This window comes from Thermosipho affectus (assembly GCF_001990485.1).
Taxonomy (GTDB): domain Bacteria; phylum Thermotogota; class Thermotogae; order Thermotogales; family Fervidobacteriaceae; genus Thermosipho; species Thermosipho affectus.
The window spans coordinates 1-57,671 of the sequence record NZ_LBFC01000005.1 but is presented as its reverse complement, the minus strand read 5'-3'; the positions used below and the strand labels follow the sequence as shown (position 1 = coordinate 57,671).

Here is a 57,671-nt window from a genome sequence, read left to right as displayed (position 1 = left end):
TTTTGCAAAGTATAATCCATTGAAAATATTTTGTGGAAAACTTTTTTTGGTGTTTCGAGAACTATGTCTTCAAATAATAATTCTGGAATGTATTTTTCTTTGTTACATAAATAGACTACTCCATCGTTGAATCTTGCAATGGGAACTGCCAAAACAGTAGTTTTAAATTTATTTATAATCTCGTCGGTTATATAATTTGTTAACACCCCCCTGTAGTCATTAAAATAATGATAAACAAGATAGTTGTATTTAAATTCAGGGACGTAATAATTTAGTTCTTCTAAAAGATTTAAAAGCTTTTTGTAAATGTTGTGATCGTATTCAAGGTTAGCACTATCCAATAAATCAAATGTATCGGAAAACTGGATAATTTTTGCCATAACTTTTTCTTTTTGAGAAATATATAGTTTAGAACCAACAGGATTGTCAACTGAGTGTAAAGGTATTATGTTTTGAATGGTATCGATTTTGTCTTTCCAGAAATCCTCGTTTTCTGAAAAGTTCTCTTTTAATACTTTTATTATGTTTTCTCTAATAGCTGCTGTTCTCATAGAAGTATTGGTTATTTTATTCATATCGTGAATTACGGCTGCAATAAAAACAGTGTGACTATCTTCTAAATTAAAATATCCAATTTTTCGCAAAATTTCGGATATTTGATATGCAATAAGCCCAACATTAGCAAAATGTATAGAAAACGGGATACCTTTTTTTAAACCGCTTGTGTGTTTCTGAGGATAGTTTTGTAGAATTTTTATTAGGAATTTTCTTAAATTTACATTCATGCTATCACTCCTAATCTTTGGTTTACTTGTATTATAACAAATATCTTTTTTATAAATCAAGTTTTACACCAATTGCTAACGACACTTTATTTGTCTGTATACATTAATTTTAAGAAACAAAGTGGTTACTATTTAGTATCAGAGGTTGTTGTTATATTTTTTCTGCATTTTGTATATTTCTTCTTTTATTTTTTCTCTCATCCATTTTGGTTCTATTAATTCAGCATCCTTTCCCCAACTAAGTATCCAGTATAATATTTCTTTGTAACCGCTTACTTTAACAGTGTATAATATTTCACCGTTTTCTAATTCTTGTATAATTTGTGAAGGATGTCTTGCTGTATCTTTTATTAATTGTGCGACTTCTTTGCTAAATTTAATTTTTATAGTATATCTTCTAGTGGAATATTGTGTTTCCCAAATTGAATTTATTTTTTCTTCTAAATCTTTTGGAGGTTTAAATTTGTCGTTTAGATATATAACTTTTTTGATTCTTGATAATCTGAAAAGACCTTCAAAGTTTTTTTTCGATTCAAGTGCAAATAGATACCAATGATTTTTTGAAAATAAAAATAAATAGGGTGATAATTCGTATTCTTCTTCTCCTTTTTTTGGATGATTGTATCTTATTTTTATTTTTCTTTGTTCTAAAATGGCACGTTCTATGGAATTTACTATCCATAATTTTATGTTTTCGTGTCTTTGTTTTAGAAATCTATATAACGTAGATCTTTTTTTATTTAATTCTTTCATCTGTGGTTCTAAAGAATTAATAAATTTTATTTTAACTTCGTTTATTGTATCTGTGAATAAATCATATAAATATTTTTCTGAAAGATTCATCATCAAAAGTAGTATTTTTTTTTCTTCTAAGTTTAAATTTAAACCTTTGAGATGTAATTGATTGTTTTCTAATATTCTTACTGTGCCATCTATTTCTCTTTCTAAACTTATACCTAAGTTTTCTATTTCGTGTAAGTCTCTTTGGATAGTTCTGATGCTTACATTGAATTTTTCAGAGAGTTCTTTGGTTGTTACTTCTTTTTGGTTTAGAATGTATATTATTATTTTTAATATTCGAAGATATTTTTTACGCATTTATTCCCCACCTTTTCCAAATATATCGAATTTTTTGATTGGCTGTTGTTGCAGCATCAATTATAGTAACTCCCATTCCTTTTGCATGAGAATAACCAGTTCCAAGATAGTGTAATATTAGGTAAGATTTAGGGGTATGTGTTTTTATTTTCATTTTTCCAACAAAACCAATCAGTTTAAAGGAGGAGTATTTCATTACGTGAGATTTTCCTTCAATATATGTAATTTTAGGATAGTCTATATCGTTTATTCCATATTTTTTTAGAAAATTTATAATGTGTAAAGGATCTGGGATGGGGATATTTATATTATTTGGTCCCCTAAAAGTTACAGGTGAAACAAAATTTATGGTAATTTCATTTTGAATATCTTTATTTTGGTATGTTTCCGTTATAACTTCATCGATGTAGATGGGATATTTATCGAGAAATAATTCTGTGCTATTTAATGTAAGGGCTTTTACAAATGAAAGTATCAAATCATCTTGTATAGAAGCAATGCGAAAAAAGAAATACTTGTTTTTGGAAAATTTTGTAATAGATTTATCATAACCATATTCATAGACTGGTGAGAGTGAAAATGGTTTATTTTTTTGGGAATGTAATTTTTCTGTATTTATTTGGGTATTTTTTAGTATTTTGAAAAATAATCCGTGTAATTTTTCAGACGAGTTTTCTATAATAAAGTCATTTTTTACTTTGAAAAAGACGTATGTTTCTATCATATTTCTTCCTCCTATATTAAAGTATCTTTCATGAATAATATACCATAAAATTATTAGTTCCCCTGGAAGATCAATTATTTGTTTGAAGAAGTACTTGAAAAGTTTGGTGTTTAAACTTTCATTTATTTATAATATTTTTAGGGAAATGGCATTGATAAAACATGTGTATATTTAACTAATATTATGTAATTTTGTAATTCATATACCAAATAATGGAAATAATTATTTAAAATATCAAAATTGTGTCGCTGTACAACTTGAAATCTATTAAAAAAATCTTTGAAGCTATTGACTTAACGAACTTTTTAAGTTATCATATATGTGACCCCTACTCGGTTGAGGGTGATGCCCCTACTTGGTAGCGGGAATAAGTTGTGGAGGTGTAAGATATGAACAAAGAGGAGATCATTAAGGAATTTCAAATCCATGAAGGAGATACTGGTAGCGCAGAGGTTCAGGTAGCATTATTAACTGCAAGGATCAAACATTTAACTGAACATTTGAAGAAACATCCCAAAGATTATCATTCAAGAAGAGGACTTATGAAGTTAGTTGGAAGAAGAAGAAAGATATTAAAATATTTAAGAAATAAGAATCCGGAAGCATACAAAGAGGTAATTCACAAATTAGGTTTGAGAAAATAATAGTTAAAGATGGGGAGGTTTAAAACCTCCCCATACTTTTACTGGGAGGGGATTTAGTTGAATGTAAGTAATTTTGATTACTTTTTGCCTGAAGAATTAATAGCCCAATCACCTGTAGAACCTAGAGATTCATCAAGACTTATGGTTTTAAATAGAAGGACAAGAGAAATTGAGCATAAGATATTTAGAGATATTATTGAATATTTAAAAGAAGGGGATTTACTTGTAAGAAATGTTACAAAAGTAATTCCAGCAAGACTTTATGGAAAAAAGGCTACCGGTGCAAAAATAGAAATCTTGTTACTTGAAAAAATTTCAGAAGGTGTTTGGGAAGCACTGGTTAAACCGGGAAGTAAAGTAAAAAAAGGAACAAAAATATATTTTGATGATGATCGATATTGCATATGTAAAGATTGGGCACAAGAGGGTGCAAGGATATTAGAGTTCAATTTTTCAGATGATGATTTATTCAGATTAGGAATGGCACCTTTACCTCCATATATAAAAAATCAAATTCCATTTGAGAGATATCAGACAATATACTCAAGAGAAAAAGGTTCCGTAGCTGCACCAACTGCTGGACTTCATTTTACCGATGAACTTTTAGAAAAGATAAAAGAAAACGGAGTAGAGTTTGCGGATTTAGTTTTACATGTTGGGTTGGGAACTTTTAGACCTGTTAAAGTTGAGGATGTTAGAGAGCATAAGATGCATTCTGAAAGGTATTACGTACCAAAGGAAACCGTGAAAAAGATTAACGATACCAGAAAAAACGGCGGAAGAATTATTGCAGTTGGAACAACTAGTGTTAGGACCCTAGAAACTATTGCAAGGTTGGATAAAAAAGAAAGTTATCATGGTAAAACCGATATTTTCATATATCCGCCATTTGAATTTAAATTAACAGATGCTATAATTACAAATTTTCATTTACCAAAGTCTACTTTACTTATGCTTGTTTCCGCATTTGCAGGTAGAGAGTTCATTTTAGATGCGTATAATATTGCTGTAAAAATGAAATATAGATTTTTTTCGTTGGGTGATGCATGTTTTATTTACTAAAATGTTACCTTAGAGAAAGATTAGCAAAGCGAATTGTAACTTTTGAAAAATAAAACATAATAATTTCGCAATATTGATATGATATAATCAAAATGTTAATAAATTTTTCTGGAGGTGCCAGAATTGAAAGTAAAATATGAACTTGATAAATTTATAGAATACATAGAAAAACAAAATATATCTGAAAGTACGAAAAGAAATTATATGACAATGGTCGAATCTTTTCTGGAATTTGTTGAGGGGAATGTAAATACAGATTCTGTAAAGAAGTGGTTAAAGAAAATAAAGGAAAGTTATAAACCGACGGCTTGGAGACAGTATTTTGTGCCATTGAGATCTTTTTTGCAAAGATTTTACCCGCTTGTTTATTCCGAAGTAGTTGAAGATTTGAAAGTGCCTTATAAGAAAGCAGAATATGAGATGATAAATTATTTGGATTTTTGGAAATTGTATAAAGAAGCAGAGAAGATGGCAAAAAAAGGTAATGAAAAGTATGTTTTGCTAGTTGGACTTGCAGGTTTACTAGGGTTAAAATCCGGTGAGATTGTAAAATTAAAGGGTACGGATATTAAAGGAAATGAGATTTATTTGGAAAATGGGAATTTTGTTGTTGAGATTGTCCCACCTATTGATAAATGGTTAAAAAAGTATGAGGGAAAGGATGAATATTTGATTTCAACATCGGAAGGTTTACCTGTTAAACCCTCTTATCTTGCTTTAATGTTAAGAGGTCTTCAGAAAAAGGTAGATTTAAGATTGAAAAAACCTCTTTCTGTGGAAATACTTAGAAACGTTGCAGTTGCAAGGCAAGTAATAGCACAACCTTCCTTGCCATATGTTATGGATTTATTTAAATATAGTTCTACTAAAACAATTGAGGATATAGCACGCTACATATCAGAAAGTGGTGATCTAAGAACTATCCTTTCTATTGAGGTGGTGGATAACTTAAATCCTGTTTTGGAATTTTTTAATAAATTATCCATTCCCGTAAGAAAAGTTGGGAGTGCCTATATAGTTTCCAGAACAGCTTATATTAAAAGAGGAGAAAAATTTTCAAGATTAAATACATTGTTTTTAGTTAGAAATCTTGATAAGTGGCAAGAATTTATAGAAAACTTAGGTTATGAGGTAAAAAGGAGAAATAAGGAGAACTTTTTCATATTTTTGGTTGGAAAATTAAGGGTTGCATTTTTGGAATTAGACGAAATATAAACCTCTCTGTTGGCCAGAGAGTTTTTTTATTGGTATATTTTTTTTACAAAAGGGCTTGTAAATGCACGTAGTGCTGCTCCATATGATAATTTGAATTTTAATATATCTCCAATTTTATAATTCACTTCAGATTCGGTGTAATCTATTATTGTGTGATCACTTGAGGCGTGCAAAACTTCAAGTCTTTTGTCGAAAGGTTTTAATCCATTTGGATCTATATCTTGTTCTCCTATTGCAAGAATAATTCTTTTTCGCCATCCCTTGTCTTCAAATTCTGGAATTCTTCCCATTGAATCTCTTCCTATTTTCCCTACTGGTACAGATGGTTTGTAATCAACTTCAATTACTTCTGCTTCTAATATGACCGTGTTTTGAGATAAATAGGGGATATCTCTATGACCGGTTGCATCTGTTCCAAGTAAGATACCTTCTCCAATTCTAAATTGATTGATTTTTTCGGGAAGTTCTCCACTTTCAATTAATTTTAGTGTTACAGTACTTCCGCCGGAAATTTTTAAATTAGTGTTTAATTTATCATCTAAATATTTTTTAATTCCAACAAGTGTGTTTAAATTATCTTTTGTTGGGAGTATACCACCAAAACATCCTACATTTGTTCCAATGCCACTTAATTTTGCCATTTTAAGCTTTTTGGCTATATTTTCAATTGTTTTACATGCATTTTCAAACCATACACCTTCTCTTAAATCTCCCACATCTATCATGTATATCAATTCAATATTTTTATCATATTTTTGTGCTATTTCATCAATTTTTAATGCAGTTGTTTCATCGGAAATTAATATTTCATCAACCAAAAGGACTGCTTTATCAAGTTCTGAAAGCATAGGTATTCTAAGAAGTTGAAATGGACCTGAAATTTTGTTTTTGATCATTTTTTCAATATTATCAAGTCTTGATTCACCAATTTTTTGGATTCCCACATCTTTAAGTGTTTTAGCAATTTTTGGATCACCCAATACCAATTTCGTAACAGCGACAAGTTCTATATTGTGTTTGTTTAACATGTCTAATACTTTTTTTGCATTTTCTTCTATTTTTTTTAAACTAATAACTAACCTGGGAAATTTCACAACTTTCCCCCCTTGTGGTTGCTATACCTATTTTAATCTAAAACTTAAGTTTTGTAAATAAAAAAGTCCACGACTTTGTCGTGGACCTTATTCTCCTGCAATATCGAGTTCACTAATTAAGATACTGGGGGTTATTACACCACCAAAATCTTTAGAATCGTTTCCCACACTTTCAATTTTATTTAGTAAATCTATGAAGTTACCAGATATAGTGATTTGTTCAACTGCATGTACAATTTCTCCGTTTTCAACTTTGTATCCTCTTGCACCTAATGAGAAATTTCCGGACACGGGATTTGCACCTGAATGCATACCATCAATGCTGATTATTATAATGCCGTTATCTAGTTTGTTTACAAGTTCATTAAATGAATAATTACCACTTTCTATTACCAAATTTATTGGTTCAATTGATCCATTTAAACTATTTCCAGTAGATTCAACGTTATCCTTTTTTGCAGTTTTTAAATCGTATAGGTAGCTTTTTAAAACACCATTTTCAATTATAACTGTTTCTTTTGTTGGAACACCTTCATCATCAAATGGTCTGTTATTTATACTTCCTTCAACATATGGCAGATCTTTAATGTTTAAAATAGTGTTTCCAATCTTTTCATTTATTTTTCCCTTTAGTGGAGATATATTTTTTTGGACATTTTCGGCGGAAATCATACTCTTTAAAAGTCCTAAAAGCTCTTCAAATGCGGTATTTCTGATTATTACTCTATATTTGCCAGATTTTACAGGTTTTGCCCCTAAAAGGCTTAAAGCTTCTTTACAAGCTTTTTTACCAATTTGTTCTGGAGATAAATCTTCAAATCTTTTGCCTATTTCAAACCAAAATCCAGAATGTGTGTTATCATCTTTTGATATTGATATAGCATATGAAAATCCACCATCCATTGTGGATGAAATATCTAATCCAAGAGTATTTGAAATTGACTTTGAAATTTTTAAATTTTGAAATACGGCATTTGGTACTGTTACAATTCTTTCATCACATTTTGCGCTGTTGTAAAGTTTTTTTACAAAGTCAAGTTTTTCCTTAACAGGAGTTTTTTCGAAATTTCCATCATAAGTTTTCATTTCAAGGTATTTTCCTTTTCCATCGTAAAAGAAATTTTCATCTTCTGTATCTGTTATTTTCCAATTAGAAAGTGCTTCGTTGAATAAAGCTTCTGGATCGTCAAATCTTTCGGAAAAGCTCTTTCCTATCTTTCCATCTTTTAGTATTTTTATAGTTACTCTAGAATTTGATGCATCTTTATACTGATCAATATCATCGTTTGCATATGAAACCATAAATTCCATTTTTTCAGAAAATTCTACTTGTGCTTCGAAACCATTTTTCTTTGCAAGCGCAAAAAGTTTATCTTTAAATTCTTTTAAATTCATTTATTTCGCCCCCCGACAAGTATTTCTGAAACTCTGATTGTAGGTTGTCCCACATCTGCGGGTACAGCGCCGGATATTGAACCACAAACCCCTTGACCTCTTGCTATGTCGTTACCTACCATATCTATTTTTTGTATAATTTCATAGCCTTTTCCAATAAGGGTTGCACCTTTCACAGGTTTTGTAATTTTTCCATTTTCTATCAAATAGGCCTCCATTACAGCAAAGTTAAACTCACCTGTACCAGGCATTACAGAGCCTCCTCCCATTGTTTTCGCATAAAGTCCATACTCGGTAGCAGCTATAATCTCTTCGGGATAGTATTTTCCAGGGAGTATAAATGTGTTGCTCATTCTTGAAGTAGGTGCAAATGTATAGTCTTGTCTTCTAGCACTACCGGTACTTTCCATATTCATTCTTCTTGCTCCAAGTTTATCTATTAGATATCCAACAAGTATACCTTTATCGATTAAAAGATTTCTTCTTGTTGGTGTTCCCTCATCATCCACATTTGCAGAACCCCATCCATTTGGAATTGTTGCATCATCAACTGCAGATACACATTCTGCCGCAACTTTTTGTCCTAACTTTCCAGCAAATACTGAAGCACCTTTTGCTACAGAAGTTGCTTCAAGTGCATGTCCTACCGCTTCGTGGAAGATAACTCCACCGAATTCATTTGAGATAACTACAGGCATTTTCCCAGCTGGTGCAGGTTCGGCATCTACCATTCTAACGGCTATTCTTGCCGCTCTTTTTGCGGCTTCTTCTACATCGATAGTATTAAAAAATTCAAATCCCATACCAGCCCCTGGTCCATAAAATCCACGCTCCATATTTCCATTATGTTCTGCGACGGTGTTTATCATTAACCTTGTTTTGACCCTTCTATCTTCTGCCCAGGTACCTTCTGAATTTGCAACTAAAATTTCTTGATCATACTCCCAGTACCAAACAAGTACTTGCTTTATTAAATTCGAGAAATTTTTGGCTGCATGGTATGCCGTTTTCATTATTTTAGCCTTTTCTGTTTTATCAATTTCCATTGGATAAAAATGTATTAGATGTCTGTTTTTTATTTTTTTGTCATCAAAGTCCAACTTTAAGTTGGAAACTTTTGTTTCGGAAAGTGCCTCTCCAACTCTTTTGGCTACAGATAGAAGATTGTCCCTTTCAAAGATGTTTGTGTATGCGTATATAGCTTTATTTCCCAAAAACCCCCGTATACCTATTCCCGAAATGTTATTTGTATTTGCTTTTTGAATAAAACCATCTGCAAGTTCTATTCTGTTTTCGTATTTGTTTTCAATAAATACTTCTGCAAAGTCACCACCGTATTTTAAAACTGTGCCTATAATGTCTTTTATCAGATCTTTACTTAACACTATTTCACCCCTTCTTTTCAATTAATTTTAGTAATGCTTTTGCAGCAAGGATAGTACCTTTCTTTTCATATCCTTTTATCCCAAGCATCGTCCTTATTTCACCTACTTTCACCTCCGTTTCAAATAGTTTTTTAAAGAATTTCTCAGCTATCTTTTCATGTTTTTCTCGCATCTGAATTGCACCAAATGGATTTGAAAAATAAGAAGTGGTGATTCCAATTTCAGCGGTTGTGCCTTTTGCCATCCTTTTCCCTTCAGAAAAGACTTTTAGTGCTTCTTCATACGAGTCAAAAAATTTTATTCTTTCCTCGTTATTTTTAACTTCTGTGTAGTTGTTAGCATAAAACAAGAAATCGATTTTTGTTGGTGTAACTATTTCTTTGTAATTGTTAAAAGGAACAATGACTCTTGCATTTATTTTATCTGGATTCATAAATATACTTCTGTCCATAGTGTGGTATGCATAACCTGGTGGAAGGTCATCAAGTCTTACAAATGCTCCTGTTTCAGTTCCATATGCCACGACTTTGTTGTTTTCTATACTTAGACTTCCCATATCATCGATGATAATATTTACATCTGCTACTTCATCTAACCTATTTAGTGCTTCTAAAGTTTCACTCTTTCCTGCTCCACTGTCTCCTAAGAACATTGCAACAGCACTTTTCCCGGATTTTAGAGTGATTTTTGCCATGGAACCATGTATTGGAAGTTTTCCATTGTCTATCATAATGAGGTTGTGAACAGTAAGTGTTGTTTTTTTCATATATCCAAAATAATCGTTTTCATCTAAATTTGGGATAACTCCAACGTATAGATTTTTTTCTTTGAAGACTACAGCATTTTTCCATTCGTCTGTGTAATCTGGTATTTTGTCTGGTGAAATTCCAAAAATAATTATGCCATCGGGTTTTCTGTTTTTGATATCTTTTGGGGAGGCAATTTCAAATAGATTTGCCAATCCTGCACCGTGAGCAAGAAAATCTTTGTGAACAAAGTTAAAAAATAGTAGTTTTCCTACAAATATCGGTATTCTAAACCATTCATTGGAAGATAACTCAATTTTATCTATTATATTTTTTTCAACTACGGGTATAATTCCCTTTCTTTTGTTGGATTTCGTGTAGAATATTGCAGGTGGGTCAAAAATTGCTCCCCAAATTGTGGGAATTTTCTCCATCCAGTTCAAATTGAAGTTTTCACATTTGACATAGTCGTATAAAAACATTGCTTGAGCTCCACTTGGAAGTTGTCTCATAACTTTGGGAAATTCATTGGTTATATTGGATAATAATTGCCGGTATAAATTTTTAATAACAGCCTTAAATTGATCAGCGACCATTGTCATAGTATATTCTACGCTTGCCCTTCTGTTGTAATCATTTACATATTTTTCATTACGAATCATAAATCTGTGTTTTGAGCGCCAGAAAGTATAAAACGCTTCTATAAATTTTTCCAATTGTACGGGATTAGTGTAACTTAAAATATGGGATAATTCTTTTAAATTTCTCATAGTAAGAAGATTAAAGTATTCAGCTATTCTTTTTGTATCATACTCATCTCCAAATTTAAAAGGGGAAAGGGCTTGTAGTAGTGGACTATTTTTTTCGACGAGAATTTCAATGAATTCTTTTAAAAGTGCCTCGAATTTTTTATGTCCCATAATTTGACTGTAATTGGTGTAAATAACAGAACCATCGATAATGATTGAGCGGCTCATTCTAACACCTCCGAAAGTAATTTGTAAAGTCTTTCTTCATCTTTGAGATAAAGAAAGCCAATTAATACTTCAAAACCTGTGCTTTTACGATATGCGGGATCATTACCGTATTTTCCAGCACCTTTGCTATTAATCCCTCTTTTTACATAGGAAAATTCTTCGTCACTTAGGTGGGGAAGGATTTTGTCAAGGAGTATTGATTGATAATTTCTGTTTACTACAGATTGTGTATTTTTGTGTAGTTTTTTTACAGAGGTTTTTTTAAAATAGTGTAATTTAACATACAAATTAAACACTGCATCACCAATATACGCAAGTGTGTCTGTAGAAAGTTCGTTTGTGTTTACATTAGGTTTAATTCTTGAAAAGATATCCAAGTTTTCTCCCCCTTACTACTATTCTAACACAGAATTTTAGTATGGTATAATACTTGAGATGCAAAAAGTGCAATCAAAAGTTAAGAAGGTGGTGTTTGTAATGAGAAAATTTATGTATATTATGGAGATCGTATTTTTTGTTTTGTTTTTTTGGTTGTTGAAAAATAATATTTTATTAAAATGGATTTTTATATTTGGAATTAGTTTGTTTTTATCACTTTTCTTCGGAAGATTCTATTGTGGCTTTATATGCCCAATTAACACAATATTTAAGCCTATAAACTTTATTTATAAGAAATTGAATATAAAAAGATTCAAAGCGCCTAAGATCAATATATTAAGGTATGTTATGCTTGTTGCTTTTATTATGTTGTTTGTTGGAACAAGGCTTTTAAAAGTAAAATTAAACGTTTTGTTGTACGTTATTGGATTTGCCACGCTTATTACCTTGTTTTTTGAAGAAGAATTTTGGCACAAAAAGTTGTGCCCGTACGGTACTTTACTAACTGTAGGTGGAAAGGTAGCACCTTTAAAATTAACAATAGATGAGAAAAAATGTGTAAGTTGTGGAATGTGTCAAAAGGTTTGTCCTACAAATAAAAATTAAGCATATTGACTAAATGTTTAAAATATGATAAATTATACTTGGTTAGGGGCCGTAGCTCAATTGGGAGAGCGCTACCATGGCACGGTAGAGGCAGTGGGTTCGAATCCCATCGGCTCCACCAGAAGGGAGGCTAGATGCCTCCCTTCCTTTTTTTTGTTATGTAAAAGTGAGAAATACAAAGAAATATGCACTTATTTAAAAATAATATTTGTTAGTTTCTTATATTTGTCCAAAATAGAGCTTAACATTTTCGATATTTTTGGTAAACTAAAATTAGCAGTCAACGCTTAAGAGTGACAATAAAATTTTGAAAGGGGGTAAGGATATGAAAGTTAAACCACTTGGTTCAAGACTTTTGATAAAGCCAATTCAAGAGGAGAAAAGAACAGAAGGAGGAATTGTACTTCCTGACACAGCTAAGGAAAAACCCATGAAAGCAGAGGTTGTTGCTGTGGGTAATTTGGAAGATTCGGATGTTGATATTGTAGTTGGTGATAAGGTAATCTTTTCTAAGTATTCCGGAACAGAAATAAAGATTGAGGACGAAGAGTACATTATCATCGATGTTGAAGATATTTTAGCAAAAATAGAAGACTAATGAGGAGGTGACACGAATGGCAAAAATGTTAAGATTTAGTGAAGAAGCAAGAAGAGCTCTTGAAAGAGGTGTTGATGCTGTTGCAGATGCAGTAAAAATTACATTAGGTCCAAAAGGAAGAAACGTAGTTATTGAAAAATCTTGGGGAAGTCCAACTATTACAAATGACGGTGTTTCAATTGCAAAAGAAATAGAACTTGAGGATAAATTTGAAAATCTTGGTGCACAACTTGTTAAAGAGGTTGCAAGTAAAACAAACGATGTAGCAGGTGACGGTACAACAACAGCTACTGTATTGGCTCAAGCGATGATTAAAGAGGGAATTAAAAATGTAACAGCTGGTGCAAATCCAATTCTTGTGAAAAAGGGTATTGATAAAGCGGTTACAGCAGCGGTTGAAGAAATTAAAAAGATTTCAAAGAGCTTGTCTAGTTCTAATGATATAGCACATGTTGCATCCATTAGTGCAAATAGTGAAGAAATTGGAAAATTGATTGCAGAGGCAATGGAAAAAGTAGGAGAAGATGGAGTAATTACAGTTGAAGATAGCAAATCAATTGAAACATTTGTTGAGTTTACAGAAGGTATGCAATTTGATAGAGGTTACGTTTCTCCATATTTTGTTACAGACCCTGAGAAGATGGAAGTTGTTTACAATGAACCATTTATTCTCATTACGGACAGGAAACTTTCCAATATCAAGCCATTGATTCCAATCCTTGAAAAGGTTGCTCAAACTGGTAAACCATTAGTAATTATTGCTGAAGATGTTGAAGGAGAAGCATTAACAACATTGGTCTTAAACAAACTTAAAGGCACATTGAATACCGTAGCTGTAAAAGCACCTGGATTTGGTGACAGAAGGAAGGCAATGCTTCAAGATATTGCAATTCTTACCGGTGGTATTGTTGCAAGTGAAGAAGTTGGAATTAACCTTGAAGATCTCACATTAAATGATCTTGGTAAGGCAGATGTAGTAAGGGTTAAAAAAGATGAAACTATAATAGTTGGTGGACATGGTGATCAAGAAGAAATTAAAAAGAGAATTGCTCAAATAAAGGCACAAATTGAACAAACAACTTCAGAATATGAAAAGGAAACATTACAAGAAAGAATGGCAAAGCTCGCTGGTGGAGTAGCAGTGATTAAAGTAGGAGCTGCAACAGAAACAGAATTAAAAGAAAAGAAACACAGAATCGAAGATGCATTAAGCGCAACAAGAGCTGCTGTTGAAGAAGGTATAGTTCCTGGTGGAGGAATTACCTTATTAAGAGCAAGAAAATCAGTTGAAAAAGTAGTAGACGAACTTGATGGAGACGAAAAGATTGGTGCAAAAATAGTATATGAAGCATTAGTTGCTCCTATTAAACAGATTGCAAAGAATGCAGGTTACGATGGTGCAATCATCATTCACAAAGTTCTTGAAAATGATGATCCAGCATATGGATTTGACGCATTACATGGCGAATACTGTGATATGTTTGAACGCGGAATTATAGATCCTGCAAAAGTTACAAGAAGTGCATTGCAAAACGCAGCATCTATAGCAGGTATGCTCTTGACAACAGAAGTATTGGTAGTTGAAAAACCAGAACCAAAAAATAACCCACCAGTACCAGAAATGCCAGAATATTAATAAGAATTTTGAAAATTAAGAAATTATTGATTTTTCAAATAAAATGGCTTCGGTATTTTGCCGAAGCCATTTTTTTATTTCTTCAAATAAAAGGTGAAAATAAAGATGTTTAAAAAATTTTTCAACAATTACTTGGAGACTTTTATTTGTACTGAACTTCGAGATGTTATTGTAAAAGGAATAAAAAAAGTTAGATGTGAAGTTGTTTTAATTAATAGCCTTTTTTAATACGTATGAAAGGTTCTAAATTCATAACTGACAAATTGTATGATGTTATATGAATTGATTCAAAATATTTACTAAGGACAAAATTTGTTTTTTTAACTACAGCTGTTAATTTTTCGTCATAACTTTGAATTAAGGATTTACTCACAGTTTTATTTGTTATAAGTGTTAATACTAAAAAACTTCCTAGAACTAATGTTGTTATTAATATAAGAATTTTTCCGGTTAGTTTCATGCGGATTCCCTCCTTGCTTTAAGTTTTATGGAATGTAAAAAATTTTTAAATAATTTAGGTGTTTTTGATGTTTCTTTATTTTTGTTGACCTAAAAAAATTAATATGTTATACTTTAATTAGGAAAGACTAATTAAGGAGGTATATACTTATGAAAAAAATATTAGAGGTTAAAAATTTACACGTATCTGTTAGAGATGAAGATGTAAAGATATTAAATGGTGTAAATCTTGAGATTTCTACTGGAGAGTTACACGCTATAATGGGGCCAAACGGTTCGGGAAAGTCTACACTTGCAAATGTTATTATGGGAAATCCAAAATATAAAGTAGATCAAGGAGATATACTCTTTGATGGTGAAAGTATTAAAGATCTTACAACAGATGAACGTGCTAAAAAGGGTATTTTTATGACTTTTCAAAACCCATATGAAATTGATGGGGTAAAATTTAACAATTTTCTTTTAACAGCTTATAGAAAAATTCACGGTGATAGCGAGTCATACAAAGTTTTAAATGAAAGAATACAATCTATTTTAAGCGAGCTTGTGGTATCTGATAATTTTTTAAATAGGTTTTTGAATGTGGGATTTTCTGGTGGTGAAAAGAAAAAGGGAGAGATTTTACAGGCAAGATTTTTAAAACCAAGGCTTTTAATCTTAGATGAAATTGATTCTGGACTTGATGTGGATGCATTAAGGATAGTTGCTTCTCAAATAAATAAAATTAGAAAAATGGGGACAAGTGTATTAATCATTACACATTACAAGAGAATTTTAAATTATTTAGATGTAGATAGGGTGCACGTATACACAAATGGACAGATAGTGAGAAGTGGAAACTTTTCTTTGGCAGACGAGATTGAGAAAAAAGGTTATACAACAATAGTGGGGTGAAATTATGTTTGATATGAAGAGTAATGAAGAAAAGTTTAACTATATTGCCGAGATTGAACCAGAATATGTAAGTTTACCCGGATTAACTTCTGAGATAATTGAGGAAATTTCAGATATTAAGGAAGAACCAAAATGGATGAGAGAACATAGATTAAGGTCGTTGGAGATTTTTCAAAAATGGCATAATCCTAGGTTTGGCGTGGATATTTCAGGACTTGATTTGAATAAGATAATTCCTTATATAAAACCTAAAGCTTCTAAAAATACAACTTGGGATGAAGTTCCAGAAGAAATTAAAAAGGCATTTGATAAGTTGGGTATTCCAGAAGCCGAAAGAAAATATTTTGCTGGTGTGGGAGCCCAATTTGATTCTGAAATAGTGTATCAGAATATAAAGAAAGAGTTGGAAGGTTTGGGTATTATTTTTCTCGATATGGAAAGTGCTGTAAAAAAGTATCCTGATCTTGTAAAAGAATATTTTATGAAACTAGTCCCGGCACATGATCATAAATTTGCGGCATTGCACGGTGCTATTTGGAGTGGTGGAACATTTTTGTATGTTCCAAAAGGAGTAAAAGTACCTATGCCTCTTCAGGCATATTTTCTCATGAGTAATCCAGGGATGAGCCAGCTTGAGCATACAATAATTGTTGCAGATGAAGGTTCTGAAGTTACTTTTATAGAAGGTTGTTCTGCACCAAGATATAACGTAATTAATTTGCATACGGGTATGGTGGAAATTTATGTAAAAAAACATGCAAAGGTTAAGTATATGACAATACAAAATTGGAGTAAAAATACTTATAACTTAAATACAAAACGCTCAATTGTAGAAGAAGATGGAGTTATGTCTTGGGTTTCTGGATCTTTAGGTAGTATGAAGACAATGCTATATCCTATGACTATTTTAAAAGGAAAAGGTGCAAAAGCAGAAAGTTTAGGTATTACCTATGCAGGCCCAGGGCAACACATGGATACTGGTTCGAAAGTAGTTCACCTTGCACCGTATACAAGCTCTACCATTGATGCAAGAAGTATTAGCGTAGGTGGTGGCTGGGCGTTTTATAGAGGTCTTTTAAGGGTTGCAAAAGATGCAAGGAAGAGTAAGTCACACGTACAATGTACAGCTCTGATGCTTGATAATAATTCAAAGAGTGATACAGTTCCGATTATTGAGGTTTACAACAATGATGCGGATATAGGGCATGAAGCAAGGATAGGTAGAATAAAAGATGAACAAATTTTTTATCTAATGTCTAGGGGATTAAGTGAAACAGAGGCAAAGAGCATGATAGTCAAGGGATTTATTGAACCTATTGTAAGTAGTTTGCCATTTGAGTATGCAGTCGAGTTAAATAGGTTAATAGAAATGGAAATAGAATCATCTATAGGGTGAGGTGTTATATATGGAAAAAACATTAGAATTAATTTTAAAAGATGAAATTACCGTTGTATCAAAACCAGAGGAATTTTTCAACGAAGATTATAAAAGTATATCCTCAGTGTTGAAAAATATTGACAATAAATATTTAAGAAAGTATATAGAGAATAAATACAGAGAATACAAGGAAATTGGTTTTCCAAAGTGGAGAAGATTAAAACTTAATAGTATAAATTTACCAGAGTACAAGTACGTAGATTATTTTAAAGATGTGAATTTTGATATAAATATAGATGATTTTGAAGGGACACATAGAAAATTTGTGCTTCTTTCAGATGTGTTTTCCTCAAAAGGAGATTATTTAACGGTAAATGACAAACTTGAATTGAAAAAGGAATATAATAATGAAATTACAAACGATGTTTATAATATAGATGGAAAATTTAGCCTTGTTAGAATAATTAATACGGATAAATTTTCTAACAACACGGCAAGGTTTATTGTAAATGATGGAGCAAGTCTTACTTTGTACAATATACATGTTACTCAAAAATTGTCTTTTAGTGTGGATAACATGTTTATTTGGACGGGAAATAATTCAAGTGTGGTTGTTAGGGACATATATATTGGTTCAGGAAAAGTTGCTGGGTATTTAGGAATAAAGATGAATGGTGAAAAGGCAAATGTAGAAGTAAAACCTTACTTTTTGGGTAAAAATAATGCAATATTTGATTTGTTGTATCTTTTAAGATTTGTTGGTATGGAGAATAAAGGTTCTGTAAATGCTGAAGGAGCTTTAATGGATAATGCAAAAGTTGTCTTTCGTGGTATACTTGATTTGAAAAAAGGTGCCAAAAATAGTGAAGCAGAAGAATCTGAAAAGTGTATCCTTCTTTCAAAGAATTCAAAAATGGAGGCAATTCCAAGCTTGTTAGTAGACGAAAATGAAGTTACGGCTTCACATGCTGCAAGTTCTTCGCCGCTAGATGAAATGGCTGTTTTTTATTTAATGAGTAGGGGATTTAGCGAGAAAGAGGCGAAAAAGTATATTTTAAATGGTATCTTTGAAACACTTATAAATGAGTTATCTAATTTCAGTGTGGAGGGGCTGGTAAAAGATGCTCTCGAGGAGTATACGGGATGATTTTCCTGCTTTGGATAGAAAAATAAATGGAAATAAACTAATTTACTTTGATAGTGCTGCAAGCACTTTGAAACCAAAACTTGTTATTGAAAGGTTATCAAATTTTTATTTAAACAATTATGCAAATGTTCATAGAGCGGTACATACTTTAGCATCTGAGTCAACTCAGATGCTAGAGTATACGAGAGAAAAGCTTGCAAAGTTTCTTAACGCAAGAGAAGAGGAAATAATATTTACTTCTGGAACTACAATGTCTATAAATCTTGTTGTAGAAAGTTTTGTAAGATCAGGTATGTTAAGTAGTAGTGATAGTGTGTTGGTTACTCTGGTCGAACATCATGCAAATTTTGTGCCTTGGATTAGACTTTCAAAATTACACAACTTTCATGTAGATGTGGTCGCTCCAACGGGAAGATTTGGCGAGTTAAAGATTGAAGATTTTAATGTAAAAAAAGAACCAAAAATAATTGCTGTAACTTTCCAATCAAATGTCACAGGACAGGTTATAGATATAGAAAAAATTAGGGAAAAATTTCCAAATGCAATATTGTTGGTAGATGGTGCTCAGTACATTCCTCACAAAAAAATAGATGTTAAAAAGTTAGGTATAGATTTTTTGGCCTTTTCAGCCCATAAAATGTTGGGACCAAGTGGTGTTGGGGTTTTGTGGGGAAAAAAGGGATTTTTAGAAAAGATGGAACCATTTTTATACGGTGGTGAAATGATTGATAAAGTGGGATTAGATAATGTAACGTTTAATGTGCTTCCATACAAATTTGAAGCGGGAACTCCAAATATTGGGGGAATTGCTGGATTATTATTTGCTTTGGAGTATTTAGAAGGTGTTGGTTTTGAGAATTTAGAAGAGCACATAAAAAAATTAACGCAATATGCAATTGAAAAGTTAAGTAAGATAAAAGATGTAGAATTATACGGACCATTAAATGAAAATCAGTTGGGAATTGTAAGCTTTAATATTAACGGTGTACATCCGCATGATGTTGCACATTTGTTGGATGAAAAATTTGGTATAGCAGTTAGAAGCGGCCACCATTGTGCACAACCACTTATGAAAATATTAAAGACTCAAAGTTGTTTAGATGTATTTCCAAATAGTACTTGTAGGGCAAGCTTTTATGCATACAACACTCTAGAAGAAATTGATATATTGGCGATGGCAATCAATAAGATAAAGGAGTGGTTTGATGTATTCTGAACTTATTATGGATTATTCTAAATTAAAAAAATACAAGGGAAAGCTTAAAGATGCCGATGTTGTAGAGGAAGGAAAAAATTTATCTTGTGGTGATGAAATAACACTTTATCTAAAGTTTGAAAATGGAAAGATTGTTGATGGAAAATTTGAAGGTATAGGTTGTGCAATAAGCCAGGCATCGGCAAATATAATGCTTGAAAGTGTAATTGGAAAAGATAAAGATGAAGCATTAGATATTTTGAAAAATGTCTATGCGATGGTAAAAGGTGAAGATTTTGAAAAAGAAAAATTGGGGATTGTAAAAGAACTTGAAGATATAAGAAACTATCCTATGAGAATAAAATGCTTTTTGCTTTCTTGGAAGACATTAGAACTTGCATTAAAAAAACAAGTGTAAAATATATTGTTACATTTCTGTGATTTTCTTTTTTATACAAAATTAACTTAAGAATTTTTGTAAATTGTTAAAATAAAATAAAAAAATCTATCTAAGAGGGTGAAAAAATGGAAAGAAAAGTTGCAAATTTAACCCTTTTTATTTTGTTGGTGCTTGATTTTCCTTTTTTGATGTTTTCTTACTATGTTTTTTCTGGGCTTAGAAATTATCCTGTATCGATTTTTCTTACAGGTTATTTGATTTCACTTGTAATTTTTGGTTTTCCAACAGTATTCTTAGTTTACTGGAATGCTAAAAATGCAAAATTTAATATTCCCGTATTTTCATCTATTGTTTTGTTTTTAGTTAACTTTTTAGCAGCAACATTTGTTGGATTATTTGCAGAGAAGATTAGAGAGCTTCCTTCTGAGGCTTTAGCGTTAAGATTAAGTGGGGCAATAGCAATTAATGTTAATATTGTTGCTTTGTTTTTGTTGTTGTATTCAAGAGTTTTAAATTTTGAAGAAATTAAGGAAAATTTTGATAAATTTAAAATAGGTATTTCTACGAAAGTTTTAATTTCAGTTCTTTCTGTTTCACTGTGGATTGGACCTATTATGATTAGATATTTGTATTTTAAAGGAGTTCTCACAAGCCAAAATAGTTGGAAGGTTTCAACTATTAGTATTATCTTGAATATATTACTTGCCGTGTTTTTGTATGTTTTAAATAAAATTATTTTAAAGCCTGTTGATATTATAAAGGATGCTATGAGATATTATTCGAAAGGTAAACTTAATTACAGGTTTAATATCAATTCGAATGATGAGTTTAAAGATATATCATTGCAGTTGTCTAATATGATTAGAGGATTAAAAGAAATATTGGTTGATGTTAACAATGCTTCTGAAAAATCAAGTGAAGTTTCAGGGTCTGCAAGTGATGGATTTGAAAAATTGTTGGATTTTATTAAAAATACAGAGAAAAGTGCGAGGATACAAAAGGTTTCAGTTGAAAAGATAAGTGCGGCGGTTCAGGAAATTACCGCAAGTTTGGAGGAGTTAGCAAATCAAGCGACTGTATTGAATAGTACGGCTTCTGAAACATTGGAGATTAACAATAAGTTGGTAGAAAATTCTAAAATGGGTATTGAAAGTTTAGATAAAGTAAAGAATATCAATGAAAATGTTGTGAAAAGATATAAAATGTTAAACACAAAGATAGAGGATTTTCTTAACTTAACAAAAGATATAGAAAAGATAGTAATAACAATTAGAGAGATTGCAGAACAAACAAATTTACTTGCGTTAAATGCCGCCATTGAAGCAGCCCGTGCCGGGGAAGCAGGGAAGGGATTTGCCGTTGTTGCAGATGAAATTAGAAAATTAGCGGAAGAAACTAAAGAAGCAACAAATACTATTTCTGAAACAATTAAAAATTTAGATAAAAAAACAAATGGAATAAATGTAGAGACAGAAGAAATGAATAAGGAGTTTAATGTATCTCAAGAGAGTATGAAGCAACTTTCTAAGGTCTTTAATGATATTTTTGAGTCGTTTAACAAATTATCTTCCGTTGTAGATGTACTTGCAGCACATTCACAGGAACAAAATGCGTCAGTTGAAGAAATGAATAGTGCTGCAACTGAAATTTTAAAACAAACACAAGATGTGGAAAGAAAATCGGATGATGTGTACAATGTAGCAGATAAGAGCTTGGATATAGCAAAAGAACTTTTAGAAAGTATAAAAGTATTGTCCAATGAAGTATTAAGCTTAAGAGAACAAGTAAATAAATTTGAATTCTAAGTAGTTTGTTGTATAATATATTTAGAGTCCTCGGGGCAGGGTGAGAGTCCCGACCGGCGGTGAAAGCCCGCGAGCCCGTTAAGGGTTGATCCGGTGAAATTCCGGAGCCGACGGTTAAAGTCCGGATGGGAGAGGACAATGCAATAGTATGCATTTACCTCTCCCTCCTAGTAAAGGAGGGATTTTTCTTGGAAGAATACATGAAGCTTGCCATTGAGCTTGCAAAGAAAGGTATTGGAAAAGTTTCGCCAAATCCACTAGTAGGTGCGGTAATTGTAAAAAATGGGAAAGTTATAAGTACGGGTTATCATGAAAAATACGGAGGTTTTCATGCAGAAAGAAATGCCATTTTAAATGCGAAAGAGGATCTTAGGAATAGTGAATTATACGTTAACCTTGAACCTTGTTCCCACCATGGAAAAACACCTCCATGTACTGATTTAATAATTTCTTCTGGAATTTCAAAGGTTTATATTTCCATCCTTGATCCAAATCCACTAGTTAATGGAAAAGGTGTAAAAAAATTGAGGGAAAACGGTATAGAAGTACATATTGGGCTTCTTAAAGATGAAGCAAGATATCTTAATAGGGTTTTTTTAAAGTATATTACTCAAAAAATTCCGTATGTTGCTTTAAAGGTAGCAATGACTTTAGATGGGTTTATAACAGATTCTTTGGGAAATTCAAAGTGGATTACAAAAGAAAATTTTGAAATTTCGCATTCTTTGAGAAATTTTTTCTCAAGTATTATGGTTGGGGCTAATACAGTATTAAAGGATAACCCTAGATTAACTTGTAGAAATGGAGGGAGAAACCCTGTAAGAGTTGTATTAGATAAAAATGGAATTACCTTTGGAAAAGAACTTAATATATATGATGAAACCGCAAGGACTATAGTTTTTTCGAAAAATTGTATAAATAAAATGGAATGTTACCCTGAAACAGATCCAGAAAGTATTTTAAAAAGGTTGTACAGTTTGGGAATTGATTCAGTTTTAATTGAAGGTGGAGCAGATGTTTTATCTCAATTTTTTGATTATGCGGATGAAATGCATCTATTTTATTCCACAAAATTTTTTGGAAATGGGCTTTCACCGTTTAAAGGTGTGAAAAAATTTGTTGATGAGAAAAGAGCTTTTAATATTAGAAAGGTTTTAAAATTAAACAATGAAATTTATTTGGAGGTAGTAAGAAATGTTTAGTGGAATTGTCGAATTTTGTACTGATAGATTTATATTTAAAGAAAGTGTTATTGAGATAGAATTACCATTTGAATGTAAGATTGGTGAAAGTGTAAGTGTTAATGGCGCTTGTTTGACTGTCAAAGAAAGTGTTGGAAATAAATATTATTTTGATATAGGAGACGAAACTAAAAAAGTTACAAATATTTCCTTTTCAAGATATTTAAATATTGAGCGCGCATTAAAAATTGGTGATAGGGTGAATGGTCATTTTGTGTTGGGACATGTTGATGGAATGATAAGATTTGTGAAAAGCATTAGGAAAAATTCAAGTATTTATATGTATTTTTCTCTTCCAAAAGAAAGATATGCAGTCGTAAGAAAGGGGTCAATAGCTTTAAATGGTATAAGTTTAACTATTTCAAATGTAAGTTTAGATGTTTTTGAAGTACAAGTAATATACCATACTTTTGAAAATACAAATTTAAAATATTTAAGAGTTGGTGAGTTTGTAAACTATGAAATAGATATTTTTGCAAGATATGGGAGGGGAGAGAATTGAAACCATTCATATTAATTGATAGTGAAAGGGAATTAGAGGGGGATTTATTTATTCCAGCGCAAGTATGTGATGAGAAGGTAATAAATTTTTTCTTAAAAGAAGGTAGGGGATTACTTTGCCTTGCCACAGATGAAGAAAATTTATTAGGTAAAGGTTTTTTTAGACTACCAAATAATGGAGCAAAAACTAATTTTTTTATACCAGTTGATTATGGAAAAGGAACGGGTATTTCTGCTGTTGAGAGGTGTAGGACAATAAAAAAAGTAAGTGAGGGGGTTGATATTTCACACTTTTTTTATCCCGGGCATGTGTTTTTACTTGGTGCAAAGGAAGAAAGATGGGGACACACTGAAGCTGCTACATTTTTATCAAAGAAATTGGGTTTTTCACCATATGGGGTAATAATAGAAATGCTTAATAATGATGGAAATTCACACGATTTTAAATATATTATGGCATTTTCAAAGAAGTACAATTTAGAAATTGTAGATATTAAAGATTTATACAAAGAATATAACAAAGAAGTATTCCAAATTGAAACTAAAGTAAAACTTCCCACAAAATTTGATGAAAATTTTGAAATTTATACTTTTAAAAACAATTATGATAAAAAAGAACACGTTGCAATTGTAAAAAGACCATTTTTTGATATTCCATTTGTTAGGATTCATTCTGAATGTGCAACAGGAGATATTTTTCATTCACTTAGGTGTGATTGTGGTGATCAACTTGAAAAATCTTTGAAGATAATTTCAAAAAATGGCGGAATTTTAATTTATTTAAGGCAAGAAGGAAGAGGTATAGGATTAAACAATAAAATTAAATCTTATGAATTACAAGATAGAGGTTTTGATACAGTTGATGCCAATTTAATTTTAGGTTTTAGAGAAGATGAAAGAGATTATTACATAGCATATTTAATTTTGGAAAAACTTGGTGTAAAGAGGATAAAGTTGCTTACTAATAACCCAAGAAAAGAGATTGAGTTGGAAAAATACGGTATTAAAGTTGAAACAGTTTCAATTTATGGGAATATAAATAAATACAATGAAAAATATTTGAAAACTAAGGTTAATAAAATGGGTCATAAAATAAAATTGAAAGGAGAGAAAGTATGATTGAAGGTAATTTTGAAAGATGTGAGGGATTAAAAATTGGTGTAGTTGTTTCAAGATTTAATTCACAAATCACCAAAATGTTATTGGAAGGTGCACTAGATTGTTTAAAAAGGCATGGAGTAAATAATATTGATATCATAAAGGTACCAGGTAGTATGGAAATAGGATTTGTGTTAAAAAAAATGATTAACAAGAATTATGATGCAATAATAGCTTTGGGGGCAATAATAAGGGGTGAAACGTATCATTTTGATGTTGTGGCAAATGAAATTTCAAAGGCAGTGATGCAATTAAACTTGGAAGGAAAAGTACCAATATCATTTGGTATAATAACTGCGGATACTTTGGAACAAGCAATAAATAGATCTGGGGCAAAACTGGGAAATAAAGGATTTGAGGCTGCTATGGTAGCATTAGAAATGGCAAAGTTAAATAGAGTTTTATAAATAAACATGACTTTTAGATGTGGTTGTTTTATCATATCTAATAAGAAAATTAAAGAAAGAATTTTAATTATAGAATCCAAGAATATTAAGTGTAAAAAACTTGAAAAAAGTAAGAAGTATTATATAATTATGTGGATGCATAGATGAAAATAAAACAATAACACAATAGCAAATAATATTTAATCCATATTTATTTGGTCTGAATTAAGAATTTTGTGAAACCGTATGAATAAATGAAAACCGAAAAAAGGTCTGGGAACCGCATAAATAAATGGAAAGTGAAAGAAAAAAGAGGGACATTTTGCAAAAAAATGATAGGATGGGAATAGGTACGGAAAAAATGAGTTGAAATAAAAGTATTCATGCGGGTTGAAGAACGTAAGAGTTGGAAAGGTACTCTTTCCTGAAAGAGATGAAAATTCTTTGGGATTTCTTGTATTTATTCGAGATTATGGTCTTTTCTGCCATTTCGACAATTTGATAGGAGGATCTAACTATCTTTTTCAAAATCTGTAATGAGAAAGAGGGATGAAGAAAAGTAGTTTGTGGTTTACTGGAAGAGGAGTATGGTAACGGATGGATAATGGAGGCGATGTATGAACATAAAGATATTTGTATCAAACTTGTTGGATGAGTGGTTTTTTATACTTACTCTTTCGGGATTGGTCGTGACAAGTCTCTGGCTGAAGCGTTTTCCCATGTACAATCTTGCCGATTTCAAGGTCCTTTACGTTCTTTTTGTATTTCTCGTGATGGTCAAAGGTCTTGAAAAGAGTGGCTTTTTTCACAATGTTTCTTTAAAACTTTCGCAGAAACGTTATTTGCCACAGAAATTGATATTTTTTGCAGCGCTGCTTTCTATGTTTGTAACGAATGATGTTGCACTTTTTGTAGTGATACCTCTAACCTTATCAATGAAAATTGAAAGGAAGGAACTTATTGTAGTTTTAGAAACTATTACAGCCAACGTCGCATCTTCACTTACACCTTTTGGAAACCCTCAGAACATATTCATTTATTACTATTACAATCTTCATCCTCTGGAGTTTGTTAAAACTATCGCACCGTTCAGCGGTATAACACTTATTGTGATACTGCTGTTCAGCTTTGTGGGAAAATGTAGAGCAAAGAGAAGTAAAGCATTGGAGATAAAAAAACATAGTACCAAGGCGTATGTTTATTTGATTTCTTTTCTGTTATTTGCCCTTTCTGTATTAAAAATTTTGCCTATAGAAATTGGAGGAGTGCCTGTTCTCTATGCTATTTTGTATGATAGAAGAAGTTTAATGGTTGATTATCTCTTGTTAGCTACGTTCTTCGCATTTTTTGGTTTTACGGACAATCTAATGCATATTTTAAAATTCGAACTTAACGGATCACTTGAAGTATTTTTTTTCTCAGCGTTGGGAAGTCAAGTAGTGAGTAATGTTCCTAGTGCATTACTTTTTGCAGATTTTACCAAAGATTGGAAAGCGTTGTTATGGGGTGTAAATGTTGGGGGATGTGGAACTTTGATCAGTTCTATGGCAAACCTGATAACGTACAGGCTTTACAAAATGAAATATGGAAGAGCAAAATCATTCCTGTTAAAATTCCACTTTTACGGTTTTGTGTTTTTTGGAATAGGAGTGCTGGTTTATATAATTCATATTTAATGTTATTGTTTATATTGCTAATATTAACCAAGACATGCGTTATTAATAAACAATATTTCAGAAAAAAGTTTTTCAATTTATGCTTTTTCTTTTACTTTTTATGAGCTTAGGTATATTCACTATTTACTCCAACAACTCCTAAATTTTGACCAAAGGTTGTAAAATGATAGTTGTGATTTATAGAACATTTTTTAACATTTGGGTAGCTGATTAGTTTCATATTGGCTAGTAAATTCAATTTTCAATTGCCTTTTTTTATCTTTTGTGTCTTTTTCTGTGTTTTTTTGCTTGTATGGAAGTCAAAAAACTATTTGGATTTTTCCATTTTATGTAAATTGGCACCTTCTTTCCCCATGTAGTTGGAAAGATATTTTTTCTGAAAAGGATGGAAATGGATTTTTTATACCCCATTTTTGTTTTTTTATTATTTTAGTTAGAATATTTTAGAAAAAATTTTTGATTTTTTGTTTTAATATATTTTTTAAAAGTATTTGAGATATATTTATTTTTTTAAAGTGATTGGTAAAATTTTATGAATTGTGTGAAGAACACACGCGAAAAAATCATAAAATAATGTTGACGGAATTAATGTTTAATGATATAATAGGAATTGTGAGCCGAGGTGGTGGAATAGGCAGACACGCATGGTTGAGGGCCATGTGGGCGTATAGCCCGTGCGGGTTCAAGTCCCGCCCTCGGCACCAGGTCCCCAGAATGGGACCTTTTTTTGAACAAAAAATTACGTTTAAGGTCCCATATTGAGGGGGCGAACTGGTTTCGACGGGGGTGGAATCCTCCGAGAAGCGAGCCGAGTTTTCCGTGCTTCTCGTAAAAAAGCACGGGGAAAAGATAAATGCCAATGAAGAATTAGCATTAGCAGCTTAATTTAAAAAGCTGCCGTCCTACCAGGATTTGACCGGGGTTCTGGATAGGGCGTGACATAACCGGTCTAGTGGCTTTGAGTCTTCCTTCCACTCAAAGCCGCGAAATTAGAGGGAGGATAGGAGTCAAGAAGCCTGTCCGTGGGCATCTTGGCTCCGAATAAAAAACACGGACTGCGCTCGGAGAAGCTCGGAGGGTTCTGCTTTCGGACGCGGGTTCGATTCCCGCCGCCTCCACCAGATAAGACCGGTTATTTTCCGGTCTCTTTATTTTTTTATTAGTTGTGAAAATAATTTTATGAAATGTCTATATTTAGGGGGGAATGAGGGTTAATTAGAGAAAATTTGATCCAGTATGAATTTGTCAATTTTTGTTTTTCCGATCCTTTTAATTTTTTGTACAGTGTTATCTATTTTTTTTAAATTTATGTTTAGCTTTTTTTCGATTTCTTTGTATGTGTAGCCTTCCAACCACATTTCAAAAATATCTATTTCTATATCTTTGAGATAGTTCATGATTTTTTCTTTTATTATTTGAATAAATGCGTTTTTTATAACACTTGAGTTCTTATCTTCTAGTGAATAATCTGCTTGTTCTGATCCCTCTGCTTCATTTAGACTATCTATGCTCGATGATTCTGAAAGGATTTTATTTTTTCTTCTATTTAGATATGTTATAAAAGTTTTAATTTCGCTTTCTATGCTTCTCCATGCAAAGGAATTAAAAGAACTTTTTTCAGAGTCAAAGTAAAAAACGGCTTTGATAAGTCCGATAAGACCATTTTGGATTATGTCTTCAAATTCTGCCCATGGAGCATAATATTTTGATGATATTTTTACGACCATTGGATAATACTTTTCAATTATCAATTCTAATGCTTCAATTAATCCGCTTTGTGCAAGTTCAACTAATTTTTCAACTCTTTTCATCCTAAGATTGTATTTTATCACTTTTTATCACCTGATGTGTTGTGAAATTTCACCGATATCCTTTGCAATTATATCAGGTTTTATATTTGTAATATCACTTTCTTTAGCCTCTCCAGTTAGAACCAAAATAGTTAGAACACCTGCTCTTTTTCCCAATAATATATCGGTGTATAATCTATCACCGATAACACAAGTTTCTTCCTTTACTACGTTATTTTTTTTCATTATCATTTCTAAAATTAAAGGATCTGGTTTTCCAAAAACAATATCCGGTTTTTTTCCTGTTGCTTTGGTTATTACACTTGCTATTGCCCCTGTATCTGGTATTGGGCCAATGCTTGATGGACAGTTTAAGTCTGGGTTTGTTAATACAAAGAGTTTACCTTTAGAGACGTAGGAAGAAGCTTTAGCAAGTTTTTCATAATTAAGTGTGTTATCAAAAGTTACAATTACGACTTCAGGTTCTGAAGTTTCCACGATTGTATGTCCTACTTTTTTAAAAATATTTTTTATTTCATTATTTCCGACAATGAAAACCTTTTTAGGACCAAATTTATCAAAAAGATATTCTGCCGTTTCAATACCTGCTGTGAAAATTTGATTTTCTGTTATAGATAGTCCATTTTTTGAAAATTCTTTTAGATAAGACTCTGTAGATTTGTTTGAGTTATTTGTTAAAAAGACAAAATTTTTATTTAGTTTTTTTGTTTTTTCTGCAAAAGATATTGAGCCTGGTAATAAATTTCCACTAAGTGAAAATGTACCGTCGATATCTAAAACAAATAACTTTACCTTTTTTAGTTTTTCTAAGGCATTTTTTGACATTAATTTCATGTAATCACCTCAATAGAATTATACATTATTTTTTAGTTTTTAAAAGGATAAACATAAGTGGTGCACCAATAAAAGAAGTGATAACACCTATTGGAATCTCAATAGGTGAGGCAATTGTTCTAGCGATTGTATCTGAAATAGAGAGGAATATTCCACCAAGTAATGCACTACCCATTAAGCTGTATTTATGTTTGGGACCTGTTAAAATCCTTGCAGCATGAGGGATTATCAATCCTACAAAACCTATAATTCCAGTTTTTGATACTATGACAGAAATTGAAAAAGAACCTAGTAGATAAAAAAACCACTTGATTTTTTCAGTTTCAACACCAAGAAGTTTTGCTTCTTCCTCACCTAATGCTATAGCATCTAATTCTTTATTTTTTATATATCCAGATAAAAAAAGAATAATTAGTGCAGAAAATGGAAGGATAAGATCATCCAATGTTATCCCTGAAAGACTTCCAAACAACCAAATATGGGCACTTGTAAGAGTTTTTCTCGATAGACTAATTAACAATATAGTAGCGGAAGAAAATATTGTACTTATTAAAACACCGGATAAAATAAGATGCGTTATAGGGATTATATTTTTTCTTTTTGCAAGGAGGATGGCAAGAAGTGAGGCTATTATGGAAAATAAAAAAGAGAAAAAGTTTACACTGAATATTTTGTTGAGTGAAACTGCAGCGTATATTGCAAGTACTGCGCCAAATCCTGCGCCAGAAGATGTACCAATAAGGTATGGATCAACTAATGGATTTTTCATTATTGTTTGAAAAATATTTCCTACTAAAGCTAATATTGAACCAGAAATTATTCCCATTAAAATTCTGGGGAATCTTACATTCCATATTAAAAATTTAATTCTTTCATTTGGAGCATTGAATATATAAGAAACTGGTAATTTGACACTACCTATTGAAAGATTTAAGAATAAAATTAAAAGAAAGAAAACTGGAAGGATAATCCTCCCAGTTTTAGGATTAAGAAATTTTTTCATTTATTTCCTCCGTAAAAGAAATTATAGAATATATCAAGGTATTTTACTATATTGGGTGAGATTGAGCTAATATCATTTCCATCAATAATTAATACTTTGTCATTTTTAACGGCTTTTAAAGATGAAAAGAGTTTATTTCCCTTTATCTTTTCTTTTATTTGATTTGGATCACCATATCCTGCTATTATTATTACATCTGGGTTGTTTATAGTTAAGAATTCCCAATTTACAGAGAACCAACCGTTATTTCCTGTGTATGGTGCACAGATATTTACTCCACCAGCAATAGTAATGAGTTCGTTTATGTAGGAGCCCGTTCCTGCAGTCCATAAATCTTTTGTTTCATCGTTGGGTACTGTAATTGTAAAGAATACTTTTGGTCTTTCATTAAGTGGAATTTTTGCAGTTTTTGTACCATAATCTTTCAATTTTGATAAAATTTCATCTTTTATCATTTTTGCTTCTTTTTCCTTGCCAAACACACTTCCAAGTAACATTACGTCTCTTGCTACATCATTTAAGGAAACGGGATTAAGTACCAATGTTTTTATTCCAAATTTTTCTAATTTTTCAACTTCTGGAAGTTGAAACCCGCCAAAGATAATCACAACATCTGGGTTTAAAGACAAAATTTTTTCAATGTTTAAAGGTACCATATTTCCAATCTTTTCTGCGTTAAAGCTATCCCAATCTGTAACTCCGACTATTTTTTTGTCTAATCCAAGTTTTAATAAAAATTTAGTTGAACTTGGTGCTGCAGAAACGACTTTTTCAGGCGTTTTTTCAAAGACAACCAGTCTTCCTGCATCATCTACAATAGAAATTGAAAATGCAATAAAGCTAAGAACAACTAAAAACAAAACCCCTAGTTTTTTCATATCTTCACCTCCTGGTTATATTTAAAAGAAATCGACCACCTTTAGGGACCGTAAAGGTGGCTTTCTCCTTCTAAAAAAAGGTATCCCGACTCCCGGTTCATCCTACTTTCAGCGCCTTCCCAGGTTTTCCCCAGTGGCATTTGTACTGATTTCGTCCCCGGTTACGGTGGCGTCCCCGTGCCGGATTTCCACCGGCTTCCCTTTTTTTAGAAGAAATGTATTTCACGTAAATTATAACACATCAAAAATTATTTGCAATTTGCCTTGCAAGTTTATCTACTTCAAAAACATCTTCTAAATCCCTTATTTTGCCATTTATTTTTTCACAGGTGTCTATAACTATCTTTGAGATATTGTGAAACTTTATTTTACTTTCCAAAAACATATTTACTGCAACTTCATCTGCTGCGTTAAATGCTACTCTTTTTGCAAGATCTTTAATAATTTTTTTACCATAAAAAAAAGCGGGGTATTTTTCTTCACTTACCTCTGTAAAAATAAAATTTTCCCCTTTAAACTCTGGCCAATTTAGGTTTATATACATTCTCTTTGGATAAGTCAGTGCATATGAAATTGGTATTTTCATATCAGGGAATCCAAAGTGTATTTTTACTGTACCGTCTTTCAAGAAAACTGCACCATGAACTGTGCCCGTGGGGTGTATTAATACATCTATTGTGTCTAATTCAAATAATTCATATGCTTCAATTACTTCAAAGGCTTTATTTATCATAGTTGATGAGTCGACTGTTATTTTTTGTCCCATATTCCATACAGGGTGTTTTAATATTTCTTTTGGAGTGAGGTTTTCTATGTTATCATATTCTCTTATTGCGCCACCTGATGCGGTTATTAATATTTTTTCTACGTTTTCATCAAAAATCTGAAAGATGGCAGAATGCTCGCTATCAACTGGTATTAATTCTACATCTTTACAAGCTTTTTTTAACAATGGTCCTGCACAAACTAAGGCCTCTTTTGTGGCAAGGGCAAGTCTTTTTGTGAATTTAATTGCTTGGAATGTGGATATAACACCATTAAACCCAGGAATTGCCGCAACAACTATATCTGGGGTTGTTTTTTCCAAAAGTTCCTCTATGGAAGAGACATTTGATAATACTTGTGAGTAATAAAAATTTACATTGTATTCTTTTACAATTTTTTCCCCAAGTTTTTTATTTTGCCCAAATACAACTCCAGTTACCTTATATCCTTTTAGTTTTTTTATTACGTCTAATGTTTGAATGCCAATTGAACCTGTAGCACCTAGAATCACAACGGTTTTTTCAACCATCTAAAATAAATCACCTCTCCTTCAAAAACTTGTACTTTTATATTTTTAGAATTAGTTTCATTACTAATTCCAATGGGATTTTTTATGTTCATTTCCCCGTCAAATGTGTATTTGAAACCATCTAGTTTGAATTTTGCATTACAAATTGGAATAAAAGACCAGATTTCTCCTATTTTCACATTTTTTTCAAATGTATTTTTGATAATGGAACATTCTAATTTTTCAGATCTTAACAAAATTTTTGTGTCAAATTTTTTCATCAATCCAAATAAAGCAAGTATCATATCAAGTCTTTCTCCAAAAAAATTTAATATTTCGATTTCGTCGTATCCATTTTCAAATGCGTATTTAATTGCTATTTCACAGTCCGTTTCATCTTTTTCTTTCGGGTATTCAATGATTTCAACGTTATTTTTTTTGAAATATTCCAAAGTATCATTATCCAAAGAATCTAAGTCTCCTATAATGACATTTGGAAGAATACCCCTTTCCTTTAAAACTTTTGCTCCTCCATCTGCTGCAATTATTATGTCCGAGTTAATGTACAATGTTTCTTTTGCGTTTCCATTTAATATTATTGTTGCTTTCACGTTATCCCTCCCATGTTATAATATTACATGAGAAATTATAACATGGAGTGAAGAAAATGATTGTTAAAGCAAAAAAATTAACAAAATTATATGGAAAAAATGAAAAAATAGAAGCCTTAAAGGGTGTAGATTTGGAGATAGAAGAAGGAGAAATAGTTGCGGTTTTAGGGCCTTCTGGATGTGGAAAAACTACACTTTTAAATTGTCTTTCAGGGCTTGATGAACCTACCTCAGGAAGTATAAAAGTTCTTGGAAAAGATCTTGTGAAAATGAAAGAAGATGAGAAAACTATTTTTCGTTCCAAATATATGGGATTTATATTCCAATTTTTTAATTTAATTCCAGTATTAAATGCGGTTGAAAACGTTGAGCTTCCACTTTTGATCTCAAAAAAATTTGGTATACGGGAGATAAGAAAAAAAGCGCTTGAGTGGCTTGAAAGATTGCATATTAGCCACAGGGCATATGCATATCCTAATGAGATGTCTGGTGGCGAGCAACAGAGGATTGCAATTGCACGTGCACTGATAAATAATCCCAAAATAGTGTGGGCAGATGAGCCTACAGGGGCGTTAGATACAAAGAACAGTGAAGAAATTATGGAAATCATATTGGATATGAATAGACAGTTAGGTACAACTTTTGTTATAGTAACTCACGATCCAAACGTTGCCAAAAAAGCTCATAGGATAATTAGGATGGATAGTGGAAAGATAGTATCAACAGGAGGGTAAAATTGTATATTCCATTTTTAATCGAGGAATTTTTGGATTATGTGGAAAATATAAAAGATTTTGGAGAATTAATTGAGTTTTTTGAAGAAAACATGAAAAAAATAGATGATCCTCTTGTGAGTATTCCTGAAGTTTCAAATAAACTTCAGGATTTTTATGATTATATAATTGCTATGAAAAAATTGCCAAAAGAGCGAATAGAAAAACGCATGAGTTATATTCCGGGTATGGTAAAAAGATTTAGGAAAATGTATTTGGTATATAAGGTGGAAAAGTTTGAAAATTTAAAATCACTTAAAATGTCTGTGAAATATTTAAAAGGTGTAGGTCCAAAGAGGGCTGAAAAATTGAAAAAATTGGGAATAAATACGGTGGAAGATTTGCTAAATTACTTTCCACGTGATTATGAAGATAGAAGAAAAATAATTCCACTTTCCATAATTAAAGAAGATGAAAAAATAGTTACTACCGGGGTTTTAACTTCAGTTGAAAAAATAAAAAAAAGTGGTGTTTCAATAGTTAGTGCTGTTTTGGCAGATGGAATGTATCAAATTCTTTTAAAATGGTTTAATCAAGATTTTATGGAAAATATCTTAAAGACTTTTTTGCGCAAAAAAGTGTTTGTCTTTGGAACTGTAAAAAAGGGCTTTTACGGTGCTCTTGAAATACACAATCCAGAAATTGAGATGGTAAAAAGTTCAAAAAGGGAAATTATTCCTATTTATTCGCTTACCGAAGGGATAAAGCAACATGTCATTCGAAAGGTTGTTAAAGAAAACCTTTATAACATTTATAATTATAAAGAAGTTATACCTGAAGATATAAGGAAAAAAAGGGAGTTATTGGATATATATCAAGCATATACAGGTATGCACATTCCAAGGAGTGTATACCATCAAAAAATGGCACGATTTAGACTGGCATACGAAGAGTTGTTGTATTTACAGATTGCTTTTTTATTAACAAAAAAGGAAAGTGAATTTGTTGGAGGAATCTCGAAGAATTTTGACGGAATTTACTCTTCAAAATTATTAGAAGAACTCCCATTTAAATTAACCAATGCGCAATTAAAAGCGTATAAAGAGATACAAGAGGATTTGAAATCTAATAAACCTATGAATAGATTGTTGCAGGGAGATGTAGGTTCTGGAAAAACTATAGTTTCAGAGCTTGCAATTTTGGATAACCATGAAGCAGGGTTTCAATCTGCGGTAATGGTGCCAACATCGATTTTAGCTATACAAAATTACAAAAAGATATATGACCATCTATCAAGATTTAAAATAAAAGTAGCATTGCTTTTAGGAGCAACTTCTAGTTCTGAAAAAAATAGAATAAAACAAATGTTAAAAGATGGAGATATAGATGTAATAGTTGGAACACATGCACTTATACAAGAGGATGTACATTTTAAAAATCTAGGATTAGTGGTAATTGATGAGCAACATAGATTTGGTGTAAGACAAAGAAAAGAACTTATTACCAAAGGAAAATTGGTGGATACGTTAGTTATGACTGCAACGCCTATTCCAAGAACCCTTTCCCTTTCTGTTTATGGAGATTTAGATGTATCTATAATTGATGAAATGCCAAAAGGAAGAAAACCTATAAAGACATTTGTGGTTCATCAAACAAAAATAGAAGATGTGTATAAATTTGTTGTGCAAGAAATTGAAAATGGTGGACAGGCGTATATAGTATATCCTTTAATCGATGAATCGGAAAAGCTTTCCGTAAAAGCAGCGGTTACTATGTATGAAAAATTAAAGGATGAAATCTTTAAGAATATTCCTATTGCATTGATTCATGGTAAAATGAGTGATTTTGAAAAAGATGAGACGATGTATAGATTTTTAAAAGGTGAGATAAAAATCCTTGTTTCGACAAGTGTTATTGAAGTAGGAATAGATGTACCTCAAGCTACTGTGATTGTAATTGAAAACGCAGAAAGGTTTGGACTTGCGCAACTTCACCAACTTCGAGGAAGAGTGGGAAGGGGAGATAAACAATCTTATTGTTTTCTTACTGTGGGAAATGTTTCAAGAGAAACTTTGGAAAGGTTGAACTTTTTCGCATCGACAAACAATGGTTTTAAAATTTCTGAATATGATTTAAAATTAAGGGGGCCGGGAGAGTTTTTAGGAGTAAAACAACATGGGCTTCCTGAATTTAAAGTAGCAGATATAGTAAATGATATAGATATTATTGTAAAGGCAAGGGAAGATGCAAAGTATATAGTGGAAAATATGGATGCATACAGAAAATTGATAGAGCATGTAAAGACATTGTATAGGGAAAGAATAGAATTTTTAGATGTTAGTTGAGGTGAATAATATGGTATTGAGAGCATCTTATGGAACACTAGGTCTTTTGGGTCATGTAAAGAAAAAAATTGAGATGGATACAGCCTATTTTATGCTTGATGGTAGGTGTGTTTTTGATTGTGGATTTTGTTCCCATGCAAGAAGTGTGGATGTGGATAATAAGTTTTTATCTAGAGTTGTTTGGAAAAAGGTTTCAAGTGATGATTTAAAAAATATAAATGTAAAGAGAATATGTTTGCAGGTTGTAAGTTATAGAGGATATAGAAGGGATTTAGAAGAAGTTTTAAAAATTTTAAAGGGAAAGGTAATTTCTGTTTCAGTAAGGGCACTAACTTTAGAAGAAATAGATAGTTATTTTTCGCTTGGAATTGATTCAATTGGTTTATCAGTTGATGTGGTTAATGAAAGGTTATTTAGTAAGATTAGAGGAGGAGATTTTAAGAAGTTAATGAATTTGATAAAGAGTGCTGCAGAAAAATATCCTGGTAGAATAACCACTCATGTTATTGTTGGAATGGGAGAAAGTGATAAAGAATTGATTGATTTCTTTTATAACATGAAAAATTTTGGTGTAAATGTTGCATTATTTGCGTTTACTCCGATAAAAGGGACTAAATTAGAAGATAAAATACCTCCAGATAGAAATAGGTATAGAAAGATTCAATTGGCAAGGTATCTAATTTTTGAAAAGGAAGTTTCAATGGATACTTTTGTGTTTAAAGGAAATATGTTGGAAAAGATAAATTATAGGTACGAAGAAAATTTGGGAAGGGCCTTTTTAACATCTGGATGTAAACATTGCACAAGGCCTTATTATAACGAAAAACCTGGAGATATCCCATATAATTTCTTTGAGTATAATAAAGATTTGGAAAATATGGTAAAGGAGTTATTAGAATGAATTTTTATAGAGAGCGAAAAAAACATCCCCTCATTTTAAATAGACCTTCTTTGTTAATTATAGATGTTCAAAGCTATTTTTTTGATGAAAAAAGCCCAGCTTATTTGAGTGGGATTGAAAACATTTTTGAAAATATAGAGAAGTTAGTAGATAAATTTAAAGAAAAAGGATATCCCATTGTTTCGACATTGCACGTGGGAGCTTCGGAGAATATGAGAAGATGGTGGGGAAATGTAGTGGAGAGTATAGACCCATATTTTGTTGTGGAAAAAATAGTAAAAAAAGATACATATGATGCATTCTATAAAACGGATTTGGAGGATTATTTAAAAAAAGAAAGTATAACTGATTTGATAATAACTGGAGTTATGACTCATCTTTGTTGTGAAACAACGGCTAGAAGCGGATTTGTAAGGGGATTTAATATTGTTATGGTAGAAGATGCGCTTTGGGATAAAAATGAATTTTATCATTTTTCGTCGTTGAAATCACTAGCTCATGGATTTGCAATTATTTCCTCAACGGAGGAAATTTTATGCGCGTTGGAATAGTGGGGGGAGGCCCTGCAGGGATTTCTGCTGCAGTTTTTTTAAAAAGGTATGGAATAGATTGTACAATTTTTGAAAAGAAACAACTTGGCGGAATGTTAATCAATGCTTGGAGAGTGGAAAATATTCCCATTTTTAAGCCAGCATCTGGAAAAGATGTTGTGAAAAATATGGTGTCATTTTTGAATTTATACAATGTTGAAGTTATTAAAGATGAAGTCGTTATAGTAGAAGAGAACAAGATAATTACCAAAAAAGACAATTATTTTTTCGATGAAATAATAATTGCCACTGGAACTGTACCAAATAGAATAAAGGAATTTGAAAATGATAAGGTTGTGTATGAGTATAGAGATCTTCCAAGGTCTAAAAATTTGGCAATCTATGGAGCAGGTGATGTGGCATTTGATGGCGCAATTAGGGCAAGACTTCAAGGAAAAAATGTTGTTTTATTTTCTAGAAGTAAAAAAATTAAGGCATTGCCAAGACTTTATAATATAGCAAAATCTCTTAAAATTAAGATGCGTTTGGGTGAAAAAATTGAAGAAGTTTTAAATTTTAATGACTTTATTAAAATAAGGACAAAAGAAAATATTTATCGTTTTGATGCACTTTTACTTGCTATAGGGCGAAAGATAGATTTATCTTTTTTAAGAGCAAAGAATGTCCATCTGATAGGTGATGTTGCGCATCCAAATTACAGACAAGCATCAATTGCAGTAGGTGATGGTATTATGGTAGGAATGAAGATTTTGAGGAGGGATGGGTGTTGAAAATATTAAAGAGATTTGGTAATGAAAAAGTTGCATATGTATACCTTGCAAAGACTTCAAAGGGAAACATTGTGGAATTTGTGGAATCTATACAACCTCCAATACCAAGGGATGAAAAGTGGGTGTTGATAGTTTCCACGTTGAACGGTTGTCCAGTAGGTTGTTTAATGTGCGATGCTGGGGGATTTTACAATGGAAAGTTGTCAAAGGAAGAAATAATTGAGCAAATATTATTTTTGGTAGATACAAGGTATGGTAGAAATGTGCCCGTTAAAAAATTTAAAATTCAATTTGCAAGGATGGGAGAGCCCGCTTTAAATGAAGGTGTATTGGATGTCTTAGAAGAACTTCCTGGTATTTTAAACGCACCTGGATTAATGCCATCTATTTCAACAGTTGCACCAGTGGGGACTGATGAATTTTTTGAAAGATTATTTAGATTAAAAGAAAAACACTATAGAGGTCGTTTTCAGTTGCAGTTTTCTATTCATTCAACAGATTTAAAACAACGCGATAAAATTATTCCCATTAAAAAGTGGGATTTTGGAAAAATTGCAGAATATGGAGAAATGTTTGTGAAGGGAAAAGATAGAAAAGTCACATTGAATTTTGCACTTGCAAAGCAGAATATAGTTGATCCAGATGTGATAATTAAGTATTTTGATAAGGATAAGTTTTTAATAAAAATCACGCCTGTAAATCCCACTTATTCTGCTACAAAGAATGGATTAGAGTCAGATATTGATCTTGAGACTTTTATGCCAGTTAATCACAAATATTTTGTGGATAAACTAAAGAGTAATGGGTATGATGTTATAATAAGTATTGGAGAGTTGGAGGAAAATAAAATAGGTAGTAATTGTGGGCAGTATGTACAAAAACATTTGATGGAAAATGAGCAATTAAAATATGGATATAATTTTGTAATTAAATAACTTAATGTTATAATATTTCCTGAGGAGGTGATACCATGGAAAACAACATGTTATTGTGGATAGGTGTGGGTGTTTTAGCTGCTGCGTTGGTTGTTGGAGCTATATTCTTTTTATTACCAAAGGATAGGTATATTGAAGCGCAAGGGATTAGGATATGGAAATTACCTAAAGAAGCAGAAAATGTGCAAGTAAGTTATTCATACGAAGCAAAAGTTGCGCAACTTGCACGTGAAGGGAGACTTTTCCTTTTTGAAGGAGTAAATGTTGGTGGCGGAGTAAATATGTCAATTGCAGAGAATGCAGCAAGGACGCAAGCTTTAGGTAAAATTGCGGAATTTTTAAATGCAAAAGTTGAAACCTTTAGAAAAGTTGTTGAAGGACAATTACAAAGTGTACAGACAAATAACAACGAAGAAAAAGCAAGTCAACAGCTTGTTGAGGCAGCCGTTAGTGCTTATAAAGGAATTACTAAGGTTATGGCGAATGCTATTGTGAGTGGAGCTTTAAAATATGCAAGTTGGGAAGTAAGAAAGGGAAATATTGTTGAATTACACGTTTTGTATTTCTACGATCCAACAAATCTGTTATCAATCCTTGAATCTCAAGCACTTGTAAGTCAAACAGTGGGAAAATTGGGAAAACAAGGAGTAGACTTCTTCAAAGCGTTGAATTCTGTTCTTGATGAGGCATCAAAAGGTACCCCATTGGAAGGAGAATAATTTTAAATTAAATGTTTATATGGCCGAGGAAATCCTCGGCCTTTTTTGATAAGGAGGTGTTCTAATGTACATAGATTTAAGAAGTGATACAGTAACAAAACCTACAGAAGAGATGAGAAAGGCAATGGCATACGCAGAAGTTGGAGATGATGTATATATGGATGATCCAACGGTAAACAAGCTTGAAAAGTTATGTGCAGATATATTGGGAAAAGAAGCTTCCTTGTTTGTTCCAAGTGGTACTTTTGCAAATCAACTTGCTTTGTTTACCCATTGTCAAAGAGGAGATGAGGTTATTATCGGTGACAACTATCATATAGTCCAGCATGAAGCAGGTGCTGCTGCTGTAATTGCAGGTGTGCAGCTAAGAACAGTTGAGACAAAAAAAGGTGCGATGATTCCTGAAGTTTTAGAGAGTAAGATAAGGAAGGTTGAAGATATACACTATCCCAGAACAGGATTGATTTGTCTTGAAAATGCCCATTCAAATGGGAATGTAATACCTTTGGATAACTTTAAAAAAATAAGAGAAATAGCAGGAAATATTCCTATTCATCTAGATGGAGCAAGATTGTTTAATGCGTCAACCTTTCTAAAGGTGGAACCAAAAGAAATTGCAAAATATGCTGATTCTATAAATATCTGTCTTTCAAAAGGGTTATGTGCACCTGTTGGTTCACTTTTGGTTGGAAACAAGGAGTTTATTGAAAGGGCGAGAAAAAAGCGTAAAATAATGGGCGGTGGTATGCGGCAAGTGGGAATATTAGCTGCGGCGGGCATTGTTGCATTAGAAAAAATGCGTTTTAGATTGGAAGAAGATCATGAAAACGCAAGATATTTGGCAAAAAGGTTGAGTAATTTTGCCTTTATAGAAATTGTCGAAAAGGTTGAAATAAACATGGTATTTTTCAAGATTGATAAGAATTTTTCCACAAATGAATTTATTGAGTATCTTTTAAAAAACAACATAAAAATAAACCCGCCAGAGGACGGAGTGTTTAGGTTTGTTACACATTATTGGATAAAAAGAGAGGATATTGATTATGTTGTAGAAACCATGGCAAAGTTTTTCAATTAATCTCCTTTCAGCTTGGCTGAAAGGAGATTATAACCATTTTTTCTTTTTAAACCAAACAAGTGTGAGTGCCACAGTTCCAATGGACCATATGATTATATATAAATAAGCCAAGGAATTATGCTGGATTGGTAATTTCACGTTCATGCCGTAGAAACTAGTTATTATTGTCGGAATCTGCATTAATATAGTAACAACTGTTAATATTTTCATGACAATATTTAAATTATTTGAAATAACAGAGGCATATGAATCCATCATCCCTGCCAAAATGTCACTGTATATATTTGAAACCTCTATTGCTTGCCTGTTTTCGATAATGGCATCTTCTAAAACATCTTTATCCTCTTCATAAATTTTTATAATATTTCCCCTAAGTAATTTTTCCATCATTATTTCATTTGATCTTAGTGAAGTAGTAAAATATACCAAACTTTTTTCAAGGTACATCATTTCTTCAAGCTCTTTATTTTTCATTGATCTATGTAATTCTTCTTCAATAATGCTAATGGTTTTATTTATTTCCTTTAAATATGCAAGAAAAACCTTCGCATTTATGAGAAAAATTTGAAAGATCATGCGGCTCTTTTTGTTGATATCAAATTTACTATTTTTGATCATATGTTCTATAAATTCTACGGGTTCTTTTGAGGAAAAAATGGTATAATTTTTTCCAATAATTATACCAACTGATACAGTTCGATAAGGAATCTTTGAGCTACTATCGAACTTCTTAGGAATTTTTAGGATTATTAATACGGTATCTTCATCTACTTCAATACGTGCCCTTTCGTCATCATCAAGTGAGTCGTATACAAAATCCGGGTCAAATTGCAATAAACTTGAAAGCATATGAATTTCATCAGCGGAAGGATCAATAACTTTGATTAGAGAGTTCTCAACAAATTTTTCAACTTCCACAATTTTGTTTTCTTTTGTGGTGTAAAATTTTACCATTTTTATTACCTCCTCTATATATTTTTTACGGTGGTCGTGGCAAAGGTTCGTCTGAGTAACTGCAACTGAAACTATCACTACTCATTACCTTTTCACCTCCTATATATTGGCCTTTCTAAATTATATCACTTTTCATTAATCTGTATTATTTTTTCTTTAAAACTTAATTTGTTGTTTTCAAAATTTAAAAAATTAAAAGATTTCTTTTCATAAGTGAATTTAATCTTGAAAAATTATTTTGTCAATTTTAAAGCATTTGTATTTTAGTATCTCAAATGTTTAGAATTTCATATTTTTTTGTCAAAGGTTCTAAAATAAAAGCAGTTGCCTTTCCTGTGAGCCAACCAGATGATTCGCCGGGATTGATTATAAGTGTGTTGTTGTGTTTTTCCGCTAGTAATTCATGAGTATGGCCAAAGAATACAAAATCATATAAATCGCTATTTTTTGCCGCATTTAACGCGTATGGCTCGTGCATTATCAATATTTTAAAATTATTAAGTGTTATTTCATATGGTCCTGGTTTTATTCTATAATTTGATTTTTGAGATAACAGCAATTTTTCCCCATCGTTATTCCCAAAAACACCGTAAAATTGTTCTTTTAAAAAGTACGGTAGTATAAATGGTGCAACAAAATCGCCACAGTGAAAGACTGCTTCAATTGAATATTTGGAAATAATCTTCTCTATTTCCTTTGCCTTTGTTAAATTATCATGCGAATCACTTAAGATAAGCCACATATTATCCCCCCTTTACAATATTGTAGCATAATTTTTTTTTTTACATTCCAAAATTAGGTTATAATTATTTGGCAAGGAAAAATAAAATTTTGAGGTGAGACTATGAAAAAAATAGTAGTATTGTTTTTGGTTTTAGCTACGTTTTTTTCATTTGCAAATATATATTACGGTAATTTACATGCACATACTTCTTATTCAGATGGAAAGTTATTGCCTGAAGATGCGTATAATTATGCGAAAAGTTATGTTGATGTTCAGGCTGTAACTGATCATGCGTATTATTTTACTCAGTTAATAGATGGGAAGACTAAACCTTTTTTGACTAAAAAAGCGGCTGAAAATGCAACAATAGAAGGAAAGTTTATTGCACTACAAGGTTTTGAATGGACTTCTGGAATAGGCCATATTAATGTTTATGAATCTTTAGAATGGGTTGACAGAAATAATGTGCCTTCTGCAGAAGATTTTTACAAGTGGATAATCAAGCACAAGAAGTTGGGGCAGTTTAACCATCCTATCAAGATTTTCGGGAACTTTAATGATTTTGAATATTATCCAGAAGCGGATAAATATATGAATTTAATTGAAGTGGGAAATGGAAATTGGAAACAAGGAGATGTTATTAGTAATGAAATGTTAAAAAATTATAATTTGGCGTTAAATAAGGGATGGCATTTAGGTGCAACTGTTGGTCAAGATAATCACAAGGCAAATTGGGGAAGTGCAAATGAAGGAAGAACAGGTATTATTTCGAATACTTTGACATATGAAGATGTAATGGGAGCACTTTGGAGTAGACACACATTTGGTACTGAGGATAAAAACGTGAAGGTTTCATTTAGTTATAAAAATTATATTATGGGAGATATTGTAGAAAGCCCAGATGAAGCGATTTTACATTTCAAGTATAAAGATGATGATATATTAACTTATTTTGCGATTGTATCACAAAGTGGCACAATCGTTAGTGCATTTCCAAATTTAAATGATTATGCAACGGATGTTAAAATTAAGATACCAGATGGTTATGAATGGTATTATGTTTATGTAAAACAGTCTGATGGTGATGAAATTGTAACTGCACCAATATTTTTTCAAAAGAGTAGCGATGTCTACGTAAACAATTGTAATTATTTTAATGGAAAATTATCTTTTGATATTTACAATATAATTCCTAAAGAAAAGGATGTACATTTGGGAATCAAGGTGAATAATAAATTATTGTATTCTGAAGATGTTTTACTAAATGCTTATGAGAATAGACATAAAATTTTAGATTTAGAATTATCATCTGGAAGCAATAAAGTAGAGTTTTACGTGGATGGGATCTTTGTTCAATCACTTAAAGTATTTATAAAAAGTTATAAAAAGACTGTTGTAATAGATACTTTGCATGAAAATGATCATTTGGATTATTTGAAAAAATTTGCAGAAATACTTAGAAGAAATGGATACAAGGTTTTATACCCAAAGAGATTTTTGAATAATCTTGAAAATGTTGATATATTGATTATTTCTACGCCCAAAATTGACGGATTCGATTTTTCAAAAGATCTTTTAAGTCCAGAACTAAAAGCTTTAAAGGAATTTAAAGGAAAGATAATTTTAATAAAGGGAAGCGATGAAAATTATTTTGAAATATACAGAAAACTTTTAAATGCTACGGTAATGAACTTAGAGGATTTAGATAAATATTTTGGTGTTTTTTCGAATGTTTCTAAAAGGGTTTTAATAGATATTGGGCATGGAAATGATTATGGGAAAGAAAAATTGACAAAATTTGAATCTTTTTTAAAGGAGAAAGGTTTTGAAGTAGAATATATCCAAAAGATTAATAAAAGTGGTGATATTTTAATAATTCAAAATGGTAAAAGCTATACACAAGATGAGATTTATAACATAAAAATATTTATTCAAAACGGTGGAAAAGTTATTATAACTTCAAAGAGTGATTTTAGAAATGGTGGAAATACTGGAACTTTAAACGAAATTTTAGAATATTTGGGTTCAAGTATAAGATTTAATGATGATCAAGTTCTCGATGATGTTAATAACTATGGAGCAAAGTATAAAATCTTGGTAAATGGTGTAAGATTTTATAGTCCTTGTTCTTTAATAGTAGGTTATAATGCCATAGTATTAATTTCTTCAGATACGGCGTATAATGAAGATAGTGATGGAAATGGTGATGCAAAAGTTGTGAAAAAAATCGTACTTGCTGCAAAAGAAGTAATTGGGAATGGAGAAGTAATTGTTTTGGGAAAATCCATTTTTTCAGACTATGATTTTGAGTACGATAAGGTGTTTATTGAAAATATATTATCAAATTAATAAAAATTGATATTTTCGTTTATTTAAGGTATAATTTAAATAAGGTGCGGACAGAAAGGAAGGTGAAATATATGTTTGATAAGTTTTCGGAAGAGTCCGCCGAGGTTTTTGTAACAGCTCAAGAAGAAGCAAAAGAATTAGGACATTCATATGTTGGGACGGAACATTTGTTGCTTGCAATTTTAAAATTGAATGATAAAAGATTAAGGAAAATATTAGAAGGATATGGAATTTCTTATTCGAAGATTAGAAATGAAATAATTTCAATAGTTGGTATGGGAATGAGGGGATTTATAATGTCTCCTCAGATGACTCCTAGAGCAAAGAGAGTTACCGAGATAGCTTATGAAGAAGCAAAAGATATGGGTGATGATAAGATAAGACCTTTTCATCTCTTTTTGGGTATTTTAAAAGAAGGAGAAGGTATAGCGGTACATATTTTAAGAAAAATGGGAATTAATATTCAACAATTAAGAAGGGAGTTATCTGGAAATATGACGGATGAGGAATCAGATTATTTGGATTTGGAAAATGAAATTGTTAAAAGAACAAGACAACTTGAAGGGTTTGGTGTTAATCTTACAGCTTTAGCGTTGAAAGGAGAACTTGATCCGGTAATAGGTAGAGATTTGGAAATTGAGAGGGTTATGCAAGTACTTGTTAGGAGGAAGAAAAACAATCCCGTATTGATTGGAGAACCAGGTGTTGGAAAATCGGCAATTGTTGAGGGACTTGCTCAAAGAATAGTTGCAGGTGAGGTTCCAGAACCTTTAAAGGGAAAAACTATTTTTTCTTTGGATGTGGCATCTCTTGTTGCAGGTACAAAATATCGTGGTGAGTTTGAAAAGAGGATGAAAAAACTTTTGCAAGTTTTGAAAAATGAAAAGGATATAATATTGTTTATAGATGAGATTCATATGATTGTAGGTGCAGGCTCTGCAGAAGGGGCCGTTGATGCGGCAAATATATTAAAACCTGCACTTGCAAGAGGTGAGGTAAAGTGTATCGGGGCAACTACTCCAGATGAGTACAGAATGTTTATTGAAAAAGATGCAGCTCTTGAAAGAAGATTTCAAAAGATTTACGTTCAAGAACCATCTGCACAGATGACAATTGAAATATTAAGAGGGTTAAAGCCAAAATATGAGTTGCATCACAAAGTAAAATACACTGATGAAGCACTAGAAGCGGCGGTGTATTTATCACAAAGATATATTAGTGATCACTTCTTGCCTGATAAGGCTATAGATGTTATAGATGAAGCGGGAGCACGTGCAAGGTTAAAGGCGTTTGTTATGCCGAATGATTTGTATATTTATAAAAATAAAATTGAGAATATTAAACTTCAAAAGGAAATAGCAGTGGCAAACCAAAATTACGAGGAAGCGGCAAAATTAAAAGAGGAAGAACAGCAATTGAAATCAGAGTATACTAGAAAGTACGAAGAGTGGAAGGAAAAAGTAGAAACCAGTGTCATAGTAGTAGATGTTCAAGATATTGAAGAGGTTGTGGCAAATTGGACAGGTATTCCTTTAAAGAAACTTGAAGAAGAAGAAAGCGAAAAGTTATTAAAGCTTGAAGAAGCACTTCACAATAGAGTGGTAGGTCAAGATGAAGCTGTAAAGGCAATTGCTAGATCTATAAGACGTGCTCGCAGTGGTTTGAAAGATCCAAGAAGGCCAGTTGGCGTTTTCTTGTTTCTTGGACCTACTGGGGTAGGAAAAACTGAACTTGCAAAGACGTTAGCTGAATATTTGTTTGGGGATGAAAAGGCGTTAATAAGGTTTGATATGAGTGAGTATATGGAAAAGTTCTCAGTTTCTAGGTTAATAGGTGCGCCTCCTGGTTATGTGGGTTACGAAGAAGGAGGTACTCTTACGGAGAAGGTAAGAAGAAGACCATTTTCGGTTATTTTATTTGACGAGATTGAGAAAGCACATCCAGATGTATTTAATTTGTTACTGCAAATAATGGATGATGGAAGACTAACAGATTCTCAGGGGCACATCGTAGATTTTAGAAACGCAATAATTATAATGACTAGTAATATTGGAGGAGCCCAAATAGTTTCAGGTAAAAAATCTTTAGGATTTGTCGACAGTGAAGATTTAAATGCGGAATTTAGTGAAATGAAATCCAAGGTTATTGAAGAAGTAAAGAAAACATTTAGACCGGAATTTTTAAATAGAATAGATGAAATTGTAGTATTCCACAAGCTAACTGAAAAGCACATTAGAGAAATTATAGATATTTTGTTGAAAGATATTAGAAGTAGGTTAGAATCAAAAGGATTGAAACTTGAATTAACAAAAAGTGCAAAAGACTTTTTGGTACAGGAAGGATATGAACCGGCATATGGTGCAAGACCTTTGAAGAGAACTATTCAAAGATATATAGAGGATCCTCTATCAGAGGAATTGTTAAAGGGAAAATTTAAAGAAAATGACATTATTTTATGTTCATATGAAAGAGGAAAAATTGTGTTTAAGAAAAAGAGAGAAAAGAAGGTAAAGGTAAAGAATGAGTAAAGCCAAAAAAGTATATGTTTGCGACAGTTGTGGGTATGAATCACCAAAATGGTTTGGTAGATGTCCCGTTTGTAATGCTTGGGATAGTGCAAAGGAATTTGAAGTGAAAGAGAAAATAAATGCGGGGAAAGGGTCCCGCATTTTTTTGCTTAGTGATGATTTAAATATTTTGAAGATTGAAAGGATTAAAACAAGTAAAGAAGAATTGGATGGATTGTTTGGTGGGGGAATTGTACCAGGACAAGTTATTCTCTTAGGTGGGGAGCCTGGTGTTGGAAAAAGTACGCTTGCACTTCAAATTAGTTATTTAATTTCAAAAGTTGGAAAGGTTTTGTATGTTAGTGGTGAAGAAAGCATAGAACAAATTGCCCTAAGATCTAAAAGATTAAATGTGAAAAATGAAAGTTTGTATGTTACTACTGATAATGAACTAGAATCTATTTTTGTGAATATAGAAAAAATTTCTCCTATATTTATCGTGTTTGATTCTATACAAACTATTTTTTCAAATAAAGTTGAAGGTGTTCCAGGTGGAATTTTGCAGTTAAGGACCGTTGTAGAGAAAATCAGAAAGTACTCAAAGGAAAGAAAAATTTCCGTTTTATTGATTGCGCATGTAAACAAAGAAGGTAATATAGCTGGTCCTAAATTAGTTGAGCATATAGTGGATACCGTTATTTATTTTGAGGGGGAAAAAACAACGGATTTTCGTATATTAAGAGTTTTAAAAAATAGATTTGGACCTAGTGGGGAAATAGCCGTTTTTCAAATGAAGAGTACGGGTCTTGAAGAATTGAAAAATAAGGTTTTTATCGAAGAGAGTGAAATGCCGGGAAATATTATTTCTTGTTTGTATGAGGGAACAAAACCTATTTTGGTTCAGATTCAAAGTCTTGTATCAAGAGATAAAATAGCTACTTCAAGAAGGATTTCACATGGAGTTGATGTAAGAAAGTTGATAATATTAAGTGCAGTAATTTCAAAACATTTAAATTTGCCAATAGATGCACATGATATTTATTTAAATGTATCAGGTGGTATTAAAATTACAGATCCGGCAAGTGATCTTGCAATTGCTGCTTCTATACTATCTTCGTTATTTAATAAGTATTTGGGTAAAATGGTGGTTATTGGAGAGGTAGGTTTGGATGGTAGTGTTAGAAAAGTACGGGATTTGGCAAAAAGAATTGAAAATGCGAAAAAAGCTGGATTTGAAAGATTTATAATTCCTTATGATGAAAATATTAAAGGTGATAAAATATTAAAGGTTAGAAATATTAAAGAATTGCATAGAAAGATTTTAGAGGAGGGGTAAATATGAAGACAAAGATTATCTTAGATAGTACATCTGATATTCCGGAAAGTTGGCTTGAAAAGTATGATATTGAAATTGTACCGCTACATATTAATTGGATAAGTGGTGAAAGCGAACCAGATGATACAAGAAATGAAAAAGAATTGAAAAAATTTTACGAGAAACTTTTAAGCGCACAAGAATTGCCAAAAACATCTCAGCCATCAATTGTGCAGTTTCAAAATGCATATATGAGAGCTATAGAAGAAGGATATGAAGGGATTTTGGTTTTAACAATATCTACAAAAATATCAGGTACATACAATTCAGCATTACTTGCATCTCAAGAATTTGATATACCAATAAAGGTTATAGATACAAGAATGGCATCTTCAATTATTTCCAACATGGCAAGATATGCAAGGGAGTTGCTAGATGCTGGTCTGGATTTAGAAGAAGTTGAAAAGAAAATTATTGATGCAAGAAAAAATAAGAAGTTTCATGCGATCTTTTTTGTATCTGATTTTAATTCATTGGTTAAAGGTGGAAGAGTTAGTAGATTTTCTGGATTTGTCGGGAATTTACTGAAGATAAAAGTTGGTATTTATATTAATGATGAGGGTGAATTAATACCTTTTGATAAGGTTAGAGGGTATAAAAAGGCTTATAATATGATTTTGACTAAGATGGAGGAAGAAGGAGTAAAAATAGGAAAAAAGATTGGTTTAACGGGTATACATTGCAATGGAGGAGAACATGTTGATGAAATGTACAAATTAATAAAAGAAAGATACCAAGTAGTTTATTTTGATAAGTCGAGTACTGGAAAGGTAATTTCGACACATGTGGGAATTGGAATGGCTGGTTTTGGGATAGAAATATTAGAATAAGGAGGTATTTTGGTGAGTAACGAAATCCTTTGGATAGTATTGATGGTTGCTAACTTTTCCGGTATATTAATTTTTTACAAGTATTTTGGTAAGACTGGATTGTTTATTTGGACTACTTTGGCAACTATTATTGCAAATATCCAAGTTATTAAGACGGTAGAGTTATTTGGATTTGTTGCAACATTGGGGAATATAGTTTACGGAACTACATTTTTGGTTACTGATATCCTTTCCGAAAATTATGGGAAAAAGGAAGCAAGAAAGGCAGTTTTGGTTGGTTTTTTGAGTTTAATTACCATGACAATAATGATGCAAATTGCATTGTTGTTTAAACCAGATGCATCTGATTTTTCACAGGAAGCGTTGGTTACCATTTTTTCTTTTATGCCAAGAATAGTTATTGCATCACTTTCTGCATATTGGCTTTCGCAAATGCACGATATCTGGGCCTTTCATATATGGAAAAAGAAATTTCCTCAAACAAAATATCTATGGATAAGAAATAATTTATCAACAATGATTTCACAGCTTATTGATAGTTTTGTGTTTTGTTTTATAGCGTTTTGGGGTGTTTATGAGTTAAATGTGTTTTGGAGTATTTTGTGGACAACATATTTTTTCAAATGGATAGTAGCAGCTGCTGACACTCCTTTTCTATATATAGCAAAGTTTTTATTTGATAAAGGAAAGATTAATGAATTAGTAAAAAACGAAGGATAAATTAACTAAAATTTTACTAAAAGATATGTTGACAAAACAAAGAGTATATGGCAAAATAAATAATGGTCTTTGTAAAAAAGATGAGTTGGGGACGTGGTGAAGCCTGGTTATCACGCCGGTCTGTCACACCGGTGGCCGCGGGTTCAAATCCCGTCGTCCCCGCCAGATAAGGCAAAGCATTGGGCTTTGCCTTTGATAGAGGATAATTGACAAGTTTAGAATATCGTGATAAAATTTCCTTACCAGAGTTGGGGACGTGGTGAAGCCTGGTTATCACGCCGGTCTGTCACACCGGTGGCCGCGGGTTCAAATCCCGTCGTCCCCGCCAATTAAAAAGACGAAGTCCAAGCTTCGTCTTTTTTATTTTGTATATAAATAGATCAAAGGCTTCGGATAATCCGAAGCCTTTTTTTGATACTTTTTCATTATGATACTTTTTCATATGGTACTCCATCAGCTTTTGGTGGACGTGATTTTCCAACGAATCCTGCAACAACGATTATTGTAAGGACAAATGGTATCATATCAAATAATGGTTTAACTGTAGCTGAAACATGGATTAGAGAACTACTTTGCATTTGATTAGCAAAAGCACTTGATGCACCAAATAACAAACTTGCAAGCATTGCACCAACTGGATTATATTTTCCCAAAATCATAGCTGCAAGTGCAATAAAACCTCTTCCACCTGACATTAATTCTCTAAAATGTCCTACTTCACCGATACTAAGATACGCACCTGCAAGACTTGCCCAAACACCACTCATTAAAACTCCAAAGTATCTTATACCGTAGACATTAACACCTAGAGTATCTGCAGCTTCTGGGTTTTCACCTACAGCTCTCATTCTAAGTCCCAATTTGGTTTTGTATATAAGCCACCATGAAAATGCAACTGATATGAACGCTATGTATATAAATGGACTTAACTCTCCAAATATCTTTCCAATAAAAGGTATATCTGAAAGACCTGGAATCTTTATTTCTTTAACTTTTCCAACAAAATCAGTTTGTCCTGGTTTTCCAAAAATTGGTACCATTAAAAATCCGGTTACACCTTGTGCAATTAGTATTAATGCAGTTCCCAAAACTACCTGGTTTCCAGCCCATTTAATACTTCCCCAAGCATGCAACCATGCAAAGGCAACACCAGAGACTACTGCCATTAATATTCCAATCCACACACTACCAGTAAAATATGTAAATACTACAGATGTAAACGCTCCAAGGAGCATAATACCTTCTAATGCAATGTTGACAACGCCGGTAATTTCACTGTAAACACCACCAAGTGAAGCAAATATTAAAGGAGTTGAAGCTGTTAATGTAATTTTATAAAAAAGAGGGTTTGCAAATACTAGAAATATTGCCTCTAATATTCTCATTTTTCCACCTTCTTTCTGATCATAATAGTGCGTACTATTCTATCGGCAGCTACAAGAAAGATAACTATACCTTGTATTATCATAACCATATGTTTTGGAACCCCGACAAATTGCATTTCATTACTTCCCGTTCTTAATGCACCTATTAAAAGTGCTGCAAAGATTATTCCTATCGGATTATTTTGACCAATTAATGCGATACTGATACCGTCAAATCCCTTACCACCGGAAAGTTCACCGAGAAATCTATGGTGTACTCCCATTAATTCAGTTGCGCCTGCAAGACCTGCAAGTGCGCCACTTATTGCCATTGCAAGTACGATATTCTTTGCAACGGAGATTCCCCCGTATTCTGCTGCATATGGATTAAAACCTACAGCTTTTATTTCATAACCGGTTGTTGATTTGTTTAGAAGAATATACATAAATATTGCAGCGACAACTGCGATGATTATTCCAGCGCTCAGTTCAATAGCACCAACTTTCATTAAGATAGGAAGTTGAGCGGAATCTGCAATTTCCGGACTTTTAGGTGTACCAGATCCAACTTTCAAAGGACCTGTAACCATATAAGAGGCAAAGTATGTGGCTATCCAGTTTAACATTATTGTTGTAACTACCTCGTGTGCCCCAGTTTTTGCCTTAAGAAAACCAGCTATTGCAGCATAACCTGCACCTACTAACATCGCAATTAATATTGTTAATGGAATGGAGATTATCGGGGGAAGTAACCCAAAATTTCCTGCAAAAGTTGCAGCAATTAACGCTCCCATAACCATTTGACCTTCAGCACCAATGTTAAATACACCAGCTCTAAAACCAAAACCAACCGCAAGACCCGTTAATATTAGAGGAGTGGTTTTAATTATTGTATCTGCAATTGCTTGTTTTGAACCAAATGATCCTCTAATTAAAGCAGAGTATGCAACTAAAGGATTTTTTCCAATAAGAAGTATTATTATCGTTGAAATTAACAATGCAATTAAAACAGAAATTATTGGAATGAGTATTGCTGATACTTTTTTATTCATCTTATCCCCTCCGTACCTCTTCTAATCTTTGGCCTATCATCATTAAACCTACTTCTTCAACAGTAGTCTCCTTTGGCTTTACTTCACCCATTATTTCTCCCTCATACATTACCAAAATGCGATCACTTAACGAGAATATTTCCTCAAGTTCCATTGAAATTAGCAAAATTCCAACATCTTTTTCTCTCATATTCAATATTTGATTGTGAATGAATTCAATAGCACCTACATCAAGACCACGGGTGGGTTGTGCAACTACAAGAAACTTTGGATCCATTCTAATTTCACGTCCCACAACTAATTTTTGTTGGTTACCACCTGAAAAATTCCCACCTAAATGTTCTATTCTCCTTGGACGAACATCGAATTCTTCCATAAGATTTTTTGTATATTCAAATATGTTTTTGTGATTTAAAAATGTCCCATTTGAAAATGGGGATTTATAGTGTTGACCTAAAATAACATTGTAATATGCTTCAAATTCTTCAATGATTCCATGTTTTAATCTATCTTCAGGGATATGCGAAAGTCCCAATCCCCTAAGTTGCTTTGGAGTTGCACCTGTAACATCTTTACCTTCAAACAATATTTGACCACTTTTAATTTTTCTTAAACCTGTTATAGCCTCAACAAGTTCGGTTTGACCATTTCCTGCAACACCTGCGATTCCTACAATTTCACCTTTCCTTATTGAAAAAGAGACGTTATTTACCGCTGTTAACCCTCTATTGTCATTTACAACAAGGTTTTTTATTTCAAATACTACATCTTTTGGTTCATGAGGTTTTTTTTCAACTCTTAATACAACATCCCTTCCCACCATATGCCTTGCAATTTCTCGTGGATTTGTTTTTGAAGTTTCAAGTTCACCAGTTACTTTTCCAAGTCTCATAACCGTTATTCTTTCACTTATTTCCATAACTTCATGAAGTTTGTGCGAGATAAACAAAATAGTTTTTCCATCTTTTTTTAACTTTCTCATTATTTCAAATAGTTCTTCTACTTCTTGAGGTGTTAATACTGCTGTAGGTTCATCAAGTATTATTATGTTTGCTCCTCTGTACAATGTTTTTAAAATTTCCACTCTTTGTTGCATTCCTACGGAAATATCTTCTATTTTTGCGTCTACATCAACTAGCAATCCATACTTTTCAGATAGTTCTTTTACATCTTTTTTTGCTTTTGTTAAATCAAAGTTCATGCCTTTAGTAGGTTCACTACCTAAAACTATATTTTCTGCAACGGTTAATGTATCAACAAGCATAAAATGCTGGTGGACCATACCGATCCCGTTTTTAATAGCATCTTTTGGTCCTTTGATTTGTGCTTTTTGTCCGTTGATAAAGATATCACCTTCATCTGGATGATATAATCCGTAAAGTTGATTCATTAGCGTAGACTTTCCAGCACCATTTTCACCGACAATGGCGTGTATTTCGCCTTTTTTTATTCTAATGGTGACGTGATCATTTGCCAAAACTCCGGGGAACCTTTTTACAATGTTTACCATTTCTACTGCATACACAATGTAATCCTCCTTTCTGCTTTGTTACTTTACCAAAGTTTTATTACCTTGGTAAAATAACAAAGCCAGGGGGAGAGTCCCCCTTAGCTTTTAGAATGGGAATGCTATTTTTGGGGTCTTAAAGGATTTAAGTGATTCTTCTGTTTCTGGGATTACAAGTATGCCATTTTTAATGAGTGTAACAAGGTATGCAAGTTCTGCAAGTGTATCATTAGTAACTAACCCTTTTGTGTATTTCATTGGACTCATTCTTACACCGTTTTCTTTAAGACCAAGTTTGTGTATACCTGGCATCCAATTTCCTTCGTATGCCCATTTTACACCGAGATATGATGCTGTATCAACACCTTTCATCGCACTTGCAAGTACTATACCAGGTGCCATATAGTCTTGATCAACGTCTACACCAATTGCAAAATATCCGCCGTTTGAGTATGCGTAATCCAAAATTGTTGCGAGATCTTCTTTTCCAACGAGTGATACCATTTTTTCTTTTGCAGCTTCAATAATACCATTACCACAAGCACCACTTGCGTGGAATATAATATCTACGCCTCCTGCAAATTGTGAAAGTGCAAGGTCTTTACCTTTTTTTGGATCACTAAATGCATTTGTATAACCCTTTAAAATTTCTACATTTCTTCCGTGTAAATCGTTGTATACCTTCACACCAATTTCAAAACCGTATCTGAATCTTTCAACAGGAGGAATAGGAATTCCACCTATAAATCCAACTTTTCCCGTTCTTGTAGTTGCGGCTGCGATATATCCAACCAAGAACGCAGATTCTTGTTCTTTGAATAAGAAACATATTACATTTGGTGGAACATCTTCTGTTGGAGGTGCAATGTCTATTCCTGCAAAGTATACATCTGGAAATTGTTGAGCAACTTGGAAAAGAGCATCAGTCATCATAAATCCTACAGCATATACGATACCACCATCTGGTTCCTTTTGTATTTCTTGAGCGGCTTTTGTAAGGTTTGAGATATAATCTGCTTGTTCGTACGATTGAATAACTTGTGTTTCTATTCCTAAATCTTCACCGGCTCTTTGAATACCTGCCCAAGTTCCATCGTTAAATGACTTATCGCCAAGACCTCCAGTGTCTGTTACCATAATTGCTTTAAACGAAAAGGCACTTACCACAAAAAACATTGCTAAAATGAAAACAAGTAATTTCTTCATGAAATATCCCTCCTTTTAAGAGTTTAACCCTTTTTGGGTAAAGATTTTAATGAGTTAAATAAGATTAAAATGGAAATTATAAATAATGTTGGAATAGTAAATGTATAATTTAGTTTCAACATTGGTACACCGAATTGGACAATGTAATTAATGGGGGTTATAAGCATTAATATTGATGACAATATCGATGCTATTATCCAAATAAAATAATTTTTGTTTTTTAAAGTGTATAAAAATAGACCAATTGTTATAAGAACAAAAGTTATTATGCCGAATTTTGTTTTATAGAAGTATATTTTTAAGCTATTTTTGTCTTTTGTATTTGATATAATTTTTTCCAATTTACGAACAGATGGAGCGATTTCTTCTAAATTTAGTCTTCTTTTAAGTTCTGATACAAATAATTTTTCAAATTTTTCGGAAGAGAGTTTTGCTATTTTGTTTGAAAACTTTTCTAGGTCTTTTTCCGCTCTTTTAAATTGGCTTTTGTTTATATCTTCTTCAATTACATAGTTTGATAGTTCATCTTTTAGGCTTTTAAAATCTTTAATTCTATTATCAAAGTTTTCAATGCTTTTGTATTCAGCTGTTTTTACGTTTTTATCAATTTCGTTTAGGTTAATTTTTATTCTATTTACTATACTTTCTGTATTATTAATACTTGAATTAACAATTGTCAACAAATTGGTAATAATATTTGAAAATCTAGAATATTTATCCTTTAAGACGTCGCTTGTAAGTTCATCAAAATATATGGAATTCTGAAATTCTTTTTGATTTTTCATGAGTAGATCTTTTGTAGAAAACGCTGGAATGAAAAATGAAAGAACTAATAATGAAACAATGATAATATCAAATATTTTTTTGTTTTTTAGTGTTATAAATATGGAAGCAATCAGTGCAAAGAAGGCTATTAACCCATATATAGTTGCGTCTGTGTTTGAAAGTACATCAAATGCTAAGAACAAATATAGTATTTCAACAATAGAAATTGTTAAAATAACATAATTCCATTTTCTTGATTTAAAGAAAATTAGTATGATTAAAACATATATGATCCACCTTATCCACCAAAAATTTGTTTTTTTGGGAGGAAGCTTTGCGAAATACTCAGAGAAATGATTTTTTAAATTGGAAATATCTTTTATAATGTTTCTTTGCATAAGGCTGGTGTACCTATTTATGTAATAGGATAATCTATCTGGGTGTTTTTTTATTTCTCCAAGGTATTCATTAAATTTACTCTTTATTTCTTCATTATTAAGCAAAATTTTTATTTCATCTAAAAACTCAGGTTGGTTGAATTTTGGTGTATATTTAAATTCATATGTATAATATGGTGCGGCGATGTCATGAGGGAGATCTATTTTTGCACCTAAATGTTTTGCAAAGAGATCTGAAATGAAGTTTCTGGAAGCAAAAATTACTTTTGACTGGTATTTGTTAAAAAATTGATTGAAATTTGGGGAAGATTTAATAAAGCTGGGTTCAAACTTTTTTCTTTCAAGGGAGGATTCAAGGTACGAAAAAAACATTGCACGTGCAAGCTGTTCATTGTAATCTTTAGATATTGTTTGCTTGTATATAACATTAAGATAATCCCCAACCTTTTTCGTTACATCTGTCTTTTCAACACTACCTACTAGTGCTATTTTGTAAAATCTATATAAAAGTAAATCTTTGTCAATAGATTTTTTGACAGTCAAAAGAAATTCATCGCTGGGATTATCAAAATTTTGGATATAATACAAGAACAGCTCCTTTGATTTTTCCAGATTAATCGTAAATACCATTATTGAGAAGATTATTAAAAAAGAAAAAAATAAAGCCCGTTTCATCAAATTAGCACCTCCACTTTGTTGTTTTTTGGATTCTAATTCTATCATGAATTTAAAAGTTTATCTACAAAGAATTATAGCATAAATTCTGTAAAAAATTACAATAAAATTAATTTTTTCACTTTTATTTAAGTTTTTTTTAATAAATTCGATTATATTAAATTTGAAGGAAAATAGCAGTATAAAAAAACACCCTCATAGTGCACTGAACCCCAAAAATGAAACAATAAAAAAAGCACC

General features: G+C 32.0%; 52 protein-coding genes, 4 tRNA genes, 1 other RNA gene and 2 riboswitches (1 of these 59 running past the window's edge). Of the genes, 35 read left to right on the top strand and 22 right to left on the bottom strand.

Translation table 11 applies throughout. The features are described from left to right. From XJ44_RS01475 to XJ44_RS01465, 3 genes are all read right to left on the bottom strand, one after another. Positions 1 to 785 carry the beginning of a hypothetical protein gene (locus XJ44_RS01475; RefSeq protein WP_077197830.1) on the bottom strand. 1,585 nt of this gene lie to the left of the window's left edge, so 785 of the gene's 2,370 nt are visible here — the first part of the coding sequence; its start codon is at positions 783 to 785; its stop codon lies beyond the left edge, outside the window. Positions 786 to 923: 138 nt separating this feature from the next. Continuing rightward, positions 924 to 1,883 carry a helix-turn-helix transcriptional regulator gene (locus XJ44_RS01470; RefSeq protein WP_075665305.1) on the bottom strand — a complete coding sequence of 320 codons (960 nt, stop codon included), beginning with the start codon at positions 1,881 to 1,883 and terminating at the stop codon, positions 924 to 926. Further along, complete coding sequence (locus XJ44_RS01465; RefSeq protein WP_077197829.1) at positions 1,876 to 2,607, bottom strand: CRISPR-associated endoribonuclease Cas6; 732 nt, start codon at positions 2,605 to 2,607, stop codon at positions 1,876 to 1,878. The genes XJ44_RS01470 and XJ44_RS01465 overlap by 8 nt, the downstream gene beginning before the upstream one ends. Positions 2,608 to 2,996: 389 nt before the next feature. On the opposite strand from XJ44_RS01465, the gene rpsO reads away from it, so the two are divergent. The 3 genes from rpsO (at position 2,997) to XJ44_RS01450 (ending at position 5,528) form a co-directional block, all read left to right on the top strand. Then, positions 2,997 to 3,251 carry a 30S ribosomal protein S15 gene (gene rpsO / locus XJ44_RS01460; protein ID WP_075665303.1) on the top strand — a complete coding sequence of 85 codons (255 nt, stop codon included), beginning with the start codon at positions 2,997 to 2,999 and terminating at the stop codon, positions 3,249 to 3,251. Between the two features lie 57 nt (positions 3,252 to 3,308). After that, entirely contained in the window at positions 3,309 to 4,313 is a 1,005-nt protein-coding gene (gene queA / locus XJ44_RS01455) for a tRNA preQ1(34) S-adenosylmethionine ribosyltransferase-isomerase QueA (protein WP_075665302.1), read from the top strand. Between the two features lie 123 nt (positions 4,314 to 4,436). Further along, positions 4,437 to 5,528, top strand: coding sequence for a site-specific integrase (locus XJ44_RS01450; RefSeq protein WP_075665301.1), 1,092 nt, complete (start codon positions 4,437 to 4,439; stop codon positions 5,526 to 5,528). A 26-nt stretch (positions 5,529 to 5,554) separates the two neighbouring features. On the opposite strand, the gene XJ44_RS01445 is transcribed toward XJ44_RS01450, so the two are convergent. The 5 genes from XJ44_RS01445 to XJ44_RS01425 form a co-directional block, all read right to left on the bottom strand. Continuing rightward, positions 5,555 to 6,622, bottom strand: a complete 1,068-nt coding sequence (locus XJ44_RS01445) for an alanine/ornithine racemase family PLP-dependent enzyme (RefSeq protein WP_077197828.1) — start codon at positions 6,620 to 6,622, stop codon at positions 5,555 to 5,557. A gap of 87 nt (positions 6,623 to 6,709) precedes the next feature. Then, the gene (locus tag XJ44_RS01440) at positions 6,710 to 8,017 is read right to left on the bottom strand and encodes a TldD/PmbA family protein (protein ID WP_077197827.1); all 1,308 of its coding nucleotides are present in this window, start codon (positions 8,015 to 8,017) and stop codon (positions 6,710 to 6,712) included. Beyond that, positions 8,014 to 9,402: a TldD/PmbA family protein gene (locus XJ44_RS01435; RefSeq protein WP_077197826.1), complete on the bottom strand. Its 1,389-nt coding sequence runs from the start codon at positions 9,400 to 9,402 to the stop codon at positions 8,014 to 8,016. The genes XJ44_RS01440 and XJ44_RS01435 overlap by 4 nt, the downstream gene beginning before the upstream one ends. 4 nt (positions 9,403 to 9,406) lie before the next feature. Beyond that, a complete protein-coding gene (locus XJ44_RS01430) occupies positions 9,407 to 11,125 on the bottom strand; it encodes a phosphoenolpyruvate carboxykinase (ATP) (protein WP_075665297.1) in 1,719 nt (572 codons plus the stop codon). Beyond that, entirely contained in the window at positions 11,122 to 11,502 is a 381-nt protein-coding gene (locus XJ44_RS01425; RefSeq protein WP_077197825.1) for a Mini-ribonuclease 3, read from the bottom strand. Before XJ44_RS01425 ends, XJ44_RS01430 begins: the two co-directional genes overlap by 4 nt. A 100-nt stretch (positions 11,503 to 11,602) precedes the next feature. Between XJ44_RS01425 and XJ44_RS01420 the strand changes: the two genes are divergently transcribed. From XJ44_RS01420 to groL, 4 genes are all read left to right on the top strand, one after another. Then, positions 11,603 to 12,109, top strand: coding sequence for a 4Fe-4S binding protein (locus tag XJ44_RS01420; RefSeq protein ID WP_077197824.1), 507 nt, complete (start codon positions 11,603 to 11,605; stop codon positions 12,107 to 12,109). Positions 12,110 to 12,154: 45 nt separating this feature from the next. Beyond that, positions 12,155 to 12,230: transfer RNA gene (locus XJ44_RS01415), tRNA-Ala, on the top strand. A 204-nt stretch (positions 12,231 to 12,434) separates the two neighbouring features. After that, complete coding sequence (gene groES / locus XJ44_RS01410; protein ID WP_075665295.1) at positions 12,435 to 12,707, top strand: co-chaperone GroES; 273 nt, start codon at positions 12,435 to 12,437, stop codon at positions 12,705 to 12,707. 16 nt (positions 12,708 to 12,723) lie between these two features. Beyond that, on the top strand, positions 12,724 to 14,343 hold the full coding sequence (groL, locus tag XJ44_RS01405; protein WP_077197823.1) for a chaperonin GroEL: 1,620 nt from the start codon (positions 12,724 to 12,726) through the stop codon (positions 14,341 to 14,343). 211 nt (positions 14,344 to 14,554) lie between these two features. On the opposite strand, the gene XJ44_RS01400 is transcribed toward groL, so the two are convergent. Continuing rightward, complete coding sequence (locus XJ44_RS01400) at positions 14,555 to 14,803, bottom strand: hypothetical protein (protein WP_077197822.1); 249 nt, start codon at positions 14,801 to 14,803, stop codon at positions 14,555 to 14,557. 149 nt (positions 14,804 to 14,952) lie between these two features. Here XJ44_RS01400 and sufC point away from each other — a divergent pair, with 149 nt between their 5' ends. From sufC to ssrA, 13 genes are all read left to right on the top strand, one after another. Further along, positions 14,953 to 15,696 carry a Fe-S cluster assembly ATPase SufC gene (gene sufC / locus XJ44_RS01395; protein WP_143608961.1) on the top strand — a complete coding sequence of 248 codons (744 nt, stop codon included), beginning with the start codon at positions 14,953 to 14,955 and terminating at the stop codon, positions 15,694 to 15,696. Positions 15,697 to 15,709: 13 nt separating this feature from the next. Further along, positions 15,710 to 17,092 (top strand): Fe-S cluster assembly protein SufB, encoded by a 1,383-nt coding sequence (gene sufB, locus XJ44_RS01390; RefSeq protein ID WP_408645792.1) that lies wholly within the window; start codon positions 15,710 to 15,712, stop codon positions 17,090 to 17,092. 10 nt (positions 17,093 to 17,102) lie between these two features. Next, complete coding sequence (locus XJ44_RS01385; protein WP_077197820.1) at positions 17,103 to 18,221, top strand: SufD family Fe-S cluster assembly protein; 1,119 nt, start codon at positions 17,103 to 17,105, stop codon at positions 18,219 to 18,221. Continuing rightward, positions 18,196 to 19,437 carry a SufS family cysteine desulfurase gene (locus XJ44_RS01380; protein WP_075665290.1) on the top strand — a complete coding sequence of 414 codons (1,242 nt, stop codon included), beginning with the start codon at positions 18,196 to 18,198 and terminating at the stop codon, positions 19,435 to 19,437. Before XJ44_RS01385 ends, XJ44_RS01380 begins: the two co-directional genes overlap by 26 nt. Next, positions 19,427 to 19,834, top strand: coding sequence for a Fe-S cluster assembly sulfur transfer protein SufU (gene sufU, locus XJ44_RS01375; protein WP_075665289.1), 408 nt, complete (start codon positions 19,427 to 19,429; stop codon positions 19,832 to 19,834). Before XJ44_RS01380 ends, sufU begins: the two co-directional genes overlap by 11 nt. A 107-nt stretch (positions 19,835 to 19,941) precedes the next feature. Continuing rightward, positions 19,942 to 21,621 carry a methyl-accepting chemotaxis protein gene (locus XJ44_RS01370; RefSeq protein WP_077197819.1) on the top strand — a complete coding sequence of 560 codons (1,680 nt, stop codon included), beginning with the start codon at positions 19,942 to 19,944 and terminating at the stop codon, positions 21,619 to 21,621. Positions 21,622 to 21,643: 22 nt separating this feature from the next. Continuing rightward, positions 21,644 to 21,762, top strand: a riboswitch (FMN riboswitch). 47 nt (positions 21,763 to 21,809) lie between these two features. Next, positions 21,810 to 22,823 carry a bifunctional diaminohydroxyphosphoribosylaminopyrimidine deaminase/5-amino-6-(5-phosphoribosylamino)uracil reductase RibD gene (ribD, locus tag XJ44_RS01365; protein ID WP_198927368.1) on the top strand — a complete coding sequence of 338 codons (1,014 nt, stop codon included), beginning with the start codon at positions 21,810 to 21,812 and terminating at the stop codon, positions 22,821 to 22,823. Then, entirely contained in the window at positions 22,816 to 23,364 is a 549-nt protein-coding gene (locus tag XJ44_RS01360; RefSeq protein WP_077197818.1) for a riboflavin synthase, read from the top strand. Before ribD ends, XJ44_RS01360 begins: the two co-directional genes overlap by 8 nt. After that, complete coding sequence (locus XJ44_RS01355; protein WP_084758734.1) at positions 23,361 to 24,482, top strand: bifunctional 3,4-dihydroxy-2-butanone-4-phosphate synthase/GTP cyclohydrolase II; 1,122 nt, start codon at positions 23,361 to 23,363, stop codon at positions 24,480 to 24,482. The genes XJ44_RS01360 and XJ44_RS01355 overlap by 4 nt, the downstream gene beginning before the upstream one ends. Further along, positions 24,479 to 24,928, top strand: a complete 450-nt coding sequence (gene ribH / locus XJ44_RS01350) for a 6,7-dimethyl-8-ribityllumazine synthase (protein ID WP_077197816.1) — start codon at positions 24,479 to 24,481, stop codon at positions 24,926 to 24,928. Before XJ44_RS01355 ends, ribH begins: the two co-directional genes overlap by 4 nt. A 596-nt stretch (positions 24,929 to 25,524) precedes the next feature. Continuing rightward, on the top strand, positions 25,525 to 26,583 hold the full coding sequence (locus XJ44_RS01345) for an SLC13 family permease (protein WP_077197815.1): 1,059 nt from the start codon (positions 25,525 to 25,527) through the stop codon (positions 26,581 to 26,583). A gap of 616 nt (positions 26,584 to 27,199) precedes the next feature. Then, positions 27,200 to 27,287 (top strand) — tRNA-Leu (locus XJ44_RS01340). 58 nt (positions 27,288 to 27,345) lie between these two features. Then, positions 27,346 to 27,704: a transfer-messenger RNA gene (gene ssrA / locus XJ44_RS01335) on the top strand. Between the two features lie 90 nt (positions 27,705 to 27,794). On the opposite strand, the gene XJ44_RS01330 is transcribed toward ssrA, so the two are convergent. The 6 genes from XJ44_RS01330 to XJ44_RS01305 form a co-directional block, all read right to left on the bottom strand. Continuing rightward, the gene (locus XJ44_RS01330; RefSeq protein ID WP_077197814.1) at positions 27,795 to 28,415 is read right to left on the bottom strand and encodes a sigma-70 family RNA polymerase sigma factor; all 621 of its coding nucleotides are present in this window, start codon (positions 28,413 to 28,415) and stop codon (positions 27,795 to 27,797) included. 6 nt (positions 28,416 to 28,421) lie between these two features. Continuing rightward, positions 28,422 to 29,228 (bottom strand): HAD-IIA family hydrolase, encoded by an 807-nt coding sequence (locus XJ44_RS01325; RefSeq protein WP_077197813.1) that lies wholly within the window; start codon positions 29,226 to 29,228, stop codon positions 28,422 to 28,424. A 25-nt stretch (positions 29,229 to 29,253) separates the two neighbouring features. Beyond that, complete coding sequence (locus tag XJ44_RS01320; protein WP_075665281.1) at positions 29,254 to 30,231, bottom strand: FecCD family ABC transporter permease; 978 nt, start codon at positions 30,229 to 30,231, stop codon at positions 29,254 to 29,256. Then, positions 30,228 to 31,109 carry an ABC transporter substrate-binding protein gene (locus XJ44_RS01315; protein WP_075665280.1) on the bottom strand — a complete coding sequence of 294 codons (882 nt, stop codon included), beginning with the start codon at positions 31,107 to 31,109 and terminating at the stop codon, positions 30,228 to 30,230. Before XJ44_RS01315 ends, XJ44_RS01320 begins: the two co-directional genes overlap by 4 nt. A gap of 58 nt (positions 31,110 to 31,167) precedes the next feature. Next, positions 31,168 to 31,359: riboswitch (cobalamin riboswitch) on the bottom strand. Then, on the bottom strand, positions 31,351 to 32,403 hold the full coding sequence (locus XJ44_RS01310; RefSeq protein WP_077197812.1) for a 1-deoxy-D-xylulose-5-phosphate reductoisomerase: 1,053 nt from the start codon (positions 32,401 to 32,403) through the stop codon (positions 31,351 to 31,353). Its footprint overlaps the riboswitch before it by 9 nt. Further along, complete coding sequence (locus XJ44_RS01305) at positions 32,382 to 32,993, bottom strand: thiamine diphosphokinase (RefSeq protein WP_077197811.1); 612 nt, start codon at positions 32,991 to 32,993, stop codon at positions 32,382 to 32,384. The genes XJ44_RS01310 and XJ44_RS01305 overlap by 22 nt, the downstream gene beginning before the upstream one ends. Positions 32,994 to 33,049: 56 nt before the next feature. Here XJ44_RS01305 and XJ44_RS01300 point away from each other — a divergent pair, with 56 nt between their 5' ends. The 8 genes from XJ44_RS01300 (at position 33,050) to ltaE (ending at position 41,005) form a co-directional block, all read left to right on the top strand. Next, positions 33,050 to 33,727: an ABC transporter ATP-binding protein gene (locus tag XJ44_RS01300; protein ID WP_075665277.1), complete on the top strand. Its 678-nt coding sequence runs from the start codon at positions 33,050 to 33,052 to the stop codon at positions 33,725 to 33,727. A 2-nt stretch (positions 33,728 to 33,729) separates the two neighbouring features. Then, a complete protein-coding gene (recG, locus tag XJ44_RS01295; protein ID WP_143608959.1) occupies positions 33,730 to 36,051 on the top strand; it encodes an ATP-dependent DNA helicase RecG in 2,322 nt (773 codons plus the stop codon). Between the two features lie 10 nt (positions 36,052 to 36,061). Continuing rightward, entirely contained in the window at positions 36,062 to 36,952 is an 891-nt protein-coding gene (locus XJ44_RS01290; RefSeq protein ID WP_077197810.1) for a radical SAM protein, read from the top strand. Next, a complete protein-coding gene (locus XJ44_RS01285; RefSeq protein ID WP_075665275.1) occupies positions 36,949 to 37,503 on the top strand; it encodes a cysteine hydrolase in 555 nt (184 codons plus the stop codon). The genes XJ44_RS01290 and XJ44_RS01285 overlap by 4 nt, the downstream gene beginning before the upstream one ends. Beyond that, positions 37,488 to 38,273, top strand: a complete 786-nt coding sequence (locus XJ44_RS01280; RefSeq protein WP_075665274.1) for an NAD(P)/FAD-dependent oxidoreductase — start codon at positions 37,488 to 37,490, stop codon at positions 38,271 to 38,273. Before XJ44_RS01285 ends, XJ44_RS01280 begins: the two co-directional genes overlap by 16 nt. Beyond that, entirely contained in the window at positions 38,270 to 39,208 is a 939-nt protein-coding gene (locus XJ44_RS01275) for a radical SAM protein (protein WP_077197809.1), read from the top strand. Before XJ44_RS01280 ends, XJ44_RS01275 begins: the two co-directional genes overlap by 4 nt. A 35-nt stretch (positions 39,209 to 39,243) precedes the next feature. Beyond that, on the top strand, positions 39,244 to 39,927 hold the full coding sequence (locus tag XJ44_RS01270; RefSeq protein WP_075665272.1) for a hypothetical protein: 684 nt from the start codon (positions 39,244 to 39,246) through the stop codon (positions 39,925 to 39,927). A gap of 64 nt (positions 39,928 to 39,991) precedes the next feature. Continuing rightward, positions 39,992 to 41,005, top strand: coding sequence for a low-specificity L-threonine aldolase (ltaE, locus tag XJ44_RS01265; protein ID WP_075665271.1), 1,014 nt, complete (start codon positions 39,992 to 39,994; stop codon positions 41,003 to 41,005). A 27-nt stretch (positions 41,006 to 41,032) separates the two neighbouring features. Here ltaE and XJ44_RS01260 read toward each other — a convergent pair whose 3' ends face one another. Both XJ44_RS01260 and XJ44_RS01255 read right to left on the bottom strand, forming a co-directional pair. After that, entirely contained in the window at positions 41,033 to 41,959 is a 927-nt protein-coding gene (locus XJ44_RS01260) for a magnesium transporter CorA family protein (RefSeq protein ID WP_075665270.1), read from the bottom strand. A gap of 271 nt (positions 41,960 to 42,230) precedes the next feature. Beyond that, positions 42,231 to 42,701 carry a metallophosphoesterase gene (locus XJ44_RS01255; RefSeq protein ID WP_077197808.1) on the bottom strand — a complete coding sequence of 157 codons (471 nt, stop codon included), beginning with the start codon at positions 42,699 to 42,701 and terminating at the stop codon, positions 42,231 to 42,233. A 102-nt stretch (positions 42,702 to 42,803) separates the two neighbouring features. Here XJ44_RS01255 and XJ44_RS01250 point away from each other — a divergent pair, with 102 nt between their 5' ends. The 7 genes from XJ44_RS01250 (at position 42,804) to XJ44_RS01220 (ending at position 50,792) form a co-directional block, all read left to right on the top strand. Continuing rightward, the gene (locus XJ44_RS01250) at positions 42,804 to 45,032 is read left to right on the top strand and encodes a CehA/McbA family metallohydrolase (protein ID WP_077197807.1); all 2,229 of its coding nucleotides are present in this window, start codon (positions 42,804 to 42,806) and stop codon (positions 45,030 to 45,032) included. 71 nt (positions 45,033 to 45,103) lie between these two features. Beyond that, entirely contained in the window at positions 45,104 to 47,560 is a 2,457-nt protein-coding gene (locus tag XJ44_RS01245; protein WP_075665267.1) for an ATP-dependent Clp protease ATP-binding subunit, read from the top strand. Next, positions 47,553 to 48,875, top strand: coding sequence for a DNA repair protein RadA (gene radA / locus XJ44_RS01240; protein ID WP_075665266.1), 1,323 nt, complete (start codon positions 47,553 to 47,555; stop codon positions 48,873 to 48,875). The genes XJ44_RS01245 and radA overlap by 8 nt, the downstream gene beginning before the upstream one ends. A gap of 2 nt (positions 48,876 to 48,877) precedes the next feature. Further along, the gene (locus XJ44_RS01235) at positions 48,878 to 49,744 is read left to right on the top strand and encodes a DegV family protein (protein WP_077197806.1); all 867 of its coding nucleotides are present in this window, start codon (positions 48,878 to 48,880) and stop codon (positions 49,742 to 49,744) included. Positions 49,745 to 49,756: 12 nt separating this feature from the next. Further along, on the top strand, positions 49,757 to 50,464 hold the full coding sequence (locus tag XJ44_RS01230; protein ID WP_077287119.1) for a queuosine precursor transporter: 708 nt from the start codon (positions 49,757 to 49,759) through the stop codon (positions 50,462 to 50,464). Positions 50,465 to 50,551: 87 nt separating this feature from the next. Then, a tRNA-Asp gene (locus tag XJ44_RS01225) sits at positions 50,552 to 50,629 on the top strand. An 85-nt stretch (positions 50,630 to 50,714) separates the two neighbouring features. Further along, positions 50,715 to 50,792: transfer RNA gene (locus tag XJ44_RS01220), tRNA-Asp, on the top strand. 97 nt (positions 50,793 to 50,889) lie between these two features. Here XJ44_RS01220 and XJ44_RS01215 read toward each other — a convergent pair. The 5 genes from XJ44_RS01215 to XJ44_RS01195 form a co-directional block, all read right to left on the bottom strand. Beyond that, positions 50,890 to 51,849: an ABC transporter permease gene (locus XJ44_RS01215; protein WP_075665264.1), complete on the bottom strand. Its 960-nt coding sequence runs from the start codon at positions 51,847 to 51,849 to the stop codon at positions 50,890 to 50,892. Continuing rightward, on the bottom strand, positions 51,846 to 52,880 hold the full coding sequence (locus tag XJ44_RS01210) for an ABC transporter permease (RefSeq protein ID WP_077197805.1): 1,035 nt from the start codon (positions 52,878 to 52,880) through the stop codon (positions 51,846 to 51,848). Before XJ44_RS01210 ends, XJ44_RS01215 begins: the two co-directional genes overlap by 4 nt. 1 nt (position 52,881) lies before the next feature. Further along, positions 52,882 to 54,390: an ABC transporter ATP-binding protein gene (locus XJ44_RS01205; RefSeq protein ID WP_269844016.1), complete on the bottom strand. Its 1,509-nt coding sequence runs from the start codon at positions 54,388 to 54,390 to the stop codon at positions 52,882 to 52,884. Positions 54,391 to 54,495: 105 nt separating this feature from the next. Further along, positions 54,496 to 55,593, bottom strand: coding sequence for a BMP family lipoprotein (locus tag XJ44_RS01200; RefSeq protein ID WP_077197803.1), 1,098 nt, complete (start codon positions 55,591 to 55,593; stop codon positions 54,496 to 54,498). 23 nt (positions 55,594 to 55,616) lie between these two features. Further along, complete coding sequence (locus XJ44_RS01195; RefSeq protein WP_233119493.1) at positions 55,617 to 57,479, bottom strand: hypothetical protein; 1,863 nt, start codon at positions 57,477 to 57,479, stop codon at positions 55,617 to 55,619. Between the last annotated feature and the right edge of the window lie 192 nt (positions 57,480 to 57,671).

What these genes read in the sequence shown, in the direction of transcription:
- XJ44_RS01290 (WP_077197810.1), top strand. Translation starts at nt 36,062, where the DNA reads ATGGTATTGAGAGCATCTTATGGAACACTAGGTCTTTTGGGTCATGTA.
- XJ44_RS01370 (WP_077197819.1), top strand. Translation starts at nt 19,942, where the DNA reads ATGGAAAGAAAAGTTGCAAATTTAACCCTTTTTATTTTGTTGGTGCTT.
- XJ44_RS01360 (WP_077197818.1), top strand. Translation starts at nt 22,816, where the DNA reads ATGTTTAGTGGAATTGTCGAATTTTGTACTGATAGATTTATATTTAAA.
- sufB (WP_408645792.1), top strand. Translation starts at nt 15,710, where the DNA reads ATGAAGAGTAATGAAGAAAAGTTTAACTATATTGCCGAGATTGAACCA.
- XJ44_RS01210 (WP_077197805.1), bottom strand. Translation starts at nt 52,880, where the DNA reads ATGAATAAAAAAGTATCAGCAATACTCATTCCAATAATTTCTGTTTTA.
- XJ44_RS01315 (WP_075665280.1), bottom strand. Translation starts at nt 31,109, where the DNA reads ATGAAAAAACTAGGGGTTTTGTTTTTAGTTGTTCTTAGCTTTATTGCA.
- XJ44_RS01320 (WP_075665281.1), bottom strand. Translation starts at nt 30,231, where the DNA reads ATGAAAAAATTTCTTAATCCTAAAACTGGGAGGATTATCCTTCCAGTT.
- XJ44_RS01430 (WP_075665297.1), bottom strand. Translation starts at nt 11,125, where the DNA reads ATGAGCCGCTCAATCATTATCGATGGTTCTGTTATTTACACCAATTAC.
- groL (WP_077197823.1), top strand. Translation starts at nt 12,724, where the DNA reads ATGGCAAAAATGTTAAGATTTAGTGAAGAAGCAAGAAGAGCTCTTGAA.
- XJ44_RS01270 (WP_075665272.1), top strand. Translation starts at nt 39,244, where the DNA reads ATGGAAAACAACATGTTATTGTGGATAGGTGTGGGTGTTTTAGCTGCT.
- XJ44_RS01195 (WP_233119493.1), bottom strand. Translation starts at nt 57,479, where the DNA reads ATGATAGAATTAGAATCCAAAAAACAACAAAGTGGAGGTGCTAATTTG.
- XJ44_RS01385 (WP_077197820.1), top strand. Translation starts at nt 17,103, where the DNA reads ATGGAAAAAACATTAGAATTAATTTTAAAAGATGAAATTACCGTTGTA.
- ltaE (WP_075665271.1), top strand. Translation starts at nt 39,992, where the DNA reads ATGTACATAGATTTAAGAAGTGATACAGTAACAAAACCTACAGAAGAG.
- ribH (WP_077197816.1), top strand. Translation starts at nt 24,479, where the DNA reads ATGATTGAAGGTAATTTTGAAAGATGTGAGGGATTAAAAATTGGTGTA.
- XJ44_RS01200 (WP_077197803.1), bottom strand. Translation starts at nt 55,593, where the DNA reads ATGAAGAAATTACTTGTTTTCATTTTAGCAATGTTTTTTGTGGTAAGT.
- XJ44_RS01260 (WP_075665270.1), bottom strand. Translation starts at nt 41,959, where the DNA reads ATGGTAAAATTTTACACCACAAAAGAAAACAAAATTGTGGAAGTTGAA.
- XJ44_RS01300 (WP_075665277.1), top strand. Translation starts at nt 33,050, where the DNA reads ATGATTGTTAAAGCAAAAAAATTAACAAAATTATATGGAAAAAATGAA.
- sufC (WP_143608961.1), top strand. Translation starts at nt 14,953, where the DNA reads ATGAAAAAAATATTAGAGGTTAAAAATTTACACGTATCTGTTAGAGAT.
- XJ44_RS01250 (WP_077197807.1), top strand. Translation starts at nt 42,804, where the DNA reads ATGAAAAAAATAGTAGTATTGTTTTTGGTTTTAGCTACGTTTTTTTCA.
- XJ44_RS01285 (WP_075665275.1), top strand. Translation starts at nt 36,949, where the DNA reads ATGAATTTTTATAGAGAGCGAAAAAAACATCCCCTCATTTTAAATAGA.
- XJ44_RS01280 (WP_075665274.1), top strand. Translation starts at nt 37,488, where the DNA reads ATGCGCGTTGGAATAGTGGGGGGAGGCCCTGCAGGGATTTCTGCTGCA.
- radA (WP_075665266.1), top strand. Translation starts at nt 47,553, where the DNA reads ATGAGTAAAGCCAAAAAAGTATATGTTTGCGACAGTTGTGGGTATGAA.
- XJ44_RS01205 (WP_269844016.1), bottom strand. Translation starts at nt 54,390, where the DNA reads ATGGTAAACATTGTAAAAAGGTTCCCCGGAGTTTTGGCAAATGATCAC.
- rpsO (WP_075665303.1), top strand. Translation starts at nt 2,997, where the DNA reads ATGAACAAAGAGGAGATCATTAAGGAATTTCAAATCCATGAAGGAGAT.
- groES (WP_075665295.1), top strand. Translation starts at nt 12,435, where the DNA reads ATGAAAGTTAAACCACTTGGTTCAAGACTTTTGATAAAGCCAATTCAA.
- XJ44_RS01235 (WP_077197806.1), top strand. Translation starts at nt 48,878, where the DNA reads ATGAAGACAAAGATTATCTTAGATAGTACATCTGATATTCCGGAAAGT.
- XJ44_RS01345 (WP_077197815.1), top strand. Translation starts at nt 25,525, where the DNA reads ATGAACATAAAGATATTTGTATCAAACTTGTTGGATGAGTGGTTTTTT.
- XJ44_RS01310 (WP_077197812.1), bottom strand. Translation starts at nt 32,403, where the DNA reads ATGGTTGAAAAAACCGTTGTGATTCTAGGTGCTACAGGTTCAATTGGC.
- XJ44_RS01245 (WP_075665267.1), top strand. Translation starts at nt 45,104, where the DNA reads ATGTTTGATAAGTTTTCGGAAGAGTCCGCCGAGGTTTTTGTAACAGCT.
- XJ44_RS01255 (WP_077197808.1), bottom strand. Translation starts at nt 42,701, where the DNA reads ATGTGGCTTATCTTAAGTGATTCGCATGATAATTTAACAAAGGCAAAG.
- XJ44_RS01400 (WP_077197822.1), bottom strand. Translation starts at nt 14,803, where the DNA reads ATGAAACTAACCGGAAAAATTCTTATATTAATAACAACATTAGTTCTA.
- XJ44_RS01380 (WP_075665290.1), top strand. Translation starts at nt 18,196, where the DNA reads ATGCTCTCGAGGAGTATACGGGATGATTTTCCTGCTTTGGATAGAAAA.
- XJ44_RS01420 (WP_077197824.1), top strand. Translation starts at nt 11,603, where the DNA reads ATGAGAAAATTTATGTATATTATGGAGATCGTATTTTTTGTTTTGTTT.
- XJ44_RS01215 (WP_075665264.1), bottom strand. Translation starts at nt 51,849, where the DNA reads ATGAGAATATTAGAGGCAATATTTCTAGTATTTGCAAACCCTCTTTTT.
- XJ44_RS01440 (WP_077197827.1), bottom strand. Translation starts at nt 8,017, where the DNA reads ATGAATTTAAAAGAATTTAAAGATAAACTTTTTGCGCTTGCAAAGAAA.
- XJ44_RS01465 (WP_077197829.1), bottom strand. Translation starts at nt 2,607, where the DNA reads ATGATAGAAACATACGTCTTTTTCAAAGTAAAAAATGACTTTATTATA.
- XJ44_RS01325 (WP_077197813.1), bottom strand. Translation starts at nt 29,228, where the DNA reads ATGAAATTAATGTCAAAAAATGCCTTAGAAAAACTAAAAAAGGTAAAG.
- sufU (WP_075665289.1), top strand. Translation starts at nt 19,427, where the DNA reads ATGTATTCTGAACTTATTATGGATTATTCTAAATTAAAAAAATACAAG.
- XJ44_RS01470 (WP_075665305.1), bottom strand. Translation starts at nt 1,883, where the DNA reads ATGCGTAAAAAATATCTTCGAATATTAAAAATAATAATATACATTCTA.